Below are 54,636 nucleotides of genomic sequence, written 5' to 3'. Positions count from 1 at the left end.
GGTGCGCCACCATGCGTAACGCCCTGGCCCGCATCGCGGAGATGAACCAATGAGCGCCCGTTTCGGCAAACTCGGCTGGGTGTGGCTCAGTGTCGTGGTGTTCGTGATCGACCAGATCACCAAGTTCTGGTTCGACAACAACCTGCAGATGTACGAACGCATCACCGTCATTCCCCAGGTACTGGACTGGACCCTGGCCTACAACACTGGCGCGGCCTTCAGCTTCCTGGCCGGTGCCTCCGGCTGGCAGCGCTGGCTGTTCACCCTGATCGCCGTGGTGGTCAGCGTGATTCTGGTGGTGTGGATGAAGCGCCTCAAGGCCGATGAAACCTGGCTGGCCGTCGGCTTGGCCCTGGTGCTCGGCGGCGCGCTGGGCAATCTGGTGGACCGTGTGATCTTCGGCCACGTGGTCGATTTCATCCTGGTGCACTGGCAGAGCAGCTGGTATTTCCCGGCCTTCAATATCGCCGACAGCGCGATCACCGTAGGCGCCGTCCTGCTGGCGCTGGACATGTTCAAGAGCAAGAAGCCTGAAGAAGAGGTGGCACGTGACTGATGTACGTATCGGCCCGGATCGGCAGGTCACCCTGCATTTCGCGCTGAAGCTGGATAACGGCGATGTGGTCGACAGCACCTTCGACAAGCAGCCGGCCACCTTCAAGGTCGGCGACGGCAACCTGCTGCCGGGTTTCGAGGCCGCGCTCTACGGCTTCAAGGCCGGCGACAAGCGCAGCCTGACCGTCGAGCCCGAGCAGGGCTTCGGCCAGCACAACCCGCAGAACGTGCAGGTCATGCCGCGCTCGCAGTTTCAGGAGATGGAGCTGTCCGAAGGGCTGCTGGTGATCTTCAACGACGCCGCCAATACCGAGCTGCCAGGCGTGGTCAAGGAGTTCGACGACGCCCAGGTGACCATCGACTTCAACCACCCGCTGGCCGGCAAGACGCTGACCTTCGACGTCGAGATCATTGAGGTCAAAGCCGTCTAGACAGTGTAGGATGAGTGCCCTGTCGCCCGCTAAAACAGAGGCCGCACCATGAGCGTACAGCGTTCCCCCATCGTGTCGGAGTTCGAGACTCAGGAATTGGCGGACAGCCACGACGGCTGGTTTCGCCGCAAGGTCGCGGAATCTCTCGCGGACTCTCGCGTTGTGGTTGCTCATGATCAGGTGATGGCCGATGTCGAGGCCGTCATCAGCGAGGCAGAGGCACGGCGGCGGAGTAAGGATTGATGCTGCCGATCGTCTGGCGCGCCACTGCCAGGGACGATCTTTTGCAGATCATTCGCTACATCGCCAATGAAGACTCCAAGGCTGCCAGGCAGCTAAAAGAGCGATTGGAGTCGGTTGTGCTGCCGTTGGCCGAGCATCCCTATCTGTATCGTTTTGGTCGGGTGCCCGGAACACGCGAGCTGATCGCTCATCCAAACTACATTCTGGTTTACCGAGTAGCCGCTGACGCTGTGGAAGTGGTGAATGTTCTTCATGCTCGTCAGCAGTATCCTTGAGACGCTGTTCGTCGCCGCGCAATCGAGACAACCAACATGCATATCAAACTCGCCAATCCCCGCGGTTTCTGCGCCGGTGTCGACCGCGCCATCGAGATCGTCAACCGCGCCCTCGAGGTGTTCGGCCCGCCGATCTACGTACGTCATGAAGTGGTGCACAACAAGTTCGTGGTCGAGGACCTGCGCAACCGTGGCGCGGTGTTCGTCGAAGAGCTGGACCAGGTGCCCGATGACGTGATCGTCATCTTCAGCGCCCACGGCGTGTCCCAGGCGGTACGCAACGAAGCCGCCAATCGCGGCCTGAAAGTGTTCGACGCCACCTGTCCGCTGGTCACCAAGGTGCATCTGGAAGTGGTGCGCTATAGCCGCGATGGCCGCGAGTGCATCCTCATCGGCCACGAAGGCCACCCGGAAGTCGAAGGCACCATGGGCCAATACGACGCCAGCAATGGTGGCGCGATCTACCTGGTCGAGGACGAGGACGACGTCGCCACGCTGCAGGTACGCGATCCAGACAACCTGGCCTTCGTCACCCAGACCACCTTGTCGATGGACGACACCAGCAAGGTCATCGACGCCCTGCGCGCGCGCTTCCCCAACATCGGTGGGCCGCGCAAGGACGACATCTGCTACGCCACCCAGAATCGCCAGGATGCGGTCAAGCAACTGGCTGACGAGTGCGACGTGCTGCTGGTGGTCGGCAGCCCGAATAGCTCCAACTCCAATCGCCTGCGCGAGCTGGCAGAGCGCATGGGCACCCCGGCCTACCTGATCGACGGCGCCGAAGACCTCAAGCGTGAGTGGTTCGAAGGCGCCAAGGGCATCGGCATCACTGCTGGTGCATCGGCTCCGGAAGTGCTGGTGCGCGGGGTGATCGACAAGCTCGGCGAATGGGGCGCCAGCAACGTCCAGGAACTGGACGGCCGCCCGGAGAACGTGACGTTCTCCATGCCCAAGGAGCTGCGGCTCAAAGCGGTTTAACACGGCCGTCAACTGCGTCCCGCGGGCGGCGCCAGGTACAGACCGGGGCCCGGCGCACTCCCATGGGGCGCAGCGTCAAGACAGTGATCGCCAGCTTGCAAATGGTCGCCAGCGAGTTTGAATGACTCGGGCCGCTGCTGTGTCTGTACCTGCGTGGCTCATCCAGCGTTTTCTAGCAAGATTCCGCCAGCTTGCGGCTCTCGCAGGCAATTTCCCGCCAGCTAGTGCCTTTCTTGGGCGGGTGCTGATGCTCTATATAGGGCTCTTGGCTTTCTGGCACAGCATCTGCAAAGAGATGACACTCAGTGCCCTTCGTGGCGTACAACTATAATGACAAGCGTGAGGTTCCGTTATGGAAAGCATCAGCGCGTGGTCTGTCTCTGTGCCTACAGGCCCCGCATCCCGGCACATCTGCTCGATCTTCGACGTTATGGCCACGCAAGCTGGCTGGAAGGTGCGACCGTTAGCTCCACACCATTTCCTATGAATGAGATGCTCGCCCGCCGGCCCGCTTGAGACCATGAATCCCGTGGCCATTTATGGCGCTGATTGCGTCGGCGCGATAGGGATCGCTCAGTGGAGGAGCGCTCGCGGCATGTGTATCAATTTGTTTCCAGTGAGGAGCCGGCTGTCCACCTGCGTACCTTAGTGGTCGACCGAATATATACTTTTTTGCTTTTCTATCGCTTGAAACCAGGGTGCAACAGTAATTCTCTAAACTCCAATATGTATTTAATTGCCTGGAAAGGAGCGAGCGTCTGGTTATTCAATAGGTTCGCTAGTTGAGTGAATTATTATCTGGATTAATTATTTTTTTGCCTTGCTTATTTATCGCTGAAGCAAGTGCTGTGCTGTTGGCGTCAATATCCGGTCTTCGTCGAAGGGCGCGCGCCAGAGCACGTGGCGCTTGTTTAGCAGTGTCACCGTAGTTTGGTTTTTCGGGTGGGACTGTATTGAGCGAATGGATTAAAAAGACAAGCGGTATGGCATTACGTCGGAGCGCTATTTTTTTAACCTCCCATTGAACTGATCCTTTTAGGGGTAGTCATTACTTCGGGTAAAAGCAAAAGCGTTCCAGAGGTGGTTATCGATTGCAGCCGCGCGTTGCGAGGTTTCCGCCGAAAAAATAATCATAATGTCGATACTGTTCGCTCTTCAAAAGTTAGCGGCCAAGAGGCGTATTGTCTGTTCGATATGCATCTTGAAAGTGTGCCGCGTATCGGCGGGAACTGTGAGAGGCTTTTTGATGGTCGAACCAATCTCCAATTGCCAAGAGTCATGCACGTGTCTAAGTGACACGCTGAAATTGGGCGTGTCCCTGCCGGTGATCAGTCAGAATGTCGATATTCTCGTTTGCGGGGAAACCGGCACCGGGAAAGACATGCTGGCGCAGCTCATTCACAAACATTCTGGACGTTCTGGTGCCTTTGTAGGGCTTAACTGCGCAGCCATCCCGGAGTCGCTCGCCGAAAGTCAGCTCTTCGGTGCCGCCAGCGGTGCCTATACCGGGGCTATGCGCGCGCGGTCAGGTTATATCGAGGCTTCCGACAAGGGCACCTTGTACCTGGATGAGATCGACAGCATGCCCCTGGCGTTGCAGGCCAAGCTCCTGCGTGTTCTGGAAGAGCGCGGCGTGGGGCGGCTAGGCAGTACGGACTTCATTCCCCTCGATCTAAGAGTCATTGCCTCCGCCCAGCGGCCATTGGCAAAGTTGGTGAAACAAGGACGTTTTCGTAGCGATCTGTTCTTTCGTCTCAATGCGGTGACTGTTCGACTTCCGCCGCTGCGCGAGCGGCGCGGCGAAATATTGCCATTGTTCGAAAGTTTCGCGCGCACGGCGGCAGCCCGTCTCAAACGAGAGGTGCCCGTTCTCGAGGCTTCTGTTGCGATGCTGCTACTCGGTCATTCCTGGCCAGGTAATGTTCGTGAACTGCAGTCGGCGGCCAAACGTTTTGTGATGGGCTTCTCGTTACTGAGTTCTGGTGCGTTGACAATGGAACATGTCCGCACGCATAGCGGTTTGCGAGTGCAGATGAAACGAATTGAAAAAGCACTTATCACCGATGCTTTGCACCGTCACGGAGGGCGCCTGGACGCCGTGTCCAAAGAACTTAGTGTTCCTAGGCGAACGCTGCATTTTCGCATCAGGGAACTGGCGTGTACTACCGGTGCGCTCAAGGAGCAATCACTTCAGGGTTGACTCGTCGCATAGGTAATATTCCAGTGGTCGGGGATGAAGTATGGAGTCTGCTCTAGATCTGTTGGTGCTCGAGAATGGAATTTCGAGTTTGGACGTATTAGGACAGAGTATTTCCGAGTTGGGTATTGATGTGCTGCTGTTGGGTGAAACGGGCACTGGCAAGGATACGGTCGCGCGACATCTACACAAACTTTCAAGGCCCAAGGGGCCCTTCGTCGCGGTGAATTGCGCGGCCATCCCGGAAACCTTGTTCGAGAGCGAACTGTTCGGTGTCAATGCCGGGGCTTTCACCGGGGCGGATAGAGACCGCAGCGGCTATTTCGAAGCGGCACACAGGGGCACGCTTTATCTCGACGAGATCGACAGCATGCCCCTCAATCTGCAGGTCAAGCTCCTGAGGGTCTTGGAGAGCCGCCAGGTTGAGCGCTTGGGATCGACTCGGGTCATACCCCTGGATATAGGTGTAGTGGCCTCCGCCCAGCGTTCGCTCGATCTGCTGATGGAGGGGGGGCTGTTTCGCCGCGATCTGTATTACCGGCTTAGTGTGATGAGTCTCAGCCTGCCGCCGCTGCGTCAGCGCCCCGGCCATATCGTGTCGGTTTTCAGGCATTTCGTTGCCACTGCCGAGGTCGAGCTCAACATGCCTGCCCCGGTGATCGACGAGCGGGTCGAAGTGCTGCTGCTCAGCCATGGTTGGCCTGGCAATTACCGCGAGCTCAAATCCGCCGCTCGACGCCACGTACTCGGCATGCCTCTGATCGACGACGACCCGGACGAGTCCTCGGAAACTGGCCTCAAGAACCAGTTGCGGCTGATCGAGAAGACCCTCATCCAGCAGTCGCTCAAGCGCAATGACCACTGCATTGCCGCGGTCACCAGTGAGCTGGATATCCCTCGCCGCACCCTCTACCAGCGGATGAAGGATCTCGATGTGTGAAAGGCAATTGCCCGGAAAAGTTCGCCGTACTGGTGGAACCGATTGGCGTACCGACGCCACCCAGGCTGCACAACGATAAACGTTGTGACCACATACAGAGGATAGACGCCATGTCTCTTACCGGTATCCAGAACTTTTTCAACAACGGGCTGCAGAATTTCAATGAAATCGGCTCGCGTCAGGATGGCGCGAACGCGCTTCGTAACGCCAGTACCAACAACAAGACACTCGATGAAACGATCAAGCAAGGGGAGCTGGACGACCAGGCCGGCGCCCAGCGAAAGGCGGCCGTAAGCGAGGCTGCGCGCAAGAACGCCGATGTCGCCGCCGCCGACGGTATCAAGTCGATGGCGCAGGACACCGCCAACAAGAGCATCAGTTCCGCCATTACCGCCGGCAAGGGCATCCAGTACTGAGACCTCTGCCGAGGCACGTGAATGCCTATTCATCTTAATGGGGGCGTAGAGCCGATATGAACATGATAAGCAACAACCTGGCCCTGGACACCAGTAACCGGGTGGGTTTCTCCGACAGATCCATGGGCCAGAACCAGACGCAGAGTCTGGACGACGTCATCAAGAAGCTGGTGCAGCTGCTGATGAAGGCCGGCGGAGGCGACTCCGGTCTCGGGCAGATGGTTAACGACAAGCTCGGCGGCCAGGGTGGCCAGGGTGGCGGCCTAGGCGGGCCGGGCGGTGGCCTGGGCGGTGCCGGTGCGCAGGGCGGTGACCTGCAGCAACTGCTGACCAAGCTGCTTGAGCAACTTATTGGTGAAAAGCTCGGCAAGGATTTCGGCCAGTCGCAGTCGCCAGCAGGCGGCGGTGGCGCGCCAGGTATGGGCCAGCAGGGTGGCTCGAATCTAATGGACCAGGTGCTCAGTGGCCTGGCCAAGTCCTCCTTGGATGGCATGCTCAAGCCTGAAACCAATGGGCAGGGCTCGACGTTCGAGCAGAAAGACGCCGGCATGATGATGGATGTCGCCAAGTTCATGGATGCCAACCCCAAGCAGTTTCCACCACCGGATGCCGGCTCCTGGGGCAAGGAGCTGATCGAGAACAAACACCTCGACAAAGGCGAGACCGAGGCGTTCAAGTCGGCCATCGGCATGATCGGCCAGCAACTCGATGCACGGGCTTCCGGGCAGGTGCCTGGCGGTGGCATTGGGCAGGGCGCGCAGTCGGCGCAGGATTCGCTGGGTGGTACCGGCGGACTGGGCAGCCCGTCCGGTGCGCCGTCCCAGGCCGGTGGCGACATTCTCAAGCAACTGAGCGAGGCGATTGGCGGCGTGATGGGCGAGCTGCAAAACCTCAGCAAGAAGCTCGACATGCAGAGCCTTGGTCAGGGGGCGGCGGAAGCGGCCGACTCGATCGTCAATCAGATGTTGCCCGGCGGTGGCAGGCAGCAGGTCTGATCGACTTCTCGCAGGCTCCATACAGGGATGCATGGAGCCGAACTCATGATGGCGTCGCGTTGCGCACGCCGAGCCAGCACTGGAGATTTGCCCAATGAATATCTTGGCAAGCGATGACCTCAACAATATCGCCAAAAAGGGTGGGATCGAACTCGAACAGGGGTTGGTCAACGAACCCTCCAGGGCGGACATCGAACTGTTCGCCTCGCTGATGCATGACCGTGGTGCCGACGAACCGAGCCGTAGTGGAGCCTTCCTGGCCGAGGCGGTGGGCGGACGCATGGGGTCGCTGGAGCAGCTGACCCAGGATGCCAAACGGGGTATGAAAGAGGTGATCAACGTCAATGATCCCTCGTCGATCGCCGACGTGAGCAGGGCCCTGTCTCGCTATTCGCTCGAGATGGCGGTGACCACCAAAGTCATAGGCAAGGGTGGTCAGGCCCTCGAAAAACTCACCAACATGCAATAGGCCAGCCCGTGAAGAAGCGACTTGCCCTGTGGTTCTGCGTGTTGATGCTGGCCGGCTGTAGCGAGCAGACCGACCTGTTCAGCGGGCTGTCCGAACAGGATGCCAACGACGTGATCGCCTCCCTGGGCGATTACCGGATCGACACGGGTAAGCGCACGGAAAAAAGTGGCATCGTCGTCTCCGTGGATCGCGCTGATACCAATCGCGCCATTCGTATCCTGGAGTCCGCCGGCCTGCCGCGCCGTGCCCGTACCAGCATCGGTGAAATCTTCAAGAAAGAGGGCGTCATCTCCACGCCCCTGGAGGAACGGGCGCGTTACATCTATGCCCTGTCCCAGGAACTCGAGTCAACGCTGTCGCAGATCGATGGCGTCATCGTCGCCCGTGTACACGTGGTGTTGCCGGAGCGGGTCGCGCCCGGTGAGCCCGTACAGCCGGCGTCGGCCGCGGTATTCATCAAGCACTCGGAGCGGCTGGAGCCGGATGCCGTGCGTCAGCGCATCCAGATGATGGTGTCCAGCAGCATTCCCGGCATGGCCGACACGGTCAGTGCCGACTCCGGAAAGTTTTCCATCGTCTTCGTGCCGGCAGCGGCCTTCGACGACGCCGAGCCCCTGGTCAAGTTCGGACCCTTCCTGCTCGAGGAGCACCAGTTGGGCTTCTGGCAGCGGGTCCTGTGGGGCGCGCCAGTGGTGCTCGCCTTGCTGTTGCTAGTCATCGTTCTGGCCGCGCGTGCCGACTGGCGGCAGGCATTGCTTTCTCGCCTTGCGCCGCGGCGCTCCACCACCACCTTGCCGAGCCGCACCTGATGGACGGGCTGGCAGCCGGCTGGATTCGCTGGTGGTATGCGGCCGGCGACCCCGCTTCCTCAGGATGGACCGTCGGTGCCAATGCCGAGCATATGGCCCTGGCCCTTCGCTCACCCATCAGCCGCCATGCGTGCATCGCCGAAAGCCGCGCGGTGCGACTGGCGCAACCCCCGGAGCCTCACCAGGGGCTGTTACGCTGGATCGGTTTGTCCGAAGCCGAACAGATCTTCACGCTGCATCTCGTCGAAGGCGTATGCGCCTTGTCGCGCTCTTGTGACGCCTTGCCGAGTGTCGACGAGCGTTGGTGCCGCAGCTTGGCGAAGGCGTTACGCCCAGGGCTCTGGCTACCCGCTGGGCCGGTCGACGCACGTCTTCTGCTGGGCGCCTGGGTCGGGCCGCAGCGCTGGGCGAGGGTACGGCTGCAGTGGCCGTCGGCGGCGCTCGACGAGCTTCCGTCCGGGCTGCCAGGCCACCGCCTGGATACGCTCTGGTCAGCGGTGCTCTGGCGCGTGGCGCGGGGAGGTGAGCATGCTGGTCAAGCGTAGGCTGGCGGTGCCCGAGCAGGTGTTGCACGAGCCGCTGCTGCGTCGTGAGACCCTCGACGAGGTGCGGCGCGCCGAGCAGTTGCTCGAGCAGGCCAGGCAACAGGCGGATGAACTGCTTCAGGCTGCAGAACAGCAGTGTCAGCAGTACCTGCAGGACGCCCAGGCGGCTTTCTGGGAGCAGGCCAATTTCCAACTGCAGGCCTTCGCTGACGAGCACGCGGCACTTCAGCGCGAGGTGCTGGCCAGTCTCGACCGCCTGCTGAGCCATGCCCTGAGCCGTCTGCTCGACGAGACGGATCTGTCCCAGCGTATCCACGCCGTGCTGCGCAATCTGAGCGCCAGTCCGGCTGCCCAGGCCGCGGCTACGCTCAGTTGTCATCCGCAGCAGGCGCAAGCGGTGCGGGCCTGGCTGGACGCTTCGCCATTCGCCAGCCTGTGGACCGTGCACGAGAGCCCCCAGCTCGGGTTGCAGGCGCTACGCCTGAGCCACGCCCAAGGGGCGCTGGAACTCGATTGGGATGGCTTGCGCAGCTCGCTCGCCGGCCAGCCAGCGGCGGATGCGGCGGCGCATTCACCGATGCATCTACATCAACAAGGAGATCAGGCATGACCAGTATCAACGCGTTGCGCAACGGCTTGGACCGTGTCAACAAGGAGGCCAAGGAGGGGATGATGGATGCCCTGCACCAGGCCATGGACACGGCCAGCGTCGATGATATCAATGCATACAACGATGCGGCCCGCCGGGCGCAGTTGACCGGTGCAATGGTTGGCGAGGAACTGCGTGCTCAGCATGGCCTGACCAAAGCCATCATCGATGGCATACAGTGAGTTTAACCAAGCGTTCGCGGCATGGTGTGGCGAGGGGTATCCGGCCAGCCTCGAGTGCTGGGTCGATGACGCCTCGTTCCAGATAAGCCTGCATGGCGCAGGCCTGCGCTGCAGCCTGGAGATCTGTCAGGGCTGGGATCTCGCGCGCATTGCCGTCTTGCTGGGCGAAGCGGGCGCTGGCCTGGCCTGTGGCTGCCGCGGAGCCCTGGCTTTCGATCCCCAGGCGCATGCCCTGGTGCTGGTGGAGTGGTTGCCGCTGCCCGTCCAGGCCTCGCAGATCCTGACGGCCCTGGAAAATCTGGCTAACCAGCGGGCCGCTATGCTCAGCCTGGCCAGTACTCGCACGTTCGATTTTACCGATTCCACCCCGTTCAACCCGAAGGGCATTGAAGCCCGCTGACAGGAGTAACTGATGCGCAAGGCCCTGAGATGGCTACCGTGGTTGTATTTCGTTGTCGCGATGCCTGCACTCGCGCTCCCGCCGGAAAGCTGGAAGCGCACGGCCTACGCCTATGACGCTCAGCAGGCGGAATTGATGACCGCGCTGGGCGACTTCGCCCGCGAGTTCGGCCTGGCCCTCGACATGCCGCCCATGGACGGTGTGATCGATGGGCGCATTCGCGCCGACAATCCCCAGGGGTTTCTCGACCGGCTGGGCCGTGAGTACCACTTTCAGTGGTTCGTCTTCAACGAGACCCTGTACGTCAGTCCCACCCAGGAACAGACCTCGGCACGCATTGACGTGTCCTCGGAGGCGGTCGACGACCTCGAGGCGGCGCTGAGCAAGATCGGCCTGCTCGATCCGCGCTTCGGCTGGGGGCTGTTGCCGGACGAAGGCGCGGTGCTGGTACGCGGCCCGGCCAAGTACGTGCAGTTAATCCGGGACTACGGCGAAAAGGTCGAGGAGCCGGAGGAGGCGGAGAAGCAGGATGTCATCGTGTTCCCGCTCAAGTACGCCAACGTTGCCGATCGCACAATCCGTTACCGGGATCAGGAGTTGCAGGTGGCCGGCGTGGCACGCATTCTCCAAGAACTTCTGGACGCCCGTTCGCAGACCGGCATGCGGGGCGCGGTGGATGCGGGGGCGAGCCTGAATGGTTTGCGAGCCGGTGGCGGCAGCCGCGACTCGTCCTCCCTGGTCCAGGACGCGCTAGCCAACTCGGGCTTCGAAAACTCCGGCTATGGCCCTGATCTGGGGGCCATGATTGGCTTGGCGCCGGTACCATCTTCGAGTGGCAAGGGCCGTGAGCGAAGTGGCAAGATTCGCGTCAGCGCCGATGTACGCAACAACGCGGTGCTGATCTACGACCTGCCGGCGCGCAAGGCCATGTACCAGGGGCTGATTGCTCAGCTGGACGTGCCGCGCAATGTGATCGAGATCGATGCGGTGATTCTCGACATCGATCGCAACGAGCTGGCTGAACTGTCCAGCCGCTGGTCGCTCACGGCCGGCAGTGTGACGGGCGGTGCCAACCTCCTCCAGCCAGGCGCGCCCTCGACGCTGTTTATCCAGGATGCCGGGCGCTTCTCCGCCGACCTCCGAGCGCTTGAAGGCAATGGCGCCGCCTCGATCGTCGGCAACCCGTCGATCCTGACGCTGGAAAACCAGCCGGCCGTCATCGATTTCAGCCGCACCGAGTACCTCACCGCACTGGCCGAGCGTGTCGCCAATATCGCACCCATCACCGCTGGCACCAGCCTCCAGGTGATTCCTCGTTCGTTGAACCACAACGGTCGCTCCCAGGTTCAGTTGATCGTCGATATCGAAGATGGACAGATCGTCGAATCGCAGATCAAGGAAGAACAGCCGTCCGTGCGTCGTGGCAACGTCAGCACCCAGGCGGTGATCGCCGAACACGGCTCCCTGGTGATCGGCGGTTTTCATGGCGTGGAGGCCAATGACCGGCTCAACAAGATTCCGCTGCTAGGCGATATTCCCGTCATCGGCAAGCTGCTGTTCCAGTCGCGCAGCCGTGAATACACCCAGCGCGAGCGGCTGTTCATCCTCACCCCGCGGTTGATCGGTGACCAGGTCAATCCAGCGCGCTACGTGCAACACGCCAACCCCCATGACCTCGATCGCCAGCTCAAGGAAGTGCAGGCGCGTCGCGGTGTCACCGACCGGCCGACGCGCAACGATGTTCGCGAGGCATTCGAAAACCTGGTCGCCGGCACGCTGCCGCAAGGCTTCAGTGCTGCCAGGGCCTCGTTCCAGCACAACACCCTGTGCCGGTTCGACCCGGGGCTGACGGTCAATGCCGAGCACTCCCAGTGGTTCGTCCGCAAGGACTGGGGCGTGGCAGTGGTGGCTGTGCGCAATGATTCGGCTATGCCCATGCGTATCGACGAGAGCCAGTGTGGCGGTCGCTGGGTCCTGGGCGTGAGCGCCTGGCCGCAAGCCTGGCTGCAGCCCGGCGAGCAGAGCGAGGTTTTCATCGCCATGCGCCAGGCCAAGGCCCTGGACCCTTCCCTCGAACTTCGCCCCTCGCTGCTAGGCGATAAGGAGCCATGATGATGTTTCGCGTATTGGCCGTTGTGTCGATAGTCGGTGTGCTGGCCGGTTGTGCCAGCCCCAAAGGTTGTTCAGGTCAGGCGTGCAAGCGTCCTGACTCCACCCCCAGGAGCCTGGTGATCTGGTGGCCCGACGACATGCGCCAGGGGCTCAATGAGCAGGATCGCCAGCGCGACCTGGACTACACCGTTACGCCGCTGGAGAACTGAGCATGATGCAGACCTCGGAAAAGCGCACCTTCCTCGAACACGCCGCTGCCGAGCGCGGCGCGGTTTGGCCGCTTGCTTCCGGGGTGGCATTCATCAGTCGCCGCGATCACCGATGCTGGGGCATTGCGTTGCACGTGGAGGTTGAGGCCCTGGGCCCCGATCAACTGCGTGCCACCCTGGCGCGGCGTTTTTGCGAGGCCGATCGCTACGATCAGTTCTTCCTGTTTCTCAATCTGCAGCGAGAGTTGGTGGTTTGGCATGCGGCGCCCATACAGGACACCGACATCGTCTCCCTCGACCATATCTGCCAGGAGCAACTCGCCCTCGTAGGGCTGGAGCACCTGCCATAATGGCCCTCGCGTCGCTCACTCACCACTGTGCGCATCCGTCCTCGGTGCCGCACGCCCCCCCGTGCCACCGCCCACCGTTCAAGTCAGTGATCGGCACGTCGACGCACGCAGCGACATTGACCATGGCCAGGCCCCTGGGTCGTCGGGGGAAGTCGACCGAGCCAAGAACGAGCGGTTGATCACAGGACGCATGTACCGAGTCACGGCCGCTGCTCTCAAGCCAGAGCGATGTTAATGAGGCTCGGGCGCCTCGCTCATCCGATGCCGTTTTTGGGCGGCAGGTGAGTCCTGATTCTGACGGCAAGGACGTTGATCGATACCTGATGCGCAATCCTCGCGCCGCCTGACCCGAGACTTTGTTCGGTGCCCGAGCAGCATGCCGGGGGCAGCTGTTCAGGGCGTTCTCATAGGTGATCGGTACGAATCACCTGGTCGTCGACCTCGTCGAGCTGCTTCACCAGTTGGTAGATCTGCGCCACCATTTCCAGGGTGGCCCTGGGGATGTAGCGGCCGGTCCGGGTCTTGTACAAGGTGCGTGCCAGCCACACGCTCTGCACCACCGGCACCTTGGCGACCTTGGCCTGGGCGATCAGTGCCAGGGCGTCGTCGTCTTCGCCCTTGCAGTGGATCATCGGCAGGGGCGTTTTGCCGGGCCGGTAGAACAGCGCAACGGCGTAGTGGGTCGGGTTGACCACCAATACGTCGGCCTCCTGCACCGGGCGCGGCGCGGCTTCGGGTTCCTGGTTGAGAATCTCGAAGGCGAACTGGCGCCGCTGGCCCTTGACGTGGGGGTCGCCCTCGGACTGTTTGTATTCCTTCTTGATATCGTCGTGGCTCATGCGCAGTCGCTTGGCATGGAAGAATTTCTGCAGGCCGAAGTCGATGGCCGCCAGCACCAGCAGCAACCCCAGGGTGATGCGCAGGATGTGGCGGAACACCTGCAGCAGCGACTGCCAATAGGTGTCGAGATCGGAATTGGCCAGCAGGATCAGCGTTCCCAGTTCCGGCTCCAGCAACAGGTAGAGGGTGTAGCCAATGACGATGGCCTTGAGCACGCTCATCAACAGGTTGGAGAGGTTTTGCCCGGAGAACATCTGCTTGAGTTGGGCGAAGGGGTTGAGCTTGTTGAAGTCGACTTTGAGCGCCTTGGGCGCGAACAGGAAACCGAACTGCCCCCAGCCGGCCGCCAGGCGCATCAGCATCGCCAGGCCGACGCTCAAAGCGAGAAAGGGCAGCATCACCGCGATGGCTTCGGTGACCAGTTGCTCGACGATCCGCTCGAAGGGTTGCTGGGTTGCATTGACCGACAACTCCATCAGTTGCTTGAGACTGTCCATGCTGCTGTTCGCCAGGCCCAGCGTCACCTCGCTGACCAGAAGCAGGATCAGCAGCTTGCTGACGTCCTGGCTCTGCGCGATCTGCCCCTTCTCGCGGGCATCGCGCAACTGTTTGGGCGTGGCTTTTTCGGTCTTCTCACTCACGGCTCCGGTACCCCTACGATGTGCTGGAGCAGATCGCTGATCACCCTCAGTTGCTGCAGCTCACCGCTGCCCAGCTCCAGCAGCGTCGGCAGATAGATCAGCAGGAAGGCGATGCCGGCGATGCTTTTGGCGGGCATGGCGAGGATGAACACATTGAGCTGTTGTGCGTACAGGCTGATGATCGCCATCACCGCTTCGATCAGCAGCAGTACCGCGATGAAGGGCGCGGCGTACAGCAGCATGTGGTGCAGCGTGCGGCTCAGTTGTTCGAGCAGGATGATCAGGCCATCCTGGGTAAGAATCGGCAGCCAGGCCGTGGGTGGCCAGATCAGGTAACTGTCCCAGATCACCTGCAGGATTAGCGGTAGCCCGCCGATCACCATCAGCAGCATGATCATCGCCTCCTGAAACAGCATGCCCATGGGGGTCACGTCCGGCCCCAGTGCGGGGTTGATCTGCCCGCCGCTCAGGGCGCCGCGCTGGCTGTCGAGCAGGGCGCCCACCGAGGCGAACATCCAGAACGGCATGTACAGCAGCACGCCCAGCAGTGCGCCCAGGGCCACCTCTTTGAACAGCAGGCCAATCATCCAGCCCAGGTTCGAGTCCTGGCCGTCCAGCGCCGCGCTGATCGACGGTGCCGGGATCAGGGCCACGGCAATGACCACCGCGTAGCGCAGGGGGCCCTTCAGGTACTTGAAGCAGAACGCGGGTACCAGAAACATGCAGGGCACCAGGCGCGCCGCGGCAAGGCCGATGCCTTGCAGCAGCTCGAAGGCGCTTTGCGTGTCCCAGGGCATCTAACGGGGGCCGCCTGTTCGGGCGATCAGGTCGAAGGCCATGTTGATGAACTGGATCAGTTCCAGGCCGACCCAGCGGCCGGTCATGGCCAGGGTGAGGCCGACGGCGGCCAGCTTGAGGCCGAACGGCAGGGTCTGATCCTGCATCTGCATCAGGGCCTGCAGCAGCGAGGTGACCACCCCCACCAGTACCGCCACGGCCAACGGCGGGGCGGTGAGGATGACGACCAGGAACATGCCTTGCTTGAACAGTGCCAACGCTTCCATGGTGACCTCACAGGTAGGAAAGGAACAGGCTGTCGATCAGCTTCGTCCAGCCATCCACGAGCACGAACAGCAGCAGCTTGAGTGGCAGCGAGATGGTCATCGGCGACACCATCTGCATGCCCAGTGCCAGCAGCAGGTTGGAAACGATCAGGTCGATCACGATGAAGGGGATGTAGATCAGGAAGCCGATCTTGAAGGCGGCCTGCAGTTCGGACAGCACGAACGCCGGGATGGCCAACAGCAGGTCGCTCTTGCTGGCGCTCTCGGCCATCTCCTTGGGCCACATGCGGTGGGTGTTTTCCAGCAGGTGGGTGAGCACGTCCGGGTCGGTGTTGTGGGTCATGAACTGTTGCAGTGGGTCGATGATGCCGCCAGCGCTTTCCTGCAGGCTCTGGGTGCTGGACATGTCCAGGGGGTTCTGGTCCAGGCGCTTCTGGACCTCATGGGCCACCGGGGCCATGACGAACATGGTGGCGGCGAGGGCGATACCATAGATGGCCATGTTCGGCGGCACCTGCTGCACGCCAATGGCGTTGCGGGTGATCATCAGGGTCATGGCGATCTTCAGGAACGCGGTGCAGACGATCAGCAGGAAGGGCACCAGCGACAGTGCGCCCAGGAACAGCGCCAGGAGAACCGGGTTCATCCCGTCCAGAATCATGTCAGCGACGTCATGCGAGTGATCTGCAGGCCCAGGCGGCCGCCCACGTCGACCAATTCGCCTTCGGCGACCACCTGCTCGCCGCTGCATAGCCAGGCCTGCCCCGGCGTGACGCCCTGCACCTCGAGCACCGCCCCATGGTCGAGCCGTTGCAATTGCTCCAGGCTCAGGCTCAGTGAGCCACAGCGCAGCGTCAGGGCCAGGGGCAGATGCGCGAGAGGCGAAAGAGGCTGCCGGTCAGCCAGATCCTCGGGGGGCGTGTCCGTCGACGGCTGCGCCGCTGCCCAGGCCTGCTGCTCGTCATCGGCCCTGTCGACTGCCACGTCGCCCGTATCGTCGGGCGTGATAGTCGTTTGCTGGGCGTCGGGTTGCACCGCCGGGTCTGGCCGCTCATCGAGGTAGGCGGTCTCGCTGGCTTCATTGGCGTAGGGTGTTTCCAGGGTCGGGTCAGTGGTCGTCATGCTCATGGCCGTCGATTTCCAGGTTCAATAGGAGGCGTGTTCCGCATGCCGTTGTCTGCGCGCGCCAGCGCTGCCCGGCGAGCGCCAGCACGCCCTGGCCGTCGCAGTCGAAGTGCGGGTCGCTTGGCACCACCACGTCCCCCGGGCGCAGTGAGGCGAGTTGTTCCAGGGTCAGCTCGCAGCGGCCCAGGATCAGCGGCTCGTGCACCTGCAGGGCGGCCGGAAAGGGGCGGTGAAGCGGGTGCCAGAACGGCGCCTGCAACAGCTGGAGCAGGGTGCCCGCGGCGGCCGTCAATTGGCCGTGGGCGACTTCCTCGCCCAGCGTCACGCGCAGGGCGCAGCGCATCTGCAGGTCCCCCGACGGGGCGCTTTCACGCATCGATAACGGAGCCAGGCAGGTGCTTATCAGCGGGCTAAGCTGCTGACTGATCACCTGCCAGTACCAGGCCTGGGAGTCGCCCGCGACGCTGACCGGCAGCTCACCCAGCAGGCTGAGCAAGGCGCCGGCATCGCTCAGGTGCAAGGCCCCCAGGGCGCTGTCGAACCAGGTGCCGGGGGCGGCCTGCGTCTCGGCTGGCAGCGGCGTCACGCGCAGCTCGCCGCTTAGCCCCCTGGCCTGAAAGGTCGCGCTCAGCCCTACGCCCAGGGCCCGGCTGGCTTGGGCCTGCAGCGGTGCCAGCTGGCGAAGACCCAGCGCGCTCATGCCAGCGCCTCATCGACCAGGGCCAGGCGAACCGGGCTGCCCATGGCCTCGGCCAGCGACGCCTCGCAGGCGCCGCGCTGGCCACGCAGGCGCTCGAAGGTTTCCCGGCGCGCGCAACCCAGCTCCACCTCCCATTGATCGTCGCGTTTGCCGGCGCGTACCTGAATCCGGCCCAGGTTGGGCATCAGCAGGGTAGCCGTGAACGCGCCTGGGGGCGCGATGGGCAACCGTTGCGCCAATTCGTCGACCAGCTGGCTCGCGGCAGCATCGGGCTTGCCGGCCGCGGCGGTCTGGCCGCCTCCCAGGCCCGAGCCTTCGTCCGATACCGCTTGCGCCGGCTGGATCAGTTGGGCGAAAACCAGCCCGTCGGCCATCAACGCCGAAGGCGACAGGTCTACGCCCTGTGTGAGCATGCGCAGGTCGATGTCGCCACGTCGGAGCGGGCCGCCTTGCTGGAGCCTGGCGGCGGCAGATTGCGTTTGGGCCGGGGCTGCCGGCGGGCTGGGCGGCTGCGGCCGTCGAGGCGCCGCGGCGGTTTCAGCTTTCATCGTTCAGGGCCTCGGTAAGGCAGGCGAGTTTTTCCACGGCGCGCTGCGCCTGTCTGGCCTGGTCGCTGGCCTGCTGCAACTGGGCCTGATGGGTTTCGAGAAGGGCCTGCTGCTGGTGGACCTCGTGGCGCAGCGTGGCCAGGTGATCGAGCATGCGGCGCTCGCGGTCATGCCAGCGGCCGACCTCCTCGAACCCCATGCACTGCTGCAGGTGCTGGCTGGCCAATTGCGCGCGGCGGGTGTGCTGCTCCTCGGTCTGTCGCGTGAGCCGCGCCTCGACGTGCTGCAGCTGTTCGTGACTGTTTTCCAGGGTTTGCTGCGCCTCGCGCTGCTGGCGTTCAGCACGTGCCTGGCGGTGCTGGCGCAAGGGTTTGAGCAGGGCGATGGCCTGCTCCAGCGAGGCGCGTTGCGGGTCGATTTCCAGATCGTTTTCCATGCTCACTCCGGTAAGGCATCGGTCAACTGGTTCAACGCCGCCAGCGTGTCTTCCAGGGGCCATGGGCCGCGCAGATCCTGCTGCAGGAACTGGTCGATGGCGCCGTTGAGCTGCACGGCGCAATCGGTGACCGGATCGGCCCCGGCCTGGTATTCGCCCAGGCGCAACAGCATCTCGACCTGGCGGTAGGCGGCCATGAGCCGGCGCAGCCGGTTGTTGGCGCGCTGATGCTCGCGGCTGGCCACGTTGCTCAACACACGGCTGATGCTGGCCGGCACGTCGATCGCCGGGTAGTGGCCACGCTCGGCCAGCTTGCGCGACAACACGATGTGGCCATCGAGCAGCGAGCGCACCTCGTCGGCCACCGGGTCGTTCATCGAGTCCTGTTCGATAAGTACGGTGTACAGGGCCGTGATCGAGCCGACTTCACTCATTCCCGCCCGCTCCACCAGTTGCGGCAGCAGCGTGTACACCGAGGGCGGCAGGCCACCACGGCCCAGGGGTTCGCCGGCGGCGATGCCGATTTCGCGTTGGGCGCGGGCGAATCGGGTCAGGGAATCGATCAACAGCAATACCTTCATACCGCGGGCTCGGAACGCCTCGGCAATGGCCGTGGCCGTGAAGGCTGCGCGTGCCCGTTCCATGCTGGACCTGTCGGAGGTGGCGCAGACCAGCACCGAGCGCTTGCGCAGCGTCTCGTCCAGTTCGTGGTCGAGGAACTCGCGCAGTTCCCTGCCGCGTTCGCCAATCAGCCCGAACACGATCACGTCGCACCCCATATTGCGCGCCAGTTCGGCCATCAGGGTGGTCTTGCCGCAGCCCGCGCCCGCGAACAGGCCCACGCGCTGACCCTCGCCAAGCAGCAGGGCGCTGTCGATGGCGCGGATACCGGTGGTCAGCGGCCGACTGATTCGCGGGCGCTGGGTGGGCGGCAGGGCATCGCTGATGACCGGTAGCGTCTGGCGGGTGTCGCTGGGGCCGGCGAAGGCGCCCAGGGCGTCGCCCAGCAAGGGCCGGCCGAAGCCATCGAGCACGCAGCCCAGCAGGGTTTCGTCGACGCCGATGCGGTGGGCGATCCCCAGCGGTCGGATGGCGGCTCCGACCTGAATGCCCTCCGGGGTGCCCAGGGCGCTGAGCAAGGTGCAGTCCGGCGTGAAACCGACGATCTCGGCGAGAATGTGGCTGCCATCCGCCTTGATCACCTCGCACAGATCGCCCACCTTGGCCGCCGGTACCTGGCACTCGAGCAGGATGCCGCTGACCGCCGTGACCTTGCCACTCACGCGCACGGCGCTGAAATCGTTCAGACGCGCCGCCTGGCGCTGCTCCCACTGTTGCAGGACCGGCAGCAGGGCACTCACCAGCTCACCTCCAGGCGTTGCTCGCCATCGAACTGGATGCGGCCGTTGTCGATCTGTACCAGGCGAATACCATCGATGCGGTCGCCGATGTACATGCGTCGCCCATCGGCCATCACCAGGTGGCCATTGCTGCCGCCGATGATCTGGGTGATCGCGAAGGGCAGACCGCCGTTGCCATTGAACACCCGGTCGTCGATGCGAAAGTCCACCCGGTGATCCTGTTTGAAGCGCTGCAGCATGCGCTGGTAAACCTGCATGCTCTCGCCCTTCAGGCTACCGCTGAGTACCAGCCCCTGATCGTCGTGTTCCAGGCTGACAGCACCGAGCATGCGCTCGCTGAGCATGGTCTTGAGCAGCCGGGCAGCGCTCTGCTGATCAAGGGCTGCCCGCTGATCTTGTGCAGGGGGGGCCGCGGGCGTGGCGAGTGGCGAGGCGGCAGGGGAGGCACTCGGCGTCAGCGTCGCGCTGCTCAGGCTCCAGGCACTGCCCACCACGCCCAGCAGCACCCCTAGCGTGATGCAGGCGCCGCGGCTGAGTAGGGTGCCGCGGGGCGACGATGTAGTGGGGCCCGGTGTCTCGTCGCCCTGAGCGCCTTGCGCGCCATCGTCGGGGGCGATGATCGGCAGGTTGGTCCAGGGCGCCTCGGCAGGCGCGAGGCTCAGCCACACCGAACCCAGGGCGAACTGGGCATGGGGCTGCAGGTCGGCCAGCGGATGGCCCTCGATATCCAGGGGGTGGCCGTCGGCCGCCTCCAGGCGCCAGCCCTCGCCGTCGCGCCGTAGCTGACAGTGGCGAGGGTGCACGCCTGCATCGTGCAGCGCGAGGTCCAGCTCGTCGTCGGCGCCGATAGCCCAGTGATCGCCAATCAGCGGCAGTGCCGCGCCCTGGTGAAGGCCGTTCAGCACCCGTAGTTCAAACAGGTCGTTACCGGATTCGTTCATGCGTATTGCTCGCTCTCTAGGGCCGCTGTTTCCTCCAGTTCGAAGCGGCCGAGGACCTTGACCTGTGCCGAGCTGCTGATCTCCGCGAAGGACAGCACGGGCACGTGATAGAACTCCTCTTGCAGAAGAATGCGCAGGGGGCTGCGCAGATCCTGGGGGACCAGCAGCACGGCGCGCTTCCTGGCGCGCTGTGGAAAGGCCATGTGCAGGTGCTGGAGCAGCAACTGGCTGGTCGCATCACTGAGTGCGAAGAAGGTTTCGGTTTGCGTCTGGCGCAGGCCATCGCGCAGAACGCCCTCGCTCTCGGGGGTCAGCAGCCAGACCTCCAGGCCTTCTGCAGTGGCGTACTGGTGGTAGATCTGCGACTTCAGGGCGATGCGTACGTAATTCACCAGCATGGCGATGTCGCGTTCGTACTGGCCGTGCTCGACCAACGTTTCGGCGATCACCCGTACCGAGCGCAGCGGTACGCACTCGGCGGCCAGCCCCTGCAGCACCGCTGCAAAGCGCGCCAGTGGCAGGACCCGGAGCATTTCCTGGGCTAGTTCGGGCTGCTCGGACTCCAGCCAGCCAAGGATCGCTTTGGTCTCCTGCAGGCCGATGAACTGCGGTGCGCAGGCATGCAGGGTGCGCTCCATGCGCTCGATGATCAGGGTGGCGGCGCTGATCTGTTCCAGCTCCGCGTTGTGCAGAACCGGCGAATCGGCGGGCATCCAGACCCACTGGCCCTCCTGGCGCTCGACGCTGCCAGGGATCAGCTCGTCGAGTTCGAGCTCGTCAAGGGCCTGGGCATCGACGGCCACATGGCTGTGGCTGAGCGTGGCGCGCATCATCGGCACCTCGTACACCGAGAAGCGGAATTCGTCCTCGGGGATGTGTTCCGACTGCTCGATGATGAACGAGGGCAGGGTCAGGCCGTACTGCACCACCAGGCGATTGCGGCGTTGGCGGATCTCGCTGACGATCGTGGCGATCTGCTGCGGGTCCTGATTGGGGTGGAACTGCAAGACGAATTGGCGGCTCGGGTTGAAGGTGCGCAAGTCTTCGTCGCCGTTGAGCTCCGGCGCCACCCACTGGGCTTGCTCGTCCTCCGGTTGCGGTTTGTCGCGGTAAATCTGCAGCACGCCGCCGCACCCGCAGATCAGGGCGATGGTGATGAATATCCCGGTCGGCATGCCGGGCAGCGCGGCGAAACCGAGCATGGCCACCGCCGAGATGATCCACACCTTGGGCTGGCTGGTCAGCTGCTCGGCGATTTCACGGCCGATGTTCGATTGCGGCGTCGGGTTGCCGTCCGGCACCCGAGTGATCACGATGCCGGCGGTGACCGAGATCATCAGGGCGGGAATCTGCGAGATGAGGCCGTCGCCGATGGTCAGGATGGTGTAGATGTGCAGGGCGTCGCCGGCACTCATGTTCATCTGCATCACGCCGATGCTGATGCCGCCGATCATGTTGATGGCGATGATGATCAGCCCGGCGATGGCGTCGCCCTTGACGAACTTCATGGCGCCATCCATCGCCCCGAACAGCTGGCTTTCCTTGGCCAGTTCCTCGCGTCGGGCCCGGGCATCCTGCACGCTGATCAGGTTGGCGCGCAGGTCGCTGTCGATGGACATCTGCTTGCCGGGCATGGCGTCCAGGGTGAAGCGCGCGCCGACTTCGGCGACCCGTTCCGAGCCCTTGGTGATGACCATGAAGTTGACCACCGTGATGATCAGGAAGATCACCGTGCCCACCGCCAGGTTGCCGCCGACCACGAATTCGCCGAAGGCTTCGACGATGTGGCCGGCGTCCTGATCCAGGAGGATCAGGCGCGTGGTCGAGATCGACAGGGCCAGGCGGAACATGGTGGTGATCAGCAGCACCGCCGGGAAGGTGGAGAAGGCCAGTGGCCGCGGCAGGTTCATCGCCAGCATGATCAGCAGGCAGGAAATGCAGATGTTGATGGCGATCAGCACGTCGATCAGCCAGGTCGGCATGGGAGTGATCATCATGAAGATGATCGCCAGCACCACGAAGGCCCCGACGATTTCCGAGCGGCGCATGGCCGCCAGGGCGAGCTGGTTGGCGACATGGATGAGGTACGTCATCAGGCCATCGCCTCCTGCAAGCGGCGCTGTTCTTCATTGACCAGCGCAGTGGACAACAGCAGCAGGTTATCGAGGGCTTTTTGCCGGCTCTTGTTGTCGTTCCAGTTCATGTACTTCAGCTCCTTGAGCAGGGCCAGCAGGCGATTGACCAACGCCAGCTGATGTTCGAGCTGGCGGCCGCCGACTTCCTGCACCAGTTGCAGGGTTTCCTTGGGTTGCATGCCGTCGCTGATGAGTTGCTGCAAGACCTTCACGAATGCCGAGGTCTTCATCTCGAATCCCGGGTTCTTGGCCAGCATTTCGTTACGCATGTGGGCGCAGCTGCCATAGAACTGTTTCAGGAAAGTGGTGCGCTCGATGTTCTTCAGCGCTTCGTGTTGCTGCTTGGGCCGGGCGGTGGTCACCAGGTGGTTGGTTTCCACCAGCAGGTCACTGAGCTGGGCGTCGAAGCCGTGGTCGCCGTCGCTGTCCTGGTCTTCCCGTTCGCTGATCATCCGGGTCAGTTCCAGCAGGTTCACCTGGCCGTTTCCTGACAGGCTGCGTGCGCTTTCGCGGCGCCGCGGGTCGGCGACTGCCGATGCGAACGGTACCCGGGCGCGCAGTGACCGAGCCTGCTGCCTGTGCTGTGCAGCGAACTGCAGCCGCAATGCCTGCAGCTTCCTGGCTTCCTCGAACGAGCGCTCCTGCTGCGCTCGTCGTTCGGCAATGCGCAGCAGGCTCAGCGCCTGGCCGAGGTCGTGCCGCGAGCTATCGAAAACCTGCCGGAAACCGCCGTCGCTACGGGCGCTCTGGCGCAACAGGTCGGCCTTCGACTCCAGGGTCGTGAGCAGCTGTTTGTACAGCTTGTACTGCAGGACTTTCTGCGACTGCAGTTGCAGGGCCTTGAAGCGCAGGTTGCGCTTGTGCAGGCGGATGCTGACCTGACTCAGCTCGGCATTGAAGCTGGAAACCTGCTGCGCCGTGGTGCCTGCCGCCTGCGCGCCACCCTGTTGCCCAGGCGTGCCTGAGGGCCCCGCCGATCCCGGTGTGGTCGGCGGCAGGCGCGTGGGCGCAGTGGTGGATTGAGCACGGTTGATCATGGCGCAGCCTGGAAGAACGAATGTTCAATGAGTGGCGTGGGAGCCGAACCGGTTCCCCCAGGTTGCCGTGTGCAGAAATTCGTTCAGGAAACTGTCCGCTAGCGCAGGATCTTGCTCAAGATGACACGATGGTTAATTGGTATTTACTTATAAATCATTAGCTTATGGCGGCTAATTGAGATGGCATGCATGTAGCTATAGCTCCTGGTCCCTACACAGGAGAATCCCATGTCCGCTAATCTCGCCCTTCGCCATGCCACGCCTCTGCCCGTTAGCCGCACACCCAGCGCCATTCGCCAGTTGACCCAGGCCCAGGTGCAGAAGCTTCGTGCCTTCGTGCACAAGCGCGTGATGAACCCCGACGATGCCGATGACATCCTGCAGTGCACGTTCTTCGAGGCGTTGCGCAACGAGCACAAGTTTCAGCACGCCAGCAAACCGGAGACCTGGCTGTGCGGCATCGCCCTGAACCTGATCCGCAACCATTTCCGGCGTACCTACAACCAGCCTTATCAGGAGAGCCTCGACGACCAGACCAATGTGGCGCATGAGCAGCACATCGACATTGGTCAGTGCGTTGACGGAAGCCGGCAGTTGCAGCGCACGGTGGAAGCCATCCAGACATTGCCCACGGCCATGCGCCAGGTGATCCATGTCAGCCTGGTGATGGACGGCAATTATCAGGAAACGGCGCAGAGCCTTGGCGTACCGATTGGCACCGTGCGCTCGCGGCTGTCGAGGGCGCGGGAGCAGTTGCGTCGCTCGATTGATCCGTTTGCCTGAAGCCATGGCCTGACGACATGTATCTAAGCATCAGAGATGCATGCCGTCAGGCAGTTGAGGTTTTATTTCGGGTCGCTGCTGAACTGACAACAGCACGACCTCAAGGTATTCAGGGCTCGGCCTAGTCGTTCGAGGCTTTGCCTAATCAGATTTTGTCAGCGACCTTGCGCACCTTCTCCGGGGCAGCTTCGGTGTTGGAAAGCTGATTGGTGTAAGCACCGATGAACATCTGTACCGGGCTGAATTTACCTTTCTTGAGCCCATCCACGGCTCCCACGATGGCATCCTTGAACGTATTGGCATAGCCACTCAAACCACCTTTGAGTGCACCCAGGAAGCCATCCTCATCCTTGGAGTCGCCTACACCCTTAAGGGTGTTGCTGAGGATGGGAATGAACCACAACTTTTGTGCCGCAGAGCTCACGAATCCCTTGAAGCCGCTCTTGTTGGTGCCATCTTCATACACATAGGGATCTTTTGTCTTATCGAGGCGGTGATCGTCCTTCAGGGCACCGTAACCTTTTTCGGTGAAGTCTTTCCAATTGCCTGCGGGAGTACCATGGCGGGCGTCACCGTCCTTGGTAATCCCGTAAAGATCGCCTTTGCCGCTGACCTTCTCTCTGGAGTCACCGCCGGCAGTCTTCGACGTGTCGATCCAGTTCAGAACCTTGGCTGCATTGTAGGCCGCGTCGGCTCTTGCCTTGGGATCCTTGTTGTTCTCGGTCCAGTCGCCCAGCTGCTTGTACGCCCCCTCGCGATTAATGTCCTTCTGATCGCCGAGATTTTTCAGAATGGGGTTGGCATTGATGATTTCCTCGGCACTTCGTGTATCACCGGCAGGTCGACCTGTGGCTGCCGTTGGCTTGCTCTTGATCTCCTTCTCCGTCTCTTTGATGGAGCCATCAGGGTTTTTGACCTGCACAGCCTCAACATCGCCGGTTTTTCCACTCGTGGCTGGTCTCTCGTTACCGGTAGTGGCGGTAGGCATCGACGCGGTTGGCTGCCCCGCGCCTAGCATTTGCGCAGAACCATTCTGCAACTTGGCCGTGACCTGCTCCGTGGCCTGTTGAACCAACAGTTTTGCAAGTGTTTTAGCCACTGAGCCTATTACCTGTTCAAGAAGGCTTTGCTTGGAGCCACCGTGGCTGTTGTGACACCGCTGTTGGTCAAGACCGTTACGTGGCCCGGCGCTGGGGCTGCCAAACGACAGTGGTTTGTTGAGCGGACCAAAGTTTACGCTGGCATTGCCCGTGTCTGGCTTGTTTTTACCTGGGGACTTCGCTGCTTCCTCTCGTGAAGGTAAGCCATTAGCTGCGTTACCTGGGTTGTTGAAAGTGGGTTGCTGTCTGTGTGACGGTGCCTTGATCATCATCGCTCTCCGCATTTTCTTTGCATGGGGACTGGTGGTTGGCCGAGTGGCTGCTCGACGAATGGGATCAAATAGTTGTGTGGCAAGCCCGGAGGATCGGTTCCTTGAACTGCCTTGGTCATCGTTAGCCAGATAGGCTGTCGACGTTGTGCAGGGCGAGAAGGGGATCGGCTTGAGCAAGCTGGTCACCGCCCGGTCACCTGGCTCTCCGAGCGTGGCCGGAGGCGTCGGGCAAGGGAACTGTTCGGTGCGGGCTTGCCACCTATTGGGCTCAGCCAGGGCTCAAGGCCCCAAACCGAAGGAGGTATCCATCCGGTGATTTCCAGTCTGGGTTCAGCCGCCAGAACCAATGCCGTCGCCCCGTCCGCGCCGGAGCAGGCGCGTGGCGCCGTCTCCGATCAACTGAAGGTCGCGTCGCACATCGCTGGGAAGCACGACACCGTGTTTTCCAGTGATGTGCTCGACCAACGTTCGGCTTCGCTGACGCCGTTACAACGCCAGTGGCTCGATCGGGCGCGTGCCGCCTTGGTCGGCGATTCCGGGGTTGCGGTGATCAAGGCCGAGGCCAACGAGCACGGTGGGCGTTTCGAATTCGCGCAGATCCTCCATGGTGCCCAGCATGTCGCGTTCCAGCGCGATCAGGCGGGGCGCGGCAGCGAGCTGGCCGTGCTCGACGCGCGGGGTGCTCCGCTGGTGCGACTGACCGATCTCCTGGCGCATGCTGGGCAAGCCCACGCGACATCGCTGACCTCCGCGCAGACGCCTCCCGAGGCGCAGCGGCGTACTTCTCTGGCCCAGGCGCGCGTCGAGCAGAGCGCCGCGCAATCGTCGACCGCTCTGAAGCGCACCGCCGAGGCTGCCGCGATCGCGGACGATGAGCCTGCCCGGCGTGGGTTCACCCCTGTGCGGCTCAAGGTCCAAACGCAGCAGCAAGCCCTGGGTTTGCCGGGTGGCGTGGGGCCGATGGAGGTTCGGCTGGCGAAAAGAACGCGCGAGTTGCATGGCGAGAATGGCGCGCCGAAGAGCGATGCCATCGTCGCCAACCAGGCTCCCGACGGCAGTTGGATCCGTAACGGCGACGTCACGGACAAACTGGACGGCTCGTTCATCTTCGTCAGGTTGCTCGACGGTACCCGGCGCGTCGGCAACGCGGGCAATGGCCAGAATGCGCATTTCCAATTGGCCGGTAGGGCCGAGGCAGTCATGTACGCGGGGCGCGTCGAATTTACCGCTGGCCGGGTGAGCCACTACGACAACCAGTCAGGAACCTACGTGCCACCCGGCGAGCTTTGCGCCCAGGCCGGTTTTGACGATGCGCGCTTCGAGGATGAGGCGCTGAAGAAAACCTGAAGGCGCGCGGTGAGCGAGTGGTCGAGAGCCTGATGGCACGCGAAAACACGCCCAGGCACTCGCTTGCACTCAATTCTCCCGTTCCCGTTGGCCCCCGACATTCTCGCCCATCTCGATGTCCACTGGCGCAGGGCGTTCGCGACGTGCGTTGACCTGGCGTGCCACCTGTTCGCCCAGGCTGGCGAGCCCGCTCAGGGTTTTGCTTACCAGCGCCTCGGTCGCCACTACCCCGGCCTGTGGCAGCGCTTGCTGCAGGCCTCGCAGGCGGTGATAGCCATTCTCCACCGTCCGGGCGTTGGTCGCGGGGCGAGTGCCGTGGGGCAGATGCTCGCGATCAGGGTGGCGAATGTTCTCGACGGCGCTGGCAAGCCGCGAGCTGTCATCGAGCCTGGCTTCATCGCGTGACTGCTTGTTGGCATAGAAGGGCGCCAGAAAGCCGACTGCCTGGATACCTGTCATCAGTACCGAACCGGCCTTGGCTGCCGTCGTGTCGACGCCGGCCCGGCTGATCGCCTTGCCCATGCCGTTGAAGAACATCATCGCTGCCGATGCGCTATAGACCTTGCTGGTATAGGCTTCGCGGCTGCTGGGCAGACGAGGATCCGCGCTGCTCAGGCCCTTGTTCCACACCGATGCCAACCGTGCGTCGAGGTTCGCCTCGGGAGGGCGTTCGGGCACATGGGTGGGCAGGCTGCGACCGTCGTGATCGAAGTGCTTGTTTTGCTGGCCCAAGGCCTGCAGTCCGGACATCGCCGCGCCGCCCATGAACGAGGATGCCATGCCCGCCGCCACGCCGGCGGCGGGCAGGGTCGTGGTCAGCTCCAGCAGCCGGCGTACTACCTGGGCACCGCCTTGGGTGGCGAAGGTGATGCCGTCACCCATGAGCGTGCCGTTGTAATAATCCTGCTGCGCGTTGATGAAGCCTTTTCGCGCCTGCTCCAGCGGCTGGGACGCGGCCTGCAGCTCGGCATCGTTGAACTCGCGGTAGCGCCCGCCCTCGGTCGTGGCGCGGCGTGGGCCGGGAATCACTTCCCGTGGGTCAACCTTGCGCAATTCGTGGGCGCCGACGCTGGCGAGCATTTCCCGGGCTGCCGGCTTGATGAAATTGTCCAGTGTTTCGTGCACCGCGCCCACGGCGGCGCCGCTCGCGGCGGACTGCCTGGCCAGGTCGAACAACGACAGGCGTGGGTCGACATAGGCCCTGGCCAGTACGAATTGCAGGCACGAGGCCAAACCTTGTGGAATGGCCGCGGCGATGAATACCCGGGCGCTGGTGAACAGGCCGCGATTGTGCTCGTCGAGCGTTTGCAGGTGCTGTTCCAGATCCATGCGGTAGAGGCTGTCCTGCAGGGCACTGTCGTGCACGGAAGCGAACGCATCCTTAAAGTGCGCCTGCACCTGCCGCCATTGTTCGACCTGCGCCCTGGCGTGCGCAGTTTGCGTGTCACGCTCGGCCTTGTCCGGCATCTTGCGGGCGCGGCGCAGATCCCGTTCAGCGGCTTGCAGACTGGCGTCGGCCAATGCCTGGCAGGTCGCCAGGATGCGTTCCTTGATGTCCGCCGACCAGCGCTGGGCCAGGGCCTGGAAGGCTTCACGGCCCGCGATCACCTGACGGCGCTCCTCGGCGTTGAGCGAGCAATGCTCCAGTACTTCGTTGTACAGCGCGGCCTGCCCATCCAGATGCCTGGCGATGCGTGGGAGCGCGATGTCCAGAAGCGCCTGCAAGCCTTCGCCGCATACCGCCTGACCGGCGGGCATGGGCTGGCTGTAGTGCCGATCGATTTCGCCGAGCAGTTGCTCCACGCTGTCTCCATAGGGAATGCCGGTGTTGAGTTGGCCCGGCTGGTCGGCATGCAGCAACGTGCTCATGCGTTCGAAATCGAGCTGTGGATCGAGCAGCAGTACACGGCCTTCCAGAATCATGCGCTGGCGGTTCGACTGCAGCGGATCCTGGGCAATCCGCTGTGCGTCGCGAGCCTGGAGCGTGATCGGCCGGGAGAAATTCAACGGCCGCTGGCCCTGGACCAACCGGGCAAACTCGGCGCGCAGCGACCGCAACTCGGGGTGCAGGGTCTCGAACAACTGGGCCTGGCTACGGGGCGGCGGTTGTTGAGCTTGCAGCCGCTGTTGGGTGGTAAGAGGCGGCTGGTTCGAGGGCTTCGCTCGCACAGGGCGCGCGTCGGGGCGCTGGAGCTGCTCCCGTGTCGTGGCGCTGAGCGCTGTGGTGGTTTGCGGGCCGGTGCTGGAGCGGATGATTTCCATCACAGTGGCCTCAGGAGCTACGCAGCGCAGAGCGCGTCAAACCCGCCATGGGGCGCTCGCTGGGCGGCCGCTCCGGGTGGGCCTCCAGAAAGCAGTCACGACGCCATGCCCTGGCCAGGTCGGCCAGCTCCGCGAGCAACTCCACCAGTCGTTCCGCATGCAGCCCCGGCAGGGGCAGGTTGACCCCAAGGGTGACGCGCCGGCTTTGCGGGTTGAGCGTGAAAACCGGCCCGGCGTGGCCGTCGAACAGATAGAAGTTCATCTCCAGCAGCCGCTGGGCCGCCGCTGCCGTTGCCAGGTCCCCGGCAGGCAGGTTCCCCAGGTCGCCGTGCAGCAGTATCCGGCCGCCACTGGCGGTGTCCTGATGCAACAGGGTGAAATCGATACCGTTGAACTCCACGGCGGTGTGTTCGTAAAGGCTGTGAGGGTTGCTCAGTCGCGTCAGGCTGCAAAAGCTGTCGATCAGGGAACGATAGGCGGGCGTACTCATAAGCACCTTCAAGTCAGGGTGAAGATGCGCCATGGGTGGGGTGACGGAGTCGGTTGGTTCCTTGGTTTTTTTGGAAAAATTCAATTAAATCAATTATTAAGGATTTATTTAAGGTCTGTGAACGTTTGATGAACTCATCGCCTGGCCGCCTCTGGGGGCGTACCGATACGGAAGCGATCAGCCTGTCAGGAGCGCTGTCGGAGAATCGCCGGGCACTCGGTTGTCTTCCTGTTGACCAATACCTAACCTCGCCCATTCATGCCTGCCATCTCCAGGCGCTGGCAGGCAACATCCAACCGGAGGATCAATATGGCTAACGAGCAAATCGTCATCACCACGCCAGACGGCCAATGCCCGGCCCACGTGTTCACCCCCGCTGACGGGCAGGGCGGCCCGGCGGTCATCTTCTACATGGATGCCGGCGGCATTCGCCCTGCCGTGCTGGCCATGGCCCAGCGGCTCGCCGATGCCGGCTATGTGGTGCTGTTGCCGGATACCTACTATCGCTACGGCGCTTACGGGCCCTTCGATCCCAAGGAAGTGTTCAAGGGTGATTTCCGCGCCATTCTCGGCCCGCTGATGGCCACCACCGGCAATGCCAAGGCTGCGGCGGATATCGATGCCTACATTGCCTACCTAGACGGTCGCAGCGACGTGCAGGGGCAGCGCATCGGCGCGGTGGGTTTCTGCATGGGTGGCGGCATGGCCATCGCCTGCGCGGGTGCGCGACCGGAGCGCTTTGCGGCCGTTGCCAGCTTTCATGGCGGCAACCTGGCCACCGACGCTGCCGACAGCCCACATCTCGCGGCGTCTGCACTGCAGGCCGAGGTCTATATCGCCGCCGCCGAGAACGATGGCAGCTACCCACCGGAAATGGCCGAACGCTTCGAGCGGGCGTTGCCAGAAGGCGGCGTGACCTTCAGCGCGGAAACCTACCCGGCCAAGCACGGCTGGATGAAGCCGGACTTCCCGGTTTATGACGAGCAAGCGGCCGAGCATGGCTGGAAGCAGATGCTGGCGTTCTTTGGCCGTGCCCTGAAGCGGGGCTAAATCGCAGGCATTAAAAAGCCGGCTTGTGGCCGGCTTTCGTAAGGCAGGTTGTGCTTACTTTTGATAAGCAGCAGCCGCCTTGGTGATCTCGGCGCGGGCCGCGTCGGCGTTGCCCCAGCCTTCGACCTTGACCCACTTGCCCTTCTCGAGATCCTTGTAGTTCTCGAAGAAATGCTTGATCTGCTCGATCAGCAGCGGGGGCAGGTCGGTGTATTCCTGAACGTCTTTGTAAATGGTAGTCAGCTTGTCGTGCGGTACGGCGATCAGCTTGGCGTCGCCACCGGCTTCGTCGGTCATGTGCAGCACACCGACCGGGCGGGCGCGGATTACCGAGCCTGGGGCGACCGGGTACGGGGTCACGACCAGCACGTCGAGGGGGTCACCGTCGTCGGCCAGGGTGTGCGGGATGAAACCGTAGTTGGCCGGGTAGAACATCGGGGTGGCCATGAAACGGTCGACGAACAGGCAGTCGGTATCGTGATCGATTTCGTATTTGATCGGCGCGTGGTTGGCCGGGATTTCGATAGCGACGTAGATGTCGTTCGGCAGGTCTTTACCGGCCGGAACCTTGCTGTAGCTCATGGGTGACTCCCTGATGTGCGCCAAAAAAAGTGGCGCGATTATAGGTGGATTCCCGCGTCGTTGCCATTACAGCCATTGGTCGTATCGGCAGCCGCGGGCGTGGGTTCCTGATAGTCCGGGTGTTCGACCTGCAGGCGGCGCAAACGTGCCAATGGGTCTTGCCGGTAGAACAGGCGCAATTGTTCGTAGACCGCGGGAAAGGCCTCATCGAGCAGATCCGGCGCGTTGAAGAAGTACTCGCTGCTCACCGCGAAGAACTCGGCGGGGTTTTCCGCGGCGTAGTGGTCGATGACGGTTTGCGCGTCCTCGTCGGCATCCAGCTCGGCATTGAGGCTGTCGAAGGCCTCCTGCATGGCGCTGGCCCACTGCTTCACATCCATATTGCTGTGCAGCGGCGGCAGGCCGTTGGCATCGCCGCCGAGCATGTCCAGCTTGTGGGCCAGCTCGTGGATCACCAGGTTGTAGCCTTCCCAGCCGCCACTGGCCTGCACGCCCGGCCAGGCGAGAATCACCGGGCCCTGCTGCCAGGCTTCGCCGCTGTGCTCGCCGTCCCATTCGTGTTCGATGCCACCGGAGTCGCGGTGGCGCTGCGGGCTGACGAAGTCATCCGGGTAGAGGATCACCTCGTGGAAGCCCTGGTACCAGTTCAGGTCGGCCAGGCCCAGCAGCGGCAATTCGGCGAGCGCCGCCAGGGCCAGGCGGTCCTCGACGTCCAGCTCGAGGCCGGGCAGGGTGGTCAGGTGCTTGGCGTGCAGAAACAGTACGGCGCGCTCGCGCAGCAGCTGCTCTTCTTCTGCACTGAGGCCATCGAGAATCGGCAGGCGCTGGCGCACCGTGGCCCAGCTGCTGGCGCTGACGGGGTGGCGGGAGAGGATGCGACGACGGCGCCAGGCGCTAAACGACCACATGGAAACGACTCGGTGGGAGAGTGGCCGTCACCATAACAGCCCCCCCGCCGACCGCAAACAGCGGGCGTTACTCACTGTTGATGGGTAGCACGTAGTTCTTGAACTGCTCGTCCTCGACGAAGCCGATCGACTCGTAGACCTTCTGCGCCACCTCGTTATCGCGGCTGGTGGCCACGCGCATGCGCACGGCCTGGGTCTGCTTGGCCATCTTCTTGGCGGTCTGCAGCAGGCGATCGGCGACCAGTTGGCGGCGCGCATCTTCGGCCACGAAGATGTCGTTGAGGATCCACACGCGCTTGAGCGACAGCGACGAATAGCTCGGGTACAGCTGGCAGAAGCCCAAAAGCTTGTCATCGTCGTCGGCCAGGGCCAGGTAGATCACCGATTCGTCGCGCTTGAGGCGGGTTTCCAGAAACTTGCGCGAGGAGTCGGGGAACGGCCTTTCGCCATAGAACTCGCGGTAGCGAACGAACAACGGGGTGAGTAGATCCAAGTGCTCCAGGGTGGCTTGCACGATGCGCATGGGCGAGGGCCTCGTTTGGCTGTCGGGTGGAGACGGCAGGCGTTTCGATTAAAGTGCAGTTTTCGCCCTAAAGCCAGCGAGACAGAGCCTTTAGCCTGCGGTGGGGTGCCATTCGCAGCGCTGGCTTCGCCCTACCGGGCAGGCACGGCGAAAGGCGCCGCTGTGCTAATCTGCGGCCATGTTTTCACGCGGCTCGCCGCCCCCAGGCGCGCCTGTTCTCGAGGTTTTCATGCATATCCACATTCTCGGCATCTGCGGCACCTTCATGGGCTCGCTCGCGGTGCTGGCCAAGGAGCTGGGCCATCGCGTCACCGGCTCGGACGCCAACGTCTACCCGCCGATGAGCACCCAGCTCGAAGCCCAGGGCATCGAGCTGATGCAGGGCTATGACCCAGCGCACCTGCAGCCGGCGCCCGACCTGGTGGTGGTCGGTAATGCCATGAGCCGCGGCAACCCGGCGGTGGAGTACGTGCTCAACAAGGGCCTGCCCTATGTGTCTGGCCCGCAGTGGCTGGCCGATCACGTGCTGCAGGGCCGCTGGGTGATGGCGGTGGCCGGCACCCACGGCAAGACCAGCAGCTCGAGCATGCTGGCCTGGGTGCTGGAGCACGCCGGCATGGCGCCGGGCTTCCTGATCGGCGGCGTGCCACAGAACTTCGGGATTTCCGCACGCCTGGGCGACACGCCGTTCTTCGTGGTCGAGGCCGACGAGTACGACAGTGCCTTCTTCGACAAGCGCAGCAAATTCGTGCACTACCGCCCGCGCACCGCGATCCTCAACAACCTGGAATTCGACCACGCGGACATCTTCCCGGACCTGGCCGCCATCGAACGGCAGTTCCATCACCTGGTGCGCATCATCCCCAGCGAAGGCCTGGTCATTCATCCGGCCAGCGAAACCGCTCTGGCGCGGGTGATCCAGATGGGCTGCTGGACGCCCGTGCAGACCATCGGTGAAGGCGGGCAATGGCAGGCGCGCCTGCTCAGCGCCGATGGCTCGCGCTTCGAGGTGAGTTTCGACGGCAAGGTCGAAGGCGTGGTGGACTGGCAACTGACCGGCCAGCACAACGTCGCCAACGCCCTGGCCGTGCTGGCGGCAGCGCGCCATGTCGGCGTGGTGCCGGCGCTGGGCATCGAGGCGCTGGGCAAATTCATCAACGCCAAGCGTCGCATGGAAAAGGTCGCCGAGGTGAACGGCGTGACCATTTATGACGACTTCGCCCACCACCCGACCGCCATCGCCACCACACTCGACGGCCTGCGCAAGCGGGTCGGCGATGAACAGGTCATCGCGATCATCGAGCCGCGTTCCAACTCCATGAAGCTCGGCGCCCACCGCGATGGCCTGGCCGAGTCAGCGGTGCAGGCCGATGCGGTGTTCTGGTACGCGCCGCCGAACCTGGGCTGGGACCTGGCGGCCACCGTTGCCGGCGCCACCAACCCCACCCAGGTGTGCGATTCCCTGGAAGCCATCATCGATGGCGTGAAGGCGCGGGTACGCCCCGGCACCCAGGTGGTGATCATGAGCAACGGTGGTTTTGGCGGCTTGCATGGCAAGCTGGCTATCGCGTTGGCAAGTGGTAAGGCCTCGTCGGATCAAGAGCAGTCGGGGAATATGAGTAGTGACAATGTGATTCCTGGCCCATGGGGGACTGGAGGTTAAATGAACGGTCCCGAGAGAATCACCCTTGCCATGACCGGCGCCTCGGGCGCCCAGTACGGCCTGCGCCTGCTCGATTGCCTGGTGCGCGAGGACCGGGAAGTGCACTTCCTGATCTCCAAGGCCGCGCAACTGGTGATGGCCACCGAGACGGACGTCAGCCTGCCGGCCAAGCCCCAGGCCATGCAGGCATTTCTCACCGAATACACCGGCGCCACCGACGGGCAGATCCGCGTCTACGGCAAGGAAGACTGGATGGCGCCGGTGGCCTCCGGCTCGGGAGCGCCGTCGGCCATGGTGGTGGTGCCGTGCAGCACCGGCACCCTGTCGGCCATCGCCACCGGTGCCTGCAACAACCTGATCGAACGCGCCGCGGACGTGGCTCTCAAGGAGCGCCGCCAGCTCATCCTGGTGCCGCGCGAGGCGCCGTATTCGAGCATCCACCTGGAGAACATGCTCAAGCTCTCCAACCTGGGCGCGACCATCCTGCCGGCCTCGCCCGGCTTCTACCACCAGCCGCAGACCCTGGATGACCTGATCGACTTCGTCGTCGCACGCATCCTCAACTGCCTGAACATCCCCCAGGACATGCTGCCGCGCTGGGGCGAGCATCACCTCAACAGCGGCGATGACTAGAACCTCCGGCTGGCTCCTGCTGCTCGCCTGCCTGCAACTCGGCGGCTGCGCCACCGCACGTACCCTGGACGCCAACCAGCCCGGCGCACCCGTGGTGTACGCCGGCACGCGGCTGGACTGGTACGCGCTGCAAGGCGGTTGCTGCCCGGTCGAGCGTTTTGGTGCCGAGGCGCCGCGCTACGCCGGCGTCGACCTGCCAGCCAGCGCCTTGCTCGATACCCTGTTGTTGCCGCTATCGCTGGCCAAGGCGCTGGGCATCGGCTTGCAGGTCAGGGGCGGCGGCTGAGGCAAGAGAGCCCGTTCACGATCTTCCGGCTCGATTTCATCGCCTTGGCTGCAAAGTGGCGGGAGCGGTCGTTACCCGATCCACTGTGGGAGTCGCGACCTCGCGACGATTCGCTCAGGCACCGCCGATAGGCAGTCAGGCTGCGATCGTTTCGCCCCGAGGTCGGGGCTCCCACAGGTTGGTTTGGGTGGCTGCTATGCCTTTAAACCGCCTCTTTTGCGTCGCCCGAATGACTCAGATCGGCGTCAGCAGTCGCTCACCGCGGAAATGCCGGCCGATGTTGTCGAGAAACTGGCTCAGCGACTGCTCCAGCGCCTGAGGCGAGTTGCCGCCCACGTGCGGGGTGATGGTCAGGTTATCGAGGTCGAGCAACTCGGTAGGCGGCAGTGGTTCGCTCTCGTACACATCCAGTGCCGCGGCGCGGATGCGTTTTTCGCGCAGTGCGGTGCCCAGCGCGGCGGTGTCCACCACGCTGCCGCGTGCCACGTTGACCAGATAACCCTGGGGCCCCAGCGCATCGAGCGCTTCGGCGCCGATCAGGTGAAGGGTCGTGGCGCCGCCGGGAATGGCGATCACCAGGCAATCGCACCACTGGGCCAGCTCCAGCACGCTGGCGAAATAACGGTGGGGGCTGTCCGCTTTAGGTGAGCGATTGTGATAGCCCACCGGCATGTCGAAGGCTGCCGCGCGGCGGGCCAGCTGCTCGCCGATGGCGCCGAGGCCGAGGATACCCAGGCGCTTGCCGTTGACGCCGTCGGTCATCGGCAGGGCATCGCGCCAGATGCCGGCGCGGCAGGCGTTGTCCAGCCGGCGTACGTCGCGAATCACCGCCAGCAGCAGGGCCATGGCGTGATCGGCGACGCAGCTGGCGTTGCTACCCGCACCGTTGCTCAGGGCGATGCCGCGGGCGCGGGCGGCGTCGAGGTCGACCTTTTCGTAGCCCACGCCGAGTGTGCCGACGAAACCGAGCTGGGGCAGGCGGGCGATCTCCTCGCCGGTCAGGCCGATGGTGCCGATGGTCAGCACCGCCTGCACGCTGTCGCCGTGCTCGGCGATGGCCGCCTTGCGGGCTTCTGCGCCGGGCGCGTGGGTTACCCGGTAGTGCTCGGCTATGCGTGCCAGGCTGCTTTCGCTTAGCGGGTTGAGAATCAGCAGGTGCGGCTTCATAGATGCTCCATGGCAGGTGGGCGGCTGATGGCGGTCACTCGATGATACGCAGGGTGCTGCGCCCGCGGCTGATATCGGCAAGCAGACGTTGCAGGGCGTCGATCTGGAGGGGCGGCACGGCAAGGTGCAACTCAGCGCCCTCGGCGTCGAAGTGCTCCTGTTCCAGCGCGGCGTCGAACTCGGCCAGGCGCGACTTGAACAGGGCCAACTCGGCGAAACCGCAATGGCAGGCGCAGGCGGTGCGCGGCACCTGTTCCTGGCGCTCGGCGTTCTGCAGGCATTTGTTGGCGCTGCCGCCATAGGCGCGGGCCAGGCCGCCGGTGCCGAGCTGGATGCCGCCGTACCAGCGCGTCACCACCACGGCCACGCCGTCGAAACCCTGCCCCTCGATGGCGGCGAGAATCGGTCGGCCGGCGGTGCCGCCGGGCTCGCCGTCGTCGCTGAAACGGTACTGCTGGCCAATCTTCCAGGCCCAGCAGTTGTGCGAGGCGCTCGGGTCGCTGACCTGCTCGATGAACGCCTGGGCATCCGCCGCGCTGCTGACGGCGCGGGCCTGGGCGAGAAAGCGGCTCTTGCGGATTTCCTCGCGGTAGTCGCAAGGCGCGAGTAGCAGGTAAGGCATCAGAGGCTCGGCTTCAGCCCGCAACCCTTGAGGATGATGCACACCATGTTGTCCGCCGCGGCCTGGTAATCGGCTTTGGTCAGGCGCGAGCGGCCGGTGACCCGGCAGATTTCCGAGGCGAAGTCGGCGTGGTACTGGGTGCTGCTCCAGATCAGCAGGATCAGGTTCATGGGGTCGACCGGATCCATCTTGCCGGCGGCGATCCACTGCTCGAAGATCGCCGCGCGCTCGCGAAACCAGGTCTGGTGATCCTTGCCGAAATGCTGGGACAGGAAGGCGCCGCCGCTGATCACTTCCATGGCGAAGATGCGCGACGCCTTGGGGTAGCGGCGCGAGTATTCCATCTTGGCGCGTATGTAGCGCTCCAGCGCCTCGGCCGGGTCGTCGTCGACGCCGAGGCTGTCGAAGGCGCTGTCCCACAGGGCGAGGATGTTGCTCAGCACGGCCAGGTAAAGGCCCTGCTTGCTGCTGAAGTAATAGTGCAGGTTGGCCTTGGGCAGGCCCACCGCCTGGGCGATGGTGTTCATGCTGGTGCCCTTGAAGCCGTGCCGGGCGAACTCTTCCTCGGCGGCCGTGATGATCGCTTCTTCGTTCTTCTGCCGGATACGGCCGGTCGGTTTGCCGGATGTGGCGGCGGGGGCGAGGGCATCGAGGGACATCGAGGGCTTCCGTGGTGATCGAGGAGTTCAGCGAATGCAGAAATACTCCACCACAGCGGGCGTGACAAGCGCCGGGGGAGCCCGGTGCATGTCCGCCGGCCCCCTGGGGATCAACTGAACGCCTGGACGATACGCTCGCGCAGCTCGGCATCCGGCAGGCGGCCCTGGCCGGCGCGCAGGTTGTCGACCACGTAGCGCGGGTTGGACGTGGCAGGAATTACCGCCGTTACGGCTTCGTCGGCGAGGATGAACTTGAGCAGCAGCTGCGCCCAGGATGTGGCGTCGATCTCGTTGGCCCACTCCGGCAACGACTTGCCCTTGACCCGACCGAGCAGCTGGGCGCGCTGGAACGGCCGGTTGATCAACGTGGCGATGCCATTGTCGCGGCAGTAGGGCAGCAGGCGTTTCTCGGCATTGCGCTCACCCACCGAATAGTTGAGCTGCACGAAATCCACCTTTTCCTTGGCGAGCACGGCCAGCAGGTCGTCGTGGGCCGACTCGATGTAATGGGTGATGCCGATGTAGCGCACCTTGCCCTGTTCGCGCAGCTCGCGGGCCAGGGCCAGCTGGGTGGTGGTGTCCTGCAGGTTATGCACTTGCAGCAGGTCCATCTTGTCGGCCTGCAGGGCCTTGAGGCTGGCCTCGAACTGCGCCAGGCCGCCCTCGCGTCCGGTGCTCGATAGCTTGGAGGCAAGAAACGCCTTGCCCTGGGTCTTGGTGCGTTTGAGCAGCTCGCCGGTCACCGCTTCGGCGCTGCCATAGCTCGGCGCGGTATCGATCAGCGTGCCGCCGCCATTGATGAAGGCGCGCACCACCTCGTCGAGCGGTTTCAGGCTGGCGTTGTCGAGGCCCACGTTGAAGGTCTGCGAGGTGCCCAGGCCAATCACCGGCAGGCTCTCGCCACTGGACGGGATCTTGCGCTGCAGTACCGCGGCGGGGTTGGCGGCGAAGGCGAAACTAGGCAGCAGCTGGCTGCTGGCCGCGAGCGTCATCAGGGCAGCACTGCCCTGCAGGAAGTGGCGACGGCTGGGCATGGCGTGCTCCGTTATCGAGAGGGTAAACAGAAGAGACTAGCCGGCCACCCCTGCTGATCGATCGTATCGGTGTCATGACTTGTTACCTGGTGTGTCCTCCTCACGGCGCTCCGTTTGTCCGTCACCGGCAACGGCGCTCGCGCTGGCGCGGTCATCTATCAGGACAGCCAGCCGCGAGGATGCTCCATGAGTAGTACCGCGAAGAAGACCGACCCCAAACTGTGGGACAAAGTGAAGCAGCGTGTCACCAAGGGCGACAAGGGCGGCAAGCCCGGCCAGTGGTCGGCGCGCAAGGCGCAGCTCGCCGTGCAGCTCTATCAGCAGGAGGGCGGCGGCTACGAAGGCGGCAAGCGCCAGGACAACGGCCTGCACCAGTGGACCGAGCAGGACTGGGACACCAAATCCGGCAAGCCCTCTGGCGAAACCGGCGAACGCTACCTGCCCAAGAACGCCCGCGATGAACTGAGCGCCAAGGACTACGCGCGCAGCACCCGCAAGAAACGCGCGGAGAGCCGCGCCGGGCGCCAGCACTCCAAACAGCCGAAAGATGTCGCCGAGAAGGCCGCCAACCACCGCACGGCGGCTCTCAGCGGGCTGACCAAGGTGGAGCTGATGAAGCGCGCCGCGAGCAGGAGCATTCGTGGCCGCTCGCGGATGAAGAAGGATGAGCTGGTCAATGCGCTGGAAAAGGAGGGAGGCAAATGAGCGAGTTGAACGAGGCGCAGAAGAAGGCCATTCGCAGTGATTTCAAGGTCGCGGTGAACATGCCGCCAGCACGCCTGCGTCGCTGGTTGCAGGCCGCCGAAAGCAAGCGTGTGGGCATGACCAAGGGCGGGCGCAAGGTCGAGTCCGCCGGCGATGGCAAGTCGGTCGGCCACCAGATGGGCGAGCGCATTCTGGAGATCAAGGGTAAACGCGTGGCCGAGCTAAAAACCGACGACTACCAGGCGATGCGCAAGGTGATCGGCTACGTGCACCGCCATCTCAAACAGCGCCCGGCTGGAGACCTGAAGGACAGCCGCTGGCGCCAGTCGCTGATGAACTGGGGCCACGACCCGCTCAAGGGCTGACGCGCCATTCGGGCCTGCGAGCGCGCTTCAGGCGCTGGCCGCCAATTCCTGCAGAAAACTCTCCAGCACCAGATGCGGCCGCCGGCCCTTGCGGGTCACCGAGGCCAGGCTGATGTCGTAGAAGCGCGAGTCGGCCTTCAGCGCACGCAGGCGGCCCTCCTTGATCCACGCCTCGGCGTAGTGGTCGGGCAGGTAGCCGATGTAGCGCCCGGTAAGGATCAGAAACGCCATGCCTTCGCGATCGGATGCGCTGGCCGTGCAGTTGAGCACCCCGTAGTGGTTCTGGATTTCCGGCGGCAGGCGGAAGGTCGGTGCGATGGCGTCCTGGGCGTTGAGGCGCTCGTCCGGCAACTCGCGATCATCGACGTAGAACAGTGGGTGGCCGACTGCGCAGTAGAGCAGCGAGCGTTCGTCGTACAGCGGCTGGTAGTCGAGGCCGGACAGGCCGCCGACCATCGGCACCACGCCGACATGCAGACGCCCGTCGAGCACTCCTTGCTCGACTTCGCTGGGCGGCGTCATGCGGATGTTCACTCGCACGTCCGGCCCCAGCGCCTTGAGGCGGGCGAGGGCGCCGGTGATGCGCATGTGCGGCACCGTCACCAGGTTGTCGGTCAGGCCGATGTTCAGCTCGCCGCGCAGGTGCTGGTGCAGGCCGTTGACTTCGGTGCGGAAGCTCTCCAGCGCCGCCAGCAATTGCTGGGTCGACTGATACACCTCGCGGCCTTCCTCGGTCAGCGCGAAGCCGGCGCGGCCACGTTGGCACAGGCGCAGGCCGAGGCGCTGTTCCAGGTCGCTCATCTGCTGGCTGATCGCCGAACGGCCGATGCCCAGTACGCTTTCCGCAGCGGAAAAGCCGCCGCACTCGACCACGCTGCGAAACAACTTGAGCAGGCGAATATCGAAGTCGCTGACCTGGGCGAGGGGCTCGGGGCGTCGGGCGCTCATTGTTTAGTCACCAGTGAACTGAGGATTCGAAGAGTCAGGTTTGAGTGACTTTATGCCTGTGGCACCTTGGCTGACAACTGACCTATGCAGTCTTAACTAAGTGGGAGCGGGCCATGCCCGCGAATAGCAGTTTCGAGTTCCCGATAACTGTTGCGACCACACCGGGCACATCATCCTCACGAGGCCACCGCCATGAACATGCCGCAGACCGCCACGCCGCCCCTGGCCAGCCAGCTCAAGCTCGATGCCCACTGGATGCCGTTTTCCGCCAACCGCAGCTTCCAGCGCGACCCGCGGATCATCGTCGCCGGCGAAGGCGCCTGGCTGACCGACGATTCCGGTCGCAAGGTCTACGACAGCCTGTCCGGCTTGTGGACCTGTGGCGCTGGCCATTGCCGCCAGGAGATTCAGGAAGCGGTCGCCAAGCAGCTCGGTACCCTCGACTATTCGCCGGGCTTCCAGTACGCCCACCCGCTGTCGTTCAAGCTGGCCGAGCAGATGGCCGACCTGATGCCGGGCGAGCTCAACCATGTGTTCTTCACCGGTTCGGGCTCCGAGTGCGCAGACACCGCGGTGAAGATGGCCAAGGCCTACTGGCGCCTCAAGGGCCAGGCTAGCAAGACCAAGTTCATCGGCCGTGCCCGCGGTTACCACGGCGTCAACATCGCCGGCACCAGCCTCGGCGGCATCGCCGGCAACCGCAAGATGTACGGCCAGTTGATGGACGTCGACCACCTTCCGCACACCCTGCAGCCGGGCATGGCGTTCACCAGGGGCGCTGCCGAGACCGGCGGCGTCGAGCTGGCCAACGAGCTGCTCAAGCTGATCGAACTGCACGATGCCTCGAACATCGCCGCGGTGATCGTCGAGCCGATGTCCGGTTCGGCCGGCGTCATCGTGCCGCCGGCAGGCTACCTGCAGCGCCTGCGCGAGATCTGCACCCAGCACAACATCTTGCTGATCTTCGATGAAGTGATCACCGCCTTCGGGCGCATGGGCAAGTGGACCGGTGCCGAGTACTTCGGCGTGACGCCGGACATCCTCAACGTCGCTAAGCAGATCACCAACGGCGCCATCCCCTTGGGTGCGGTGATCGCCAGCCGTGAGATCTACCAGACCTTCATGAGCCAGCCGACGCCCGAGCACATGATCGAATTCACCCACGGATACACCTATTCCGCCCACCCGGTGGCCTGCGCCGCCGGCCTGGCCTCGCTGGAGCTGCTCAAGCGCGAGAACCTGATCCAGCAGGCCGCGGAGCTGGCGCCCAAGTTCGAGAACGCCATCCATGGCCTCAAGGGCGCCAAGCACGTGGTCGACATCCGCAACTGCGGCCTGGCCGGCGCGATTCAGCTGGCGCCCCGTGACGGCGACCCGACCATCCGCCCGTACGAGGCCGGCATTGCCCTGTGGAAGGCCGGTTTCTACGTGCGCTTCGGCGGCGACGGCCTGCAGTTCGGGCCGATGTTCAACGCCAAGATCGAAGACCTCGACCGCGTGTTCAGCGCCGTCGGCGATGCGCTCAACAAACTGGATTGATCGAATACCCGTAGGAGCCCCGCCCCGGGGCGAATGGCATAGGCGACGCAGATGTTGCGTCAAGGCCGCCTTGCTCGCGCCGAGGGCGACGCTCCTACCCGCTCTCGGGCACCTCTAAAAACCCAGGCGATGGCAACGCAGGTCGTTTTTTGAGGTGCCTTCAACGTTATCGAGGACTTTACATGAGCACCATCCAGCACCTGATCCATGGCCAACTCACCGACGGCCAGGGCGGCCGCAGCGCCGACGTGTTCAACCCGGCCACCGGCGAAGCGATTCGCCGCGTCGCCCTGGCTGACGTGGCCACCGTGCAGCAGGCCATCGACTCTGCCAAACAGGCCTTTCCGGCCTGGCGCAACACGCCACCGGCCAAGCGCGCCCAGGTGATGTTCCGCTTCAAGCAGTTGCTCGAGCAGCACGAAGACGCCATCGCCAAGCTGATCGCCGAAGAGCACGGTAAGACCCTCGAAGACGCCGCCGGCGAGCTCAAGCGCGGTATCGAGAACGTCGAATACGCCTGCGCTGCACCGGAAATCCTCAAGGGCGAATACACCCGCAACGTCGGCCCCAACATCGACGCCTGGAGCGACTTCCAGCCGGTGGGCGTGGTCGCCGGCATCACCCCGTTCAACTTCCCGGCCATGGTGCCGCTGTGGATGTACCCGCTGGCCATCGTCTGCGGCAACTGCTTCATCCTCAAGCCGTCCGAGCGCGACCCCAGCTCTACCCTGTACATCGCCCAGCTGCTCCATGAGGCCGGCTTGCCCAATGGCGTGCTCAACGTGGTACACGGCGACAAAGCCGCCGTGGACGCGCTGATCCAGGCGCCGGAAGTCAAAGCCCTGAGCTTCGTCGGCTCCACGCCGATCGCCGAATACATCTACGCCGAAGGCAGCAAGCGCGGTAAACGCGTGCAGGCCCTGGGTGGCGCCAAGAACCATGCGGTGCTGATGCCCGATGCCGACCTCGACAACGCCGTCAGCGCGCTGATGGGCGCCGCCTACGGCTCCTGCGGCGAGCGCTGCATGGCCATCTCGGTGGCCGTGTGCGTGGGCGACCAGATCGCCGATGCGCTGGTCGAGCGCATCGTCCCGCAGATCAAGGCCCTGAAGATCGGTGCCGGCACCCAGTGCGGCCTGGACATGGGGCCGCTGGTTACCGCCGCAGCGAAGGAAAAGGTCACCGGCTACATCGACGCCGGCGTGGCCGCTGGCGCCCAACTGGTGGTCGACGGCCGCGGCCTGAGTGTGTCCGGCAATGAAAGCGGCTTCTTCCTCGGCGGCAGCCTGTTCGACCGGGTGACGGCGGACATGAGCATCTACACCGACGAAATCTTCGGCCCGGTGCTATGCATCGTGCGTGTCGACAGCCTGGAAACCGCCATGAAGCTGATCAACGACCACGAGTTCGGCAACGGCACCTGCATCTTCACCCGTGACGGTGAAGCGGCGCGGCTGTTCTGCGACGAGATCGAAGTGGGCATGGTCGGCGTCAACGTGCCGCTGCCGGTACCGGTGGCCTATCACAGCTTCGGCGGCTGGAAGCGCTCGCTGTTCGGTGACCTGCACGCCTACGGCCCGGACGGTGTGCGCTTCTACACCCGCCGCAAGTCGATCACCCAGCGCTGGCCGCAGCGCAAGACCCACGAGGCGGCGCAGTTTGCGTTTCCCAGCAATAGTTGAGGTGGGGTGAGGGTGCGAAAGGGCCGATCGGTTGATCGGCCTTTTTGTTGGTGGTGATAAATGCGTCGGCAATTCCTGGGTATCGCTACGCTCAACCGCAGGCTACACGCGACTCATAGCCCGGCGTCGAGCGAAGCGACACCCGGGGGTGATTTTCAAAGCACCTATAACCTCTCACCGGTAAACATCTCATCGTCCCCGCTGCCCGCCCAATCCGCCGGCAGCAACCCTGCCGCCACATAACGATGAAACGACGACCACGGCCAATCAACCACCCGCTCGACATGCCCATGCTTGCGCGGGTTGTGGTGGATGTAATCGACATGCCGGGCGAAGTCCCCGTCGTCACGAATCCGGTGTTCCCAGAAACGCTGCTGCCATATGCCTCGCTCGCCCTTGCGCTGGCGGCTGGCGGATATCCGTTCGCTGTTCGGCAGGGTTCTGGAAAAACCACTCTTGATAAGCCGCCAACGTAAGGCGAAATCCGCATCGCCAGGTGGCAGGGTACACAGGGCGTGCAGGTGATCGGGAAGGATGACGATAGCGTCGATGCGCCACGGACGAAGGCGCATCACATGCCGGAAGCTGCCACGCAGCAAATCAATATGCGCGGTCAGCAAGTCGCGGCGGCGATCTGCCAGATTGAGTGTGAAGAACCAGGTGGCGCCCGGGGTTTTGTCGCGGCGATACAGCACCATTGCCTGCAGTCTCTTGCAGAAGAAACACCGCTCAAATGTAGCCCGGGTTGAGCGAAGCGATACCCGGGGATCGGTGCCCTGGGTATCGCTCTGCTCAACCCAGGCTACGGTCTTTGGTTTACGGTTTCGCACAAATAGAACCTTGCCACCTGTCCAAAGCCGATAACTTCCAAACCTTCCTCACGCAATCGTGCGGCCAATCGTGTGAAGTCACTGTCACTGGATACCAGACAAAACCCATCGAATACGCTTCGTATAGAGCAGATCCATAGCATCGATGATTAGCGAGCTATCAGTGACATTCTTGCCTTTGGTATAGGCGAACTGCTGAATCGGTTGGATGGAGTGGTCGAGCAGTACTTTCTTCCAGCCGCCCAGGTTGGGCAGGGTCCAGTCGCCGTAGATGCGTTTGACGCTGGCAACGCCGTATTTGGCGATTTCTTCGAAGAGGCTTTCGACGATAGCGGCGGGGGCGTTTTCGGCGTCGATGAGGACGGCGAGGTGCTTTTGGTGGGCGGCAGGCGCGTATCAGCGAGTAGGTAGCAGCGACAAAGCAGCCATTTGCACTAAAACACGCAACAAACCATTGCGCGTTAGGCCGTATTTCGAACCTATCCATCTCTCTATGATGGCTCGCACTTTCCCTTGCGAGGCCATGCCATGAACGCTTTACGTCTGTTGCGCCCTTTGTTGTTAGGCAGTGCCGTGCTGGCTGTGGCCGGTCAGGTGGTGGCGGCTGAGCCGTTGCAGTTGGAGGTTTACAACCCTGGTGCGAAGTCGATTTTCCCGGTGTCGGCGCAGATCGTGTCCGGGCCTACCGAGGCGGTATTGATCGATGCGCAGTTCCAGCGTGACGATGCCCAGGCGCTGGTCGAGAAGGTGCGCGCTACCGGCAAGAAGCTGACCACCGTGTATATCAGCCACAGCGACCCGGATTATTACTTCGGGCTGGATGTGATTCACCGCGCCTTCCCGGACGCGAAGATCGTCGCCACTGCCGAGACGGTGGCCGCCATCGAGGCGAGCAAGGACGGCAAGCTGGCCCACTGGGGGCCGATCATGGAGGGTAATGCGCCGCAGGCACTGGTGGTGCCTGAAGCGCTGGAGACGCCGAAGCTGACCGTGGATGGTCAGGTGCTGGAAATTCGTGGGCCGGAGCCGGCGCGTACCTTCGTGTGGATTCCGTCTTTGAAGACCGTGGTCGGCGGCATTCCGGTGTCGGCCAATATCCATGTGTGGATGGCCGATACCCAGACCGTGCAATCGCGCCGCGACTGGCTGGCTACCCTGGCGGCCATCGACGCGCTGAAGCCGAGTCGCGTGGTGCCCGGCCATTACCTGCCCAACGCCGATGGCAGTTTGCCGGATTCGCCTCAGACAGTCGCCGCAACCCGCGAGTATCTGCAGGCGTTCGAGGAGGAGGCCGGCAAGGCCAAGGATTCGGCGCAACTGATCGCCGCCATGCGCAAGCGCTACCCGAACCTGGCCGATGAGTCGTCCCTCGAGCTGAGTGCCCAGGTGATCAAGGGCGAGGTGAAGTGGCCGCAATAAGGCGGCGAGAGGGATCGTGCTGGCATCGCTGGTGCCAGCACGATGTTGTTACCGGTTACAACGCGACTGGATCTTCTCTTATAACCACTGGAGCAGGAGATCGACCGCTCTGGCATAAGCCTCGGCAGGCAAAATGGGCGTTTTTCGCGAACGCTCGGAGGGCCTGTCCAAGGTTGTGCAGTGTTTCCCACGGTTGCACCAGCATGGACGACGCCTTGCCCGGCTACGGTGCGCAACAGGCGGCGGTTTGTGGTGAACGTGGCGCCTTTTCAATCGAAAGTGACGCATTGCCTCCAGACATGTGAGGTTACATCAGCGTCAACCGCGACTTTCGTCTAGAAGTTTCAAACGGACGTGCGAATGGCATAGCGCTTGCTCCAGCAGGCGGGCCAATCCAAATACTCCTCAGGAGCACGTCCATGCCTCACACGTCTTTCAAGAAAGGTTTCTTGGCGCTCGCGATCACTGGCGCACTGGGTTTTTCCTCGCTGACTCACGCTGACATCACCATCGGTGTCGGTGCGCCGATGACCGGCGGCAACGCGGCGTTCGGTGACCAGCTGTGGCGCGGTGCCGAGCAGGCTGCGGCGGATATCAATGCGGCGGGCGGTATCAACGGAGAGAAGATCAAGCTGGTGAAGGGCGACGATGCCTGTGAGCCGAAGCAGGCGGTGTCGGTGGCCAACCGCATGGTCGATGCGGACAAGGTGGTGGCGGTGATCGGACACTTCTGCTCGTCGTCGACCATGCCGGCGTCCGAGGTGTATGACGAGGCGGGCATCCTGGCGGTAACGCCGGCGTCCACCAACCCGCAGGTGACCGAGCGCGGCCTGACCGCCATGTTCCGTATGTGCGGCCGTGATGATCAGCAGGGCATCGTCGCCGGCGACTACATCGTCGACGTGCTCAAGGCCAAGAAGATCGCCGTGGTGCACGACAAGGACACCTACGGCCAGGGCCTGGCCGATGCCACCCGTGCGCAGCTCAACAAGCGCGGCGTGAAGGAAGTGATGTACGAAGGCCTGACCCGTGGCGAGAAGGACTTCAACGCCCTGGTCACCAAGATCCGCGCCAGCGGCGCCGAGGTGGTCTATTTCGGTGGCCTGCATGCCGAGGCCGGCCCGCTGGTACGGCAGATGCGCGAGCAGGGCGTGACCGCCAAGTTCATCTCCGGCGACGGTATCGTCACCGACGAGCTGGTCGGCACCGCTGGCGGCCCGCAGTATGTCGACGGCGTGCTGATGACCTTTGGCGCCGACCCGCGCCTGATCGCCGACGGCAAGGCGGTGATCGAGAAATTCCGCGCCAATGGCTACGAGCCGGAAGGCTACACCCTGTACTCCTACGCTTCGATGCAGGTGGTCGCTGCCGCGTTCGCCGGCATCAAGGGCACCGATGGCGCCGAAGCCGCCGCCTGGCTGAAGGCCAACCCGGTGCAGACGGTGATGGGCAAGAAGGAGTTCGACGAGAAGGGCGACCTGAAAGTCTCCGACTACGTGATGTATCAGTGGGGCGCTGACGGCAAGTACAAGCAGCTTTAAGAGCAGGGTTTTCTCGAGCGGCAGGGTGGAATCGGAATCGCCGTTCTTGGGATGGGGTCATGTGGCTGATGTCGCGCTGTGCGCGAATCGCGGGCATGGCCCGCTCCCACAAATTGCTGCTCCATCTCAACCCTGCCTCTCGTGAACGAACCTCCAAACCCGGTGGGCCATGACCTGCTGGGGCTGCTGCGGTCGCCTGGCGACCTCGCGCTTCTTTCCGTCACGGACTCAGAGATTTTTCAATGGACGGCATCTTCCTGCAGCAACTGGTCAACGGGCTGACCCTCGGCTCGGTCTATGGCCTGATCGCCATCGGCTACACCATGGTTTACGGCATCATCGGCATGATCAACTTCGCCCATGGCGAGGTGTACATGGTCTCGGCCTACCTCGCCGCCATCGCCATCGCCGTGCTGGCCTTCTTCGGTGTGCATTCCTTCCCGCTGGTGATTCTCGGTACGCTGGTGTTCACCATCGTGGTCACCGGAGTGTACGGCTTCGCCATCGAGCGCATCGCCTACAAGCCGCTGCGCAACTCCACGCGCCTGGCGCCGCTGATCAGCGCGATCGGCATGTCGCTGATCCTGCAGAACTACGTGCAGCTCAGCCAGGGTGCGCGGCAGCAGGGCATCCCGACGATGCTCGAAGGCGCGCTGCGCCTGCATGTGGGCGATGGCTACGTGATGATCACCTACACCAAGCTGTTCATCATCGCCGCGGCCATCATCGGCATGCTGGCGCTGACCTTCATCATCCAGAAGACCCGCCTGGGGCGCATGTGCCGCGCCACCCAGCAGGACCGCAAGATGGCGCAGATCCTCGGCATCAACACCGACCGGGTGATCTCCTACGTGTTCGTCATCGGCGCCTCCATGGGCGCGCTGGCCGGGGTGCTGATCACCCTGAACTACGGCACCTTCGATTTCTATGCCGGCTTCATCATCGGCATCAAGGCCTTCACCGCGGCGGTGCTTGGCGGCATCGGTTCGCTGCCCGGCGCGATGCTCGGCGGGCTGATCCTCGGCGTGGCCGAGGCGCAGTTCTCCGGGATGGTCAATTCCGACTACAAGGACGTGTTCAGTTTCTCGCTGCTGGTGCTGATTCTGATCTTCCGTCCCCAGGGCCTGCTGGGCCGTCCTCAGGTAACCAAGGTGTGATGCCGTGAGTACGACTTCTATCGATGTGAAAAAGAGCCTGGTCGATGCGCTGATGGCCGGGTTGATCGCCCTGATCGTGTTCGGCCCGGTGGTGGGCGTGGTGCTCAAGGGCTACGACTTCACCCCGCAATTCGACCGGGTGGCCTGGATGGTCGGCGTGGTGATGATCGGCCGCCTGCTGCTCAGCCTGTTCCTGCAAACGAGCAAAGGCCGCGTGGTGCTGGAGGGCTTCGAGCGCTCCGGTGGCGGCGTTGGCGTGCAGCCGCCGGGCTACGTATCGCGCATGCGCTGGATCATCCTGGGGCTGATCGCGCTGGCGCTGATCTTCCCCTTCTTCGCCAACAAGTACCTGCTGACGGTGATCATCCTCGGCCTGATCTACGTGCTGCTTGGCCTCGGGCTGAACATCGTGGTCGGCCTGGCGGGTTTGCTCGACCTGGGCTTCGTGGGTTTCTACGCCATCGGCGCCTACGGCCTGACCATGGGCTACGAATACCTGGGCCTGGGCTTCTGGAGCCTGCTGCCGCTGGCGGCGGTCATGGCGGCCTTCGCCGGGATGATCCTGGGCTTTCCGGTGCTCAGGATGCACGGCGACTACCTGGCCATCGTCACCCTGGGCTTCGGCGAAATCATCCGTCTGGTGCTGACCAACTGGCTGGAGGTTACCGGCGGCCCCAACGGCATGAGCGCGCCGTCGCCGACCTTCTTCGGCCTGGAATTCGCCCGCCGTGCCAAGGACGGTGGCGTGCCGTACCACGAGTTCTTCGGCGTGGCCTACAACCCCAACATGAAGTTCCTGTTCATCTACGCGGTGCTGGTGCTGGTCGTGCTGTTGGTGCTCTACGTCAAGCATCGCCTGACCCGCATGCCGGTCGGCCGCGCCTGGGAAGCGCTGCGCGAGGACGAGATCGCCTGCCGCTCCATGGGCCTGAACCACGTGCTGGTCAAGCTCTCGGCGTTCATGCTCGGCGCCTCCACGGCGGGCATCGCCGGGGTGTTCTTCGCCACCTATCAGGGCTTCGTCAACCCGACTTCGTTCACCTTCTTCGAGTCGGCGTTGATCCTCGCCATCGTGGTACTCGGCGGCATGGGCTCGACGGTGGGCGTGGTGATCGCCGCGTTCGTGCTGACCATCGCTCCGGAGCTGCTGCGCAGCTTCGCCGACTACCGTGTGCTGCTGTTCGGCATGCTCATGGTGCTGATGATGATCTGGCGACCGCGCGGGCTGATTCGCATCAACCGCATCGGCATCGCCCCGCGTAAAGGAGTCGCGCCATGAGTGACAAGATCCTCTCGGTCGACGGCCTGATGATGCACTTCGGTGGCATCAAGGCGCTCAGCGACGTCAATTTCTCGATCAAGCGCAACTCGATCTCGGCGCTGATCGGCCCCAACGGTGCCGGCAAGACCACAGTGTTCAACTGTCTTACCGGCTTCTACTCGGCCACTGGCGGCAAGATCATGCTCAACGCCCAGGGTCGGCAGACCGACGTTATCCAGATTCTCGGCGAGCCGTTCCAGGCCGATGACTTCATCAAGCCGGCGCAGTTTGGCTCGCGGCTCTGGTACAAAATGTTCGGCGGCACCCACCTGGTGAACCGCGCAGGCCTGGCGCGCACCTTCCAGAACATTCGCCTGTTCAAGGAAATGACCGTGCTGGAAAACCTTCTGGTGGCCCAGCACATGCTCGCCGAGCGCAGCCTGATCAAGGGCATCCTCAACACGCCCGGCTACCGGCGCGCCGAGAACAAGCTGCTGGACACCGCCTTCTACTGGCTGGAAGTGGTCGATCTGGTGGAGCAGGCCAACCACCTCGCCGGCGAGCTTTCCTATGGCCAGCAGCGCCGCCTGGAAATCGCCCGCGCCATGTGCACCGGGCCGGAGCTGATCTGCCTGGACGAACCCGCCGCCGGCCTCAACCCGTCGGAAACCCACGCGCTGAGCAAGATCATCCGCCTGCTGCGCGACGAGCACGGCCTCACCGTGCTGCTGATCGAGCACGACATGGGCATGGTGATGAGCATCAGCGACCACATCATCGTCCTCGACCATGGGCTGGTCATCGCCCAGGGCGGCCCGGACGCCATCAAGAACGACCCGAAAGTGATCGCCGCCTACCTCGGCGCGGACGAGGAGGAAGTGGCATGAGCGATGTGAATACGGCACCGCTGCTGGCGTTCAAGGACGTCGACGTGCATTACGGGCAGATTCAGGCGCTGAAGAAGGTCAACCTGCACATCAACCCCGGCGAAACGGTGAGCCTGATCGGCGCCAACGGCGCGGGCAAGTCCACGCTGCTGATGTCGATCTTCGGCCAGCCACGGGCCAGCGGTGGGCAGATTCTCTATCGCGGCGAGGACATCACCCGCAAGAGCACCCACTTCGTGGCGTCCAACGGTATCGCCCAGTCCCCGGAAGGGCGCCGGGTGTTCCCGGACATGAGCGTGGAGGAAAACCTGCTGATGGGCACCATCCCGATCGGCGCCCAACACGCCGACGAGGACATGCAGCGCATGTTCGAGCTGTTCCCGCGGCTCAAGGAGCGACGCACCCAGCGAGCGATGACCATGTCCGGCGGTGAGCAGCAGATGCTGGCCATCGCCCGGGCGTTGATGAGCCGGCCCAAACTGCTGCTGCTCGACGAGCCGTCGCTGGGCCTGGCGCCCATCGTGGTCAAGCAGATCTTCGCCACCTTGCGCGAGCTGGCGCAGACCGGCATGACCATCTTCCTGGTCGAGCAGAACGCCAACCATGCGCTGCGCCTGAGTGATCGTGCCTACGTGATGGTCACCGGGGAAATCCGCATGACCGGCACCGGGCAGGAACTGCTCGGCAACCAGGATGTGCGCAACGCCTACCTGGGCGGGCACTGAGGGCCGCAGACGATCCGGCAATGTTCGCGCCGGGGTCGGCGCTCCTACACGATTGGCGTGATGGCTACGCCCTCATAGGAGTCCCGCCCCGGGGCGAATGGTGGCCGAGTTGCGGTACTGCATCAAGGCTTCCATCGCTTCGCGCCGGGTCGGCGCTCCTACACGATTGGCGTGATGCCTACGCCCGCGTAGGAGCCCCGCCCGGGGCGAATGGTGGCCGAATCGCGGTATCGCATGAAGGCCGCCATCGCTTCGCGCCGGGGGCAGCGCTCCTACACGATTGGCGCAATGGTTACGCCCGCGTAGGAGCCCCGCCCCGGGGCGAATGGTGGCCGAGTCACGGTATCGCATGAAGGCTGCCACCGCTTCGCGCCGGGGGCAGCGCTCTACACGTTACTCGGCGCTGGAACAGCCGCTGGCAGCCTGTGCATAAGCGGCGAACCAATGCTGCAGACTTTCGATGATGGTCATGGTCATGCTCCTCCCGTTCATGGGCGTAGCCTAAGCCTCGTCTCCACGTTGGGCTGCTTGCTTATCTCGATCGTTTCGATAGTTTTCATGGATGGCCGATGAATGGCCTATCTGCATGACCGACGCGAATCACCTGCGGTCTGTTGCCCCAGGTCATGGGAAATGCCCGGCCGATAGGGCACCCTGCAGGCTGTGAACGTTTTCACTGCCAAGGAGACTCCCATGATTCGCAAGTTTGTCGTCGCCTCCGTGCTGGCCCTGGTCAGCGCGCCGCTGTTGGCTGCCGAATGCTCGGTGGAGGTGCATTCCACCGACCAGATGACCTTCGATACCAAGGAGATCAAGGTCAGCAAGAGCTGCAAGACCTTCACCATCGAGCTCAAGCACGTCGGCAACCTGCCCAAGAACGTGATGGGCCACAACCTGGTGGTGGCCAAGACCGCCGACGTACAGGCGATCAGTGCCGACGGCATCGCTGCCGGGGTCGACAAGGATTACCTGAAACCCGACGACGCGCGGGTGATCGCCCACACCAAGTTGATCGGCGGGGGCGAGTCCGACTCGGTGACCTTCGACGTGAGCAAGCTGGATGCTGCCGGTGCTTACCAGTTCTTCTGCTCTTTCCCAGGACATGCCGCGCTGATGAAGGGCGTGCTGACCCTGGTCGACTGATCCTGGTCGTCATCCCCCGGCCGCTGCTCGTCAGCGGCCTTATCGTTTTTGTATGAAAATCAGCTGTTTGCCATGGTTACCCACAGACCCTGTTGATAAGCCTGTATCGATCATGTGCAAAAGGCGATGCAGTGCCCGCACCACTTGGCTTGCGGAGCATCGCGCTATTTTTGAGCAGTGTTGGAAAAGCTTTCGGAACAAGGTGTTAGGCGCGAAAGCATGCGGGTCATGAACTTTTCCACGGCTGCTGTGCGTAGCGCTGTGGATAAGGTGAGGGTGGTCGGCTGCAAGCCTTTAGATACTAGGTATGCAGGTGGTTGATCATTTTTCGATCAGCTCGACTAGCTGCGAAAATACGCCATGAAGTCAACCATTACTTCAATGAATTCAGCGTGTTGAAGACCCTGGCCGAGAGGGTTGTCCACGGAAGGTGTGGAGCACGTTGTGGATAACGTGCGCGTACTGATGCCCAAGCCACGAACCATGGGCGTTGCGCGGGGGTGATCGTTTTTTGCTCAGGGCCGTCAGCCTTTGTCGCTGCTCAGGCCGCGCCAACGCTTGGCGCCGATCAGGATGAAGCGCAGTTGCTCGATCATCTTGGCTTCCGGGCGGCGATGAGCGGGCAGGGCGCTTGCCTGTGGGTCGATCAGCTCGGGCAGGGTGGCGAATACGGTTTTCACCACCAGATCAGCCAGCACGCTGCGCGCTGCCTCGTCGAGGTGCTGCAGCTTGGGCATCAGGCTCAGGTCACTGGTCAGGTCGGCGGCGATGTCGTCGCGAAAGGTCGCCAGTGCCTGGCGCACCGGCAGCGAGCCGCCGTATTGCTCGCGGGCGAGAAACAGGAACTGGCCGCGGTGCTGCTCAACTGCACGCAGGAAGATCTGCACCGAGGCATCGATGATGCCGCCCAGCTCGAACTCGTTACGGCGTACCTGGCGCAGGGTCGTGCGAAAGGTTTCGCCAACCTCGGCCACCAGGGCCAAACCCAGAGCGTCCATGTCCTTGAAGTGGCGGTAGAAGCCGGTGGGGACGATGCCGGCTACGCGGGCCACTTCGCGCAGGCTCAGGCTGCTGAAGGCTCGGCCGCTGTCCAGCAGCTCACGGGCGGCGTCCATCAGCGCCTGGCGGGTAGGGTGGTGCGACTGGCGTGCTGGCATGGAATCACGTCCTTGTCTGGCTCGGTGCAAGCATCGTAAAACAAAACCCCGCCATGGGGCGGGGTTCGATGGTACTGCGCTCGCCGCTATTCAGTAGCGGTTTTTCAAGCCGTAGCCCTCGTCGAGCATGCCCGGAACGTCGCCGGTCTTGGGCGCGTAATCCTTGGGGATTTCCATGTCGCGCGGCGGCGTCAGGCGCTCGCGCTTGTCGTTGCTCGGCTCGGCGTGCAGGGTGGCGAGCAGGCGCTGGCGGGTCACTTCGTCGAGCGCCAGGCGATCGGCGCCGTGGGACAGGTGCTCCTGAACGTCG

General features: G+C 63.4%; 61 protein-coding genes and 2 pseudogenes (2 of these 63 only partly in view). 36 read left to right on the top strand and 27 right to left on the bottom strand.

Features of this window, described 5'->3' with window-relative positions:
* The 19 genes from ileS to BVH06_RS20685 form a co-directional block, all read left to right on the top strand.
* Positions 1–19: the final stretch of an isoleucine--tRNA ligase gene (ileS, locus tag BVH06_RS20775; RefSeq protein WP_075935345.1), read on the top strand. Its footprint begins 2,816 nt before the window's first position; only the last 19 of its 2,835 coding nucleotides appear in the window; its start codon lies beyond the left edge, outside the window; its stop codon occupies positions 17–19.
* Positions 20–49: 30 nt separating this feature from the next.
* Complete coding sequence (gene lspA / locus BVH06_RS20770; RefSeq protein WP_075931581.1) at positions 50–556, top strand: signal peptidase II; 507 nt, start codon at positions 50–52, stop codon at positions 554–556.
* Positions 549–986: an FKBP-type peptidyl-prolyl cis-trans isomerase gene (gene fkpB / locus BVH06_RS20765; protein WP_075931582.1), complete on the top strand. Its 438-nt coding sequence runs from the start codon at positions 549–551 to the stop codon at positions 984–986. Before lspA ends, fkpB begins: the two co-directional genes overlap by 8 nt.
* A 48-nt stretch (positions 987–1,034) precedes the next feature.
* The gene (locus BVH06_RS20760; protein WP_075931583.1) at positions 1,035–1,229 is read left to right on the top strand and encodes a stability determinant; all 195 of its coding nucleotides are present in this window, start codon (positions 1,035–1,037) and stop codon (positions 1,227–1,229) included.
* The gene (locus tag BVH06_RS20755) at positions 1,229–1,504 is read left to right on the top strand and encodes a type II toxin-antitoxin system RelE/ParE family toxin (RefSeq protein ID WP_075935344.1); all 276 of its coding nucleotides are present in this window, start codon (positions 1,229–1,231) and stop codon (positions 1,502–1,504) included. The genes BVH06_RS20760 and BVH06_RS20755 overlap by 1 nt, the downstream gene beginning before the upstream one ends.
* Positions 1,505–1,540: 36 nt before the next feature.
* Positions 1,541–2,485 carry a 4-hydroxy-3-methylbut-2-enyl diphosphate reductase gene (gene ispH, locus BVH06_RS20750; protein ID WP_075935343.1) on the top strand — a complete coding sequence of 315 codons (945 nt, stop codon included), beginning with the start codon at positions 1,541–1,543 and terminating at the stop codon, positions 2,483–2,485.
* A gap of 1,246 nt (positions 2,486–3,731) precedes the next feature.
* Entirely contained in the window at positions 3,732–4,685 is a 954-nt protein-coding gene (locus BVH06_RS20745; protein WP_075935389.1) for a sigma 54-interacting transcriptional regulator, read from the top strand.
* A gap of 40 nt (positions 4,686–4,725) precedes the next feature.
* The gene (locus BVH06_RS20740; protein ID WP_075931585.1) at positions 4,726–5,622 is read left to right on the top strand and encodes a sigma 54-interacting transcriptional regulator; all 897 of its coding nucleotides are present in this window, start codon (positions 4,726–4,728) and stop codon (positions 5,620–5,622) included.
* On the top strand, positions 5,619–6,038 hold the full coding sequence (locus BVH06_RS20735) for a hypothetical protein (RefSeq protein WP_139315698.1): 420 nt from the start codon (positions 5,619–5,621) through the stop codon (positions 6,036–6,038). Before BVH06_RS20740 ends, BVH06_RS20735 begins: the two co-directional genes overlap by 4 nt.
* A 56-nt stretch (positions 6,039–6,094) precedes the next feature.
* Positions 6,095–7,033: a hypothetical protein gene (locus BVH06_RS20730; RefSeq protein ID WP_075935342.1), complete on the top strand. Its 939-nt coding sequence runs from the start codon at positions 6,095–6,097 to the stop codon at positions 7,031–7,033.
* 94 nt (positions 7,034–7,127) lie between these two features.
* Positions 7,128–7,502, top strand: a complete 375-nt coding sequence (gene sctI / locus BVH06_RS20725) for a type III secretion system inner rod subunit SctI (protein ID WP_075931588.1) — start codon at positions 7,128–7,130, stop codon at positions 7,500–7,502.
* 44 nt (positions 7,503–7,546) lie between these two features.
* Complete coding sequence (gene sctJ / locus BVH06_RS20720) at positions 7,547–8,311, top strand: type III secretion system inner membrane ring lipoprotein SctJ (RefSeq protein ID WP_371915309.1); 765 nt, start codon at positions 7,547–7,549, stop codon at positions 8,309–8,311.
* Entirely contained in the window at positions 8,311–8,856 is a 546-nt protein-coding gene (locus tag BVH06_RS25815; RefSeq protein ID WP_083652141.1) for a hypothetical protein, read from the top strand. Before sctJ ends, BVH06_RS25815 begins: the two co-directional genes overlap by 1 nt.
* Positions 8,840–9,466, top strand: coding sequence for a type III secretion system stator protein SctL (gene sctL, locus BVH06_RS25810; RefSeq protein WP_075935341.1), 627 nt, complete (start codon positions 8,840–8,842; stop codon positions 9,464–9,466). The genes BVH06_RS25815 and sctL overlap by 17 nt, the downstream gene beginning before the upstream one ends.
* Complete coding sequence (locus BVH06_RS20705; protein ID WP_075931591.1) at positions 9,463–9,687, top strand: type III secretion protein; 225 nt, start codon at positions 9,463–9,465, stop codon at positions 9,685–9,687. The genes sctL and BVH06_RS20705 overlap by 4 nt, the downstream gene beginning before the upstream one ends.
* Complete coding sequence (locus BVH06_RS20700; RefSeq protein WP_075935340.1) at positions 9,674–10,087, top strand: hypothetical protein; 414 nt, start codon at positions 9,674–9,676, stop codon at positions 10,085–10,087. Before BVH06_RS20705 ends, BVH06_RS20700 begins: the two co-directional genes overlap by 14 nt.
* A gap of 12 nt (positions 10,088–10,099) precedes the next feature.
* Positions 10,100–12,199 (top strand): type III secretion system outer membrane ring subunit SctC, encoded by a 2,100-nt coding sequence (gene sctC / locus BVH06_RS20695; protein ID WP_075935339.1) that lies wholly within the window; start codon positions 10,100–10,102, stop codon positions 12,197–12,199.
* On the top strand, positions 12,199–12,408 hold the full coding sequence (hrpT, locus tag BVH06_RS26160; protein WP_075931594.1) for an HrpT family type III secretion system protein: 210 nt from the start codon (positions 12,199–12,201) through the stop codon (positions 12,406–12,408). Before sctC ends, hrpT begins: the two co-directional genes overlap by 1 nt.
* 2 nt (positions 12,409–12,410) lie before the next feature.
* Positions 12,411–12,758: a type III secretion protein HrpV gene (locus tag BVH06_RS20685; RefSeq protein ID WP_075931595.1), complete on the top strand. Its 348-nt coding sequence runs from the start codon at positions 12,411–12,413 to the stop codon at positions 12,756–12,758.
* 404 nt (positions 12,759–13,162) lie between these two features.
* Here BVH06_RS20685 and sctU read toward each other — a convergent pair whose 3' ends face one another.
* The 12 genes from sctU to BVH06_RS20625 all read right to left on the bottom strand — a co-directional run bounded on the left by sctU (position 13,163) and on the right by BVH06_RS20625 (position 23,586).
* The gene (gene sctU, locus BVH06_RS20680; RefSeq protein WP_075931596.1) at positions 13,163–14,239 is read right to left on the bottom strand and encodes a type III secretion system export apparatus subunit SctU; all 1,077 of its coding nucleotides are present in this window, start codon (positions 14,237–14,239) and stop codon (positions 13,163–13,165) included.
* Positions 14,236–15,036: a type III secretion system export apparatus subunit SctT gene (gene sctT, locus BVH06_RS20675; RefSeq protein ID WP_075931597.1), complete on the bottom strand. Its 801-nt coding sequence runs from the start codon at positions 15,034–15,036 to the stop codon at positions 14,236–14,238. The genes sctU and sctT overlap by 4 nt, the downstream gene beginning before the upstream one ends.
* The gene (sctS, locus tag BVH06_RS20670; RefSeq protein WP_075931598.1) at positions 15,037–15,303 is read right to left on the bottom strand and encodes a type III secretion system export apparatus subunit SctS; all 267 of its coding nucleotides are present in this window, start codon (positions 15,301–15,303) and stop codon (positions 15,037–15,039) included.
* A gap of 7 nt (positions 15,304–15,310) precedes the next feature.
* A complete protein-coding gene (gene sctR / locus BVH06_RS20665) occupies positions 15,311–15,964 on the bottom strand; it encodes a type III secretion system export apparatus subunit SctR (RefSeq protein WP_075931599.1) in 654 nt (217 codons plus the stop codon).
* Positions 15,961–16,425 (bottom strand): FliM/FliN family flagellar motor switch protein, encoded by a 465-nt coding sequence (locus BVH06_RS25145; protein ID WP_083652145.1) that lies wholly within the window; start codon positions 16,423–16,425, stop codon positions 15,961–15,963. Before BVH06_RS25145 ends, sctR begins: the two co-directional genes overlap by 4 nt.
* Positions 16,412–17,128: a hypothetical protein gene (locus tag BVH06_RS20655; RefSeq protein WP_075935338.1), complete on the bottom strand. Its 717-nt coding sequence runs from the start codon at positions 17,126–17,128 to the stop codon at positions 16,412–16,414. The genes BVH06_RS25145 and BVH06_RS20655 overlap by 14 nt, the downstream gene beginning before the upstream one ends.
* A complete protein-coding gene (locus BVH06_RS20650; RefSeq protein WP_256575223.1) occupies positions 17,125–17,541 on the bottom strand; it encodes a type III secretion system HrpP C-terminal domain-containing protein in 417 nt (138 codons plus the stop codon). Before BVH06_RS20650 ends, BVH06_RS20655 begins: the two co-directional genes overlap by 4 nt.
* Positions 17,542–17,665: 124 nt before the next feature.
* Positions 17,666–18,112 carry a type III secretion protein gene (locus BVH06_RS20645; protein ID WP_075931602.1) on the bottom strand — a complete coding sequence of 149 codons (447 nt, stop codon included), beginning with the start codon at positions 18,110–18,112 and terminating at the stop codon, positions 17,666–17,668.
* Positions 18,113–18,114: 2 nt separating this feature from the next.
* Positions 18,115–19,464 carry a FliI/YscN family ATPase gene (locus BVH06_RS20640; protein ID WP_139315699.1) on the bottom strand — a complete coding sequence of 450 codons (1,350 nt, stop codon included), beginning with the start codon at positions 19,462–19,464 and terminating at the stop codon, positions 18,115–18,117.
* A gap of 5 nt (positions 19,465–19,469) precedes the next feature.
* Positions 19,470–20,414 (bottom strand): FHA domain-containing protein, encoded by a 945-nt coding sequence (locus BVH06_RS20635; RefSeq protein WP_256575222.1) that lies wholly within the window; start codon positions 20,412–20,414, stop codon positions 19,470–19,472.
* Positions 20,411–22,507: a type III secretion system export apparatus subunit SctV gene (gene sctV, locus BVH06_RS20630; RefSeq protein WP_075935335.1), complete on the bottom strand. Its 2,097-nt coding sequence runs from the start codon at positions 22,505–22,507 to the stop codon at positions 20,411–20,413. The genes BVH06_RS20635 and sctV overlap by 4 nt, the downstream gene beginning before the upstream one ends.
* Positions 22,507–23,586, bottom strand: coding sequence for a TyeA family type III secretion system gatekeeper subunit (locus tag BVH06_RS20625; protein WP_075935334.1), 1,080 nt, complete (start codon positions 23,584–23,586; stop codon positions 22,507–22,509). Before BVH06_RS20625 ends, sctV begins: the two co-directional genes overlap by 1 nt.
* 228 nt (positions 23,587–23,814) lie before the next feature.
* Between BVH06_RS20625 and BVH06_RS20620 the strand changes: the two genes are divergently transcribed.
* Positions 23,815–24,369 (top strand): RNA polymerase sigma factor, encoded by a 555-nt coding sequence (locus BVH06_RS20620; protein WP_075931606.1) that lies wholly within the window; start codon positions 23,815–23,817, stop codon positions 24,367–24,369.
* Between the two features lie 145 nt (positions 24,370–24,514).
* Here BVH06_RS20620 and BVH06_RS20615 read toward each other — a convergent pair whose 3' ends face one another.
* Positions 24,515–25,738 (bottom strand): hypothetical protein, encoded by a 1,224-nt coding sequence (locus tag BVH06_RS20615; protein ID WP_139315696.1) that lies wholly within the window; start codon positions 25,736–25,738, stop codon positions 24,515–24,517.
* A gap of 315 nt (positions 25,739–26,053) precedes the next feature.
* On the opposite strand from BVH06_RS20615, the gene BVH06_RS20610 reads away from it, so the two are divergent.
* Entirely contained in the window at positions 26,054–27,088 is a 1,035-nt protein-coding gene (locus BVH06_RS20610) for a hypothetical protein (protein ID WP_075935331.1), read from the top strand.
* A gap of 69 nt (positions 27,089–27,157) precedes the next feature.
* Here the strand turns inward: BVH06_RS20610 and BVH06_RS20605 are convergent, their stop codons facing one another.
* The gene (locus BVH06_RS20605) at positions 27,158–29,350 is read right to left on the bottom strand and encodes a hypothetical protein (protein WP_075935330.1); all 2,193 of its coding nucleotides are present in this window, start codon (positions 29,348–29,350) and stop codon (positions 27,158–27,160) included.
* Between the two features lie 10 nt (positions 29,351–29,360).
* Positions 29,361–29,840, bottom strand: coding sequence for a CesT family type III secretion system chaperone (locus BVH06_RS20600; RefSeq protein ID WP_075935329.1), 480 nt, complete (start codon positions 29,838–29,840; stop codon positions 29,361–29,363).
* Positions 29,841–30,149: 309 nt separating this feature from the next.
* Here BVH06_RS20600 and BVH06_RS20595 point away from each other — a divergent pair, with 309 nt between their 5' ends.
* A complete protein-coding gene (locus BVH06_RS20595; RefSeq protein WP_075935328.1) occupies positions 30,150–30,890 on the top strand; it encodes a dienelactone hydrolase family protein in 741 nt (246 codons plus the stop codon).
* 54 nt (positions 30,891–30,944) lie between these two features.
* Here BVH06_RS20595 and ppa read toward each other — a convergent pair whose 3' ends face one another.
* The 3 genes from ppa to BVH06_RS20580 all read right to left on the bottom strand — a co-directional run bounded on the left by ppa (position 30,945) and on the right by BVH06_RS20580 (position 32,903).
* On the bottom strand, positions 30,945–31,472 hold the full coding sequence (gene ppa, locus BVH06_RS20590) for an inorganic diphosphatase (protein ID WP_070887203.1): 528 nt from the start codon (positions 31,470–31,472) through the stop codon (positions 30,945–30,947).
* 38 nt (positions 31,473–31,510) lie between these two features.
* Positions 31,511–32,380, bottom strand: coding sequence for a zinc-dependent peptidase (locus tag BVH06_RS20585; protein ID WP_075935327.1), 870 nt, complete (start codon positions 32,378–32,380; stop codon positions 31,511–31,513).
* Positions 32,381–32,447: 67 nt separating this feature from the next.
* Complete coding sequence (locus BVH06_RS20580; RefSeq protein ID WP_075931613.1) at positions 32,448–32,903, bottom strand: GNAT family N-acetyltransferase; 456 nt, start codon at positions 32,901–32,903, stop codon at positions 32,448–32,450.
* Between the two features lie 229 nt (positions 32,904–33,132).
* Between BVH06_RS20580 and mpl the strand changes: the two are divergent.
* The 3 genes and pseudogenes from mpl to BVH06_RS20565 form a co-directional block, all read left to right on the top strand.
* Positions 33,133–34,479 (top strand): annotated as a pseudogene (gene mpl / locus BVH06_RS20575) (UDP-N-acetylmuramate:L-alanyl-gamma-D-glutamyl-meso-diaminopimelate ligase); the annotation flags it as partial.
* Between the two features lie 87 nt (positions 34,480–34,566).
* Positions 34,567–35,199, top strand: a complete 633-nt coding sequence (gene ubiX, locus BVH06_RS20570; RefSeq protein WP_075931614.1) for a flavin prenyltransferase UbiX — start codon at positions 34,567–34,569, stop codon at positions 35,197–35,199.
* Positions 35,192–35,485: a YceK/YidQ family lipoprotein gene (locus BVH06_RS20565; protein WP_075935326.1), complete on the top strand. Its 294-nt coding sequence runs from the start codon at positions 35,192–35,194 to the stop codon at positions 35,483–35,485. The genes ubiX and BVH06_RS20565 overlap by 8 nt, the downstream gene beginning before the upstream one ends.
* A 234-nt stretch (positions 35,486–35,719) precedes the next feature.
* On the opposite strand, the gene BVH06_RS20560 is transcribed toward BVH06_RS20565, so the two are convergent.
* From BVH06_RS20560 to BVH06_RS20545, 4 genes are all read right to left on the bottom strand, one after another.
* Positions 35,720–36,652, bottom strand: coding sequence for a 2-hydroxyacid dehydrogenase (locus BVH06_RS20560; protein WP_075935325.1), 933 nt, complete (start codon positions 36,650–36,652; stop codon positions 35,720–35,722).
* Between the two features lie 34 nt (positions 36,653–36,686).
* On the bottom strand, positions 36,687–37,274 hold the full coding sequence (locus BVH06_RS20555) for a YigZ family protein (protein WP_075931617.1): 588 nt from the start codon (positions 37,272–37,274) through the stop codon (positions 36,687–36,689).
* Positions 37,274–37,933 carry a TetR/AcrR family transcriptional regulator gene (locus BVH06_RS20550; protein WP_075935324.1) on the bottom strand — a complete coding sequence of 220 codons (660 nt, stop codon included), beginning with the start codon at positions 37,931–37,933 and terminating at the stop codon, positions 37,274–37,276. Before BVH06_RS20550 ends, BVH06_RS20555 begins: the two co-directional genes overlap by 1 nt.
* A 110-nt stretch (positions 37,934–38,043) precedes the next feature.
* Entirely contained in the window at positions 38,044–38,967 is a 924-nt protein-coding gene (locus BVH06_RS20545) for an aldo/keto reductase (protein WP_075935323.1), read from the bottom strand.
* A gap of 186 nt (positions 38,968–39,153) precedes the next feature.
* Here BVH06_RS20545 and BVH06_RS20540 point away from each other — a divergent pair, with 186 nt between their 5' ends.
* Positions 39,154–39,672: a hypothetical protein gene (locus BVH06_RS20540; protein ID WP_075935322.1), complete on the top strand. Its 519-nt coding sequence runs from the start codon at positions 39,154–39,156 to the stop codon at positions 39,670–39,672.
* Positions 39,669–40,037, top strand: a complete 369-nt coding sequence (locus tag BVH06_RS20535; RefSeq protein ID WP_075935321.1) for a DUF3140 domain-containing protein — start codon at positions 39,669–39,671, stop codon at positions 40,035–40,037. The genes BVH06_RS20540 and BVH06_RS20535 overlap by 4 nt, the downstream gene beginning before the upstream one ends.
* A gap of 27 nt (positions 40,038–40,064) precedes the next feature.
* Here BVH06_RS20535 and BVH06_RS20530 read toward each other — a convergent pair whose 3' ends face one another.
* On the bottom strand, positions 40,065–40,985 hold the full coding sequence (locus BVH06_RS20530; RefSeq protein ID WP_075935320.1) for a LysR family transcriptional regulator: 921 nt from the start codon (positions 40,983–40,985) through the stop codon (positions 40,065–40,067).
* 192 nt (positions 40,986–41,177) lie between these two features.
* Here BVH06_RS20530 and BVH06_RS20525 point away from each other — a divergent pair, with 192 nt between their 5' ends.
* The gene (locus BVH06_RS20525; protein ID WP_075935319.1) at positions 41,178–42,524 is read left to right on the top strand and encodes an aspartate aminotransferase family protein; all 1,347 of its coding nucleotides are present in this window, start codon (positions 41,178–41,180) and stop codon (positions 42,522–42,524) included.
* A gap of 182 nt (positions 42,525–42,706) precedes the next feature.
* Positions 42,707–44,206: a CoA-acylating methylmalonate-semialdehyde dehydrogenase gene (locus tag BVH06_RS20520; protein WP_075935318.1), complete on the top strand. Its 1,500-nt coding sequence runs from the start codon at positions 42,707–42,709 to the stop codon at positions 44,204–44,206.
* Positions 44,207–44,370: 164 nt separating this feature from the next.
* On the opposite strand, the gene BVH06_RS20515 is transcribed toward BVH06_RS20520, so the two are convergent.
* Entirely contained in the window at positions 44,371–44,904 is a 534-nt protein-coding gene (locus BVH06_RS20515; RefSeq protein WP_075935317.1) for a transposase, read from the bottom strand.
* A 149-nt stretch (positions 44,905–45,053) separates the two neighbouring features.
* A pseudogene (locus BVH06_RS20510) lies at positions 45,054–45,393 on the bottom strand (NYN domain-containing protein); the annotation flags it as partial.
* Positions 45,394–45,564: 171 nt separating this feature from the next.
* Between BVH06_RS20510 and BVH06_RS20505 the strand changes: the two are divergent.
* The 7 genes from BVH06_RS20505 to azu all read left to right on the top strand — a co-directional run bounded on the left by BVH06_RS20505 (position 45,565) and on the right by azu (position 53,169).
* Positions 45,565–46,455: an MBL fold metallo-hydrolase gene (locus BVH06_RS20505; RefSeq protein WP_075935316.1), complete on the top strand. Its 891-nt coding sequence runs from the start codon at positions 45,565–45,567 to the stop codon at positions 46,453–46,455.
* A gap of 419 nt (positions 46,456–46,874) precedes the next feature.
* Positions 46,875–47,996: a branched-chain amino acid ABC transporter substrate-binding protein gene (locus tag BVH06_RS20500; protein ID WP_075931626.1), complete on the top strand. Its 1,122-nt coding sequence runs from the start codon at positions 46,875–46,877 to the stop codon at positions 47,994–47,996.
* Between the two features lie 242 nt (positions 47,997–48,238).
* Positions 48,239–49,153, top strand: coding sequence for a branched-chain amino acid ABC transporter permease LivH (locus BVH06_RS20495; RefSeq protein WP_070887221.1), 915 nt, complete (start codon positions 48,239–48,241; stop codon positions 49,151–49,153).
* A 4-nt stretch (positions 49,154–49,157) separates the two neighbouring features.
* Complete coding sequence (gene livM / locus BVH06_RS20490; RefSeq protein ID WP_075935315.1) at positions 49,158–50,432, top strand: high-affinity branched-chain amino acid ABC transporter permease LivM; 1,275 nt, start codon at positions 49,158–49,160, stop codon at positions 50,430–50,432.
* Positions 50,429–51,301, top strand: a complete 873-nt coding sequence (locus BVH06_RS20485) for an ABC transporter ATP-binding protein (protein ID WP_075931628.1) — start codon at positions 50,429–50,431, stop codon at positions 51,299–51,301. The genes livM and BVH06_RS20485 overlap by 4 nt, the downstream gene beginning before the upstream one ends.
* The gene (locus tag BVH06_RS20480; RefSeq protein ID WP_075931629.1) at positions 51,298–52,026 is read left to right on the top strand and encodes an ABC transporter ATP-binding protein; all 729 of its coding nucleotides are present in this window, start codon (positions 51,298–51,300) and stop codon (positions 52,024–52,026) included. Before BVH06_RS20485 ends, BVH06_RS20480 begins: the two co-directional genes overlap by 4 nt.
* Positions 52,027–52,719: 693 nt before the next feature.
* Positions 52,720–53,169: an azurin gene (azu, locus tag BVH06_RS20475; protein ID WP_075935314.1), complete on the top strand. Its 450-nt coding sequence runs from the start codon at positions 52,720–52,722 to the stop codon at positions 53,167–53,169.
* A gap of 524 nt (positions 53,170–53,693) precedes the next feature.
* Here azu and BVH06_RS20470 read toward each other — a convergent pair.
* On the bottom strand, positions 53,694–54,326 hold the full coding sequence (locus BVH06_RS20470; protein WP_075935313.1) for a TetR family transcriptional regulator: 633 nt from the start codon (positions 54,324–54,326) through the stop codon (positions 53,694–53,696).
* A gap of 90 nt (positions 54,327–54,416) precedes the next feature.
* Positions 54,417–54,636 carry the final stretch of a YhcB family protein gene (locus tag BVH06_RS20465; RefSeq protein ID WP_075935312.1) on the bottom strand. 221 nt of this gene lie beyond the right edge of the window, so the window shows 220 of its 441 coding nt (coding positions 222–441); its start codon lies off the right edge, out of view; it ends in the stop codon at positions 54,417–54,419.

Origin of the sequence: Pseudomonas sp. PA27(2017), assembly GCF_001945445.1 — a bacterium.
Classification (GTDB): domain Bacteria; phylum Pseudomonadota; class Gammaproteobacteria; order Pseudomonadales; family Pseudomonadaceae; genus Aquipseudomonas.
The sequence above is the reverse complement of the archived record's forward strand: the minus strand, read 5'-3'. Positions and strand labels throughout refer to the sequence as shown.

Coding starts and splice junctions, on each gene's coding strand:
- lspA (WP_075931581.1), top strand. CDS start 50: ATGAGCGCCCGTTTCGGCAAACTCGGCTGGGTGTGGCTCAGTGTCGTG.
- BVH06_RS20760 (WP_075931583.1), top strand. CDS start 1,035: ATGAGCGTACAGCGTTCCCCCATCGTGTCGGAGTTCGAGACTCAGGAA.
- BVH06_RS20755 (WP_075935344.1), top strand. CDS start 1,229: ATGCTGCCGATCGTCTGGCGCGCCACTGCCAGGGACGATCTTTTGCAG.
- ispH (WP_075935343.1), top strand. CDS start 1,541: ATGCATATCAAACTCGCCAATCCCCGCGGTTTCTGCGCCGGTGTCGAC.
- BVH06_RS20745 (WP_075935389.1), top strand. CDS start 3,732: ATGGTCGAACCAATCTCCAATTGCCAAGAGTCATGCACGTGTCTAAGT.
- BVH06_RS20740 (WP_075931585.1), top strand. CDS start 4,726: ATGGAGTCTGCTCTAGATCTGTTGGTGCTCGAGAATGGAATTTCGAGT.
- BVH06_RS20730 (WP_075935342.1), top strand. CDS start 6,095: ATGAACATGATAAGCAACAACCTGGCCCTGGACACCAGTAACCGGGTG.
- sctI (WP_075931588.1), top strand. CDS start 7,128: ATGAATATCTTGGCAAGCGATGACCTCAACAATATCGCCAAAAAGGGT.
- sctJ (WP_371915309.1), top strand. CDS start 7,547: ATGCTGGCCGGCTGTAGCGAGCAGACCGACCTGTTCAGCGGGCTGTCC.
- BVH06_RS25815 (WP_083652141.1), top strand. CDS start 8,311: ATGGACGGGCTGGCAGCCGGCTGGATTCGCTGGTGGTATGCGGCCGGC.
- sctL (WP_075935341.1), top strand. CDS start 8,840: ATGCTGGTCAAGCGTAGGCTGGCGGTGCCCGAGCAGGTGTTGCACGAG.
- BVH06_RS20705 (WP_075931591.1), top strand. CDS start 9,463: ATGACCAGTATCAACGCGTTGCGCAACGGCTTGGACCGTGTCAACAAG.
- BVH06_RS20700 (WP_075935340.1), top strand. CDS start 9,674: ATGGCATACAGTGAGTTTAACCAAGCGTTCGCGGCATGGTGTGGCGAG.
- sctC (WP_075935339.1), top strand. CDS start 10,100: ATGCGCAAGGCCCTGAGATGGCTACCGTGGTTGTATTTCGTTGTCGCG.
- hrpT (WP_075931594.1), top strand. CDS start 12,199: ATGATGTTTCGCGTATTGGCCGTTGTGTCGATAGTCGGTGTGCTGGCC.
- BVH06_RS20685 (WP_075931595.1), top strand. CDS start 12,411: ATGATGCAGACCTCGGAAAAGCGCACCTTCCTCGAACACGCCGCTGCC.
- sctT (WP_075931597.1), bottom strand. CDS start 15,036: ATGCCCTGGGACACGCAAAGCGCCTTCGAGCTGCTGCAAGGCATCGGC.
- sctS (WP_075931598.1), bottom strand. CDS start 15,303: ATGGAAGCGTTGGCACTGTTCAAGCAAGGCATGTTCCTGGTCGTCATC.
- sctR (WP_075931599.1), bottom strand. CDS start 15,964: ATGATTCTGGACGGGATGAACCCGGTTCTCCTGGCGCTGTTCCTGGGC.
- BVH06_RS25145 (WP_083652145.1), bottom strand. CDS start 16,425: ATGACGACCACTGACCCGACCCTGGAAACACCCTACGCCAATGAAGCC.
- BVH06_RS20655 (WP_075935338.1), bottom strand. CDS start 17,128: ATGAGCGCGCTGGGTCTTCGCCAGCTGGCACCGCTGCAGGCCCAAGCC.
- BVH06_RS20650 (WP_256575223.1), bottom strand. CDS start 17,541: ATGCTCACACAGGGCGTAGACCTGTCGCCTTCGGCGTTGATGGCCGAC.
- BVH06_RS20645 (WP_075931602.1), bottom strand. CDS start 18,112: ATGGAAAACGATCTGGAAATCGACCCGCAACGCGCCTCGCTGGAGCAG.
- BVH06_RS20635 (WP_256575222.1), bottom strand. CDS start 20,414: ATGAACGAATCCGGTAACGACCTGTTTGAACTACGGGTGCTGAACGGC.
- sctV (WP_075935335.1), bottom strand. CDS start 22,507: ATGACGTACCTCATCCATGTCGCCAACCAGCTCGCCCTGGCGGCCATG.
- BVH06_RS20625 (WP_075935334.1), bottom strand. CDS start 23,586: ATGATCAACCGTGCTCAATCCACCACTGCGCCCACGCGCCTGCCGCCG.
- BVH06_RS20620 (WP_075931606.1), top strand. CDS start 23,815: ATGTCCGCTAATCTCGCCCTTCGCCATGCCACGCCTCTGCCCGTTAGC.
- BVH06_RS20615 (WP_139315696.1), bottom strand. CDS start 25,738: ATGATCAAGGCACCGTCACACAGACAGCAACCCACTTTCAACAACCCA.
- BVH06_RS20605 (WP_075935330.1), bottom strand. CDS start 29,350: ATGGAAATCATCCGCTCCAGCACCGGCCCGCAAACCACCACAGCGCTC.
- BVH06_RS20600 (WP_075935329.1), bottom strand. CDS start 29,840: ATGAGTACGCCCGCCTATCGTTCCCTGATCGACAGCTTTTGCAGCCTG.
- BVH06_RS20595 (WP_075935328.1), top strand. CDS start 30,150: ATGGCTAACGAGCAAATCGTCATCACCACGCCAGACGGCCAATGCCCG.
- ppa (WP_070887203.1), bottom strand. CDS start 31,472: ATGAGCTACAGCAAGGTTCCGGCCGGTAAAGACCTGCCGAACGACATC.
- BVH06_RS20585 (WP_075935327.1), bottom strand. CDS start 32,380: ATGTGGTCGTTTAGCGCCTGGCGCCGTCGTCGCATCCTCTCCCGCCAC.
- BVH06_RS20580 (WP_075931613.1), bottom strand. CDS start 32,903: ATGCGCATCGTGCAAGCCACCCTGGAGCACTTGGATCTACTCACCCCG.
- ubiX (WP_075931614.1), top strand. CDS start 34,567: ATGAACGGTCCCGAGAGAATCACCCTTGCCATGACCGGCGCCTCGGGC.
- BVH06_RS20565 (WP_075935326.1), top strand. CDS start 35,192: ATGACTAGAACCTCCGGCTGGCTCCTGCTGCTCGCCTGCCTGCAACTC.
- BVH06_RS20560 (WP_075935325.1), bottom strand. CDS start 36,652: ATGAAGCCGCACCTGCTGATTCTCAACCCGCTAAGCGAAAGCAGCCTG.
- BVH06_RS20555 (WP_075931617.1), bottom strand. CDS start 37,274: ATGCCTTACCTGCTACTCGCGCCTTGCGACTACCGCGAGGAAATCCGC.
- BVH06_RS20550 (WP_075935324.1), bottom strand. CDS start 37,933: ATGTCCCTCGATGCCCTCGCCCCCGCCGCCACATCCGGCAAACCGACC.
- BVH06_RS20545 (WP_075935323.1), bottom strand. CDS start 38,967: ATGCCCAGCCGTCGCCACTTCCTGCAGGGCAGTGCTGCCCTGATGACG.
- BVH06_RS20540 (WP_075935322.1), top strand. CDS start 39,154: ATGAGTAGTACCGCGAAGAAGACCGACCCCAAACTGTGGGACAAAGTG.
- BVH06_RS20535 (WP_075935321.1), top strand. CDS start 39,669: ATGAGCGAGTTGAACGAGGCGCAGAAGAAGGCCATTCGCAGTGATTTC.
- BVH06_RS20530 (WP_075935320.1), bottom strand. CDS start 40,985: ATGAGCGCCCGACGCCCCGAGCCCCTCGCCCAGGTCAGCGACTTCGAT.
- BVH06_RS20525 (WP_075935319.1), top strand. CDS start 41,178: ATGAACATGCCGCAGACCGCCACGCCGCCCCTGGCCAGCCAGCTCAAG.
- BVH06_RS20520 (WP_075935318.1), top strand. CDS start 42,707: ATGAGCACCATCCAGCACCTGATCCATGGCCAACTCACCGACGGCCAG.
- BVH06_RS20515 (WP_075935317.1), bottom strand. CDS start 44,904: ATGGTGCTGTATCGCCGCGACAAAACCCCGGGCGCCACCTGGTTCTTC.
- BVH06_RS20505 (WP_075935316.1), top strand. CDS start 45,565: ATGAACGCTTTACGTCTGTTGCGCCCTTTGTTGTTAGGCAGTGCCGTG.
- BVH06_RS20500 (WP_075931626.1), top strand. CDS start 46,875: ATGCCTCACACGTCTTTCAAGAAAGGTTTCTTGGCGCTCGCGATCACT.
- BVH06_RS20495 (WP_070887221.1), top strand. CDS start 48,239: ATGGACGGCATCTTCCTGCAGCAACTGGTCAACGGGCTGACCCTCGGC.
- BVH06_RS20485 (WP_075931628.1), top strand. CDS start 50,429: ATGAGTGACAAGATCCTCTCGGTCGACGGCCTGATGATGCACTTCGGT.
- BVH06_RS20480 (WP_075931629.1), top strand. CDS start 51,298: ATGAGCGATGTGAATACGGCACCGCTGCTGGCGTTCAAGGACGTCGAC.
- azu (WP_075935314.1), top strand. CDS start 52,720: ATGATTCGCAAGTTTGTCGTCGCCTCCGTGCTGGCCCTGGTCAGCGCG.
- BVH06_RS20470 (WP_075935313.1), bottom strand. CDS start 54,326: ATGCCAGCACGCCAGTCGCACCACCCTACCCGCCAGGCGCTGATGGAC.